At 41.6% G+C, this 57,403-nt stretch carries 51 protein-coding genes, 2 tRNA genes, 4 pseudogenes, 1 CRISPR repeat array and 1 riboswitch; of the genes and pseudogenes, 21 read left to right on the top strand and 36 right to left on the bottom strand.

What is annotated here, in order from left to right; all coding sequences use genetic code 11:
* Positions 1–22: 22 nt before the first annotated feature.
* The 5 genes from RMZ42_RS29640 to RMZ42_RS29620 all read right to left on the bottom strand — a co-directional run bounded on the left by RMZ42_RS29640 (position 23) and on the right by RMZ42_RS29620 (position 5,816).
* Positions 23–517 carry a cytochrome P450 gene (locus tag RMZ42_RS29640; protein WP_322674777.1) on the bottom strand — a complete coding sequence of 165 codons (495 nt, stop codon included), beginning with the start codon at positions 515–517 and terminating at the stop codon, positions 23–25.
* 18 nt (positions 518–535) lie between these two features.
* Complete coding sequence (locus tag RMZ42_RS29635) at positions 536–2,239, bottom strand: aromatic amino acid ammonia-lyase (RefSeq protein WP_322674776.1); 1,704 nt, start codon at positions 2,237–2,239, stop codon at positions 536–538.
* Between the two features lie 76 nt (positions 2,240–2,315).
* Positions 2,316–3,416, bottom strand: a complete 1,101-nt coding sequence (aroF, locus tag RMZ42_RS29630; RefSeq protein ID WP_322674775.1) for a 3-deoxy-7-phosphoheptulonate synthase — start codon at positions 3,414–3,416, stop codon at positions 2,316–2,318.
* 1,029 nt (positions 3,417–4,445) lie between these two features.
* Positions 4,446–5,258: a DUF3102 domain-containing protein gene (locus RMZ42_RS29625; protein WP_322674774.1), complete on the bottom strand. Its 813-nt coding sequence runs from the start codon at positions 5,256–5,258 to the stop codon at positions 4,446–4,448.
* A gap of 435 nt (positions 5,259–5,693) precedes the next feature.
* Complete coding sequence (locus tag RMZ42_RS29620) at positions 5,694–5,816, bottom strand: hypothetical protein (RefSeq protein ID WP_322674773.1); 123 nt, start codon at positions 5,814–5,816, stop codon at positions 5,694–5,696.
* Between the two features lie 78 nt (positions 5,817–5,894).
* On the opposite strand from RMZ42_RS29620, the gene RMZ42_RS29615 reads away from it, so the two are divergent.
* Positions 5,895–6,575, top strand: a complete 681-nt coding sequence (locus RMZ42_RS29615; RefSeq protein WP_322674772.1) for a HEAT repeat domain-containing protein — start codon at positions 5,895–5,897, stop codon at positions 6,573–6,575.
* Positions 6,576–6,650: 75 nt separating this feature from the next.
* Positions 6,651–7,217 carry a phycobiliprotein lyase gene (locus tag RMZ42_RS29610; RefSeq protein ID WP_322674771.1) on the top strand — a complete coding sequence of 189 codons (567 nt, stop codon included), beginning with the start codon at positions 6,651–6,653 and terminating at the stop codon, positions 7,215–7,217.
* A 317-nt stretch (positions 7,218–7,534) separates the two neighbouring features.
* Here the strand turns inward: RMZ42_RS29610 and RMZ42_RS29605 are convergent, their stop codons facing one another.
* Positions 7,535–8,038: a 2TM domain-containing protein gene (locus RMZ42_RS29605; RefSeq protein ID WP_322674770.1), complete on the bottom strand. Its 504-nt coding sequence runs from the start codon at positions 8,036–8,038 to the stop codon at positions 7,535–7,537.
* 515 nt (positions 8,039–8,553) lie between these two features.
* Between RMZ42_RS29605 and RMZ42_RS29600 the strand changes: the two genes are divergently transcribed.
* Together RMZ42_RS29600 and RMZ42_RS29595 are read left to right on the top strand one after the other, a co-directional pair.
* On the top strand, positions 8,554–9,270 hold the full coding sequence (locus RMZ42_RS29600) for an ROK family protein (RefSeq protein ID WP_322674769.1): 717 nt from the start codon (positions 8,554–8,556) through the stop codon (positions 9,268–9,270).
* A 92-nt stretch (positions 9,271–9,362) separates the two neighbouring features.
* Positions 9,363–9,917 (top strand): peptidoglycan-binding domain-containing protein, encoded by a 555-nt coding sequence (locus RMZ42_RS29595; RefSeq protein WP_322674768.1) that lies wholly within the window; start codon positions 9,363–9,365, stop codon positions 9,915–9,917.
* Between the two features lie 74 nt (positions 9,918–9,991).
* Here the strand turns inward: RMZ42_RS29595 and RMZ42_RS29590 are convergent, their stop codons facing one another.
* The 3 genes from RMZ42_RS29590 to RMZ42_RS29580 all read right to left on the bottom strand — a co-directional run bounded on the left by RMZ42_RS29590 (position 9,992) and on the right by RMZ42_RS29580 (position 18,343).
* Positions 9,992–12,412, bottom strand: a complete 2,421-nt coding sequence (locus RMZ42_RS29590) for a sucrose synthase (protein ID WP_322674782.1) — start codon at positions 12,410–12,412, stop codon at positions 9,992–9,994.
* A 739-nt stretch (positions 12,413–13,151) separates the two neighbouring features.
* Complete coding sequence (locus tag RMZ42_RS29585) at positions 13,152–17,813, bottom strand: ATP-binding protein (protein ID WP_322674767.1); 4,662 nt, start codon at positions 17,811–17,813, stop codon at positions 13,152–13,154.
* Positions 17,814–18,270: 457 nt separating this feature from the next.
* Positions 18,271–18,343 (bottom strand) — tRNA-His (locus RMZ42_RS29580).
* Positions 18,344–18,467: 124 nt separating this feature from the next.
* Between RMZ42_RS29580 and RMZ42_RS29575 the strand changes: the two genes are divergently transcribed.
* From RMZ42_RS29575 to RMZ42_RS29545, 7 genes are all read left to right on the top strand, one after another.
* Positions 18,468–18,851 (top strand): DUF4359 domain-containing protein, encoded by a 384-nt coding sequence (locus RMZ42_RS29575; RefSeq protein ID WP_322674766.1) that lies wholly within the window; start codon positions 18,468–18,470, stop codon positions 18,849–18,851.
* Between the two features lie 139 nt (positions 18,852–18,990).
* Entirely contained in the window at positions 18,991–19,737 is a 747-nt protein-coding gene (locus RMZ42_RS29570) for a sirohydrochlorin chelatase (RefSeq protein ID WP_322674765.1), read from the top strand.
* Entirely contained in the window at positions 19,734–20,513 is a 780-nt protein-coding gene (gene cobA / locus RMZ42_RS29565) for a uroporphyrinogen-III C-methyltransferase (protein WP_322674764.1), read from the top strand. Before RMZ42_RS29570 ends, cobA begins: the two co-directional genes overlap by 4 nt.
* Positions 20,514–20,562: 49 nt before the next feature.
* Positions 20,563–20,725: riboswitch (cobalamin riboswitch) on the top strand.
* 21 nt (positions 20,726–20,746) lie between these two features.
* On the top strand, positions 20,747–21,166 hold the full coding sequence (locus RMZ42_RS29560; RefSeq protein WP_322674781.1) for a DUF1636 domain-containing protein: 420 nt from the start codon (positions 20,747–20,749) through the stop codon (positions 21,164–21,166).
* A gap of 3 nt (positions 21,167–21,169) precedes the next feature.
* Positions 21,170–21,907, top strand: coding sequence for a cobalt-precorrin-6A reductase (locus tag RMZ42_RS29555; RefSeq protein ID WP_322674780.1), 738 nt, complete (start codon positions 21,170–21,172; stop codon positions 21,905–21,907).
* Positions 21,908–21,984: 77 nt separating this feature from the next.
* Positions 21,985–22,590, top strand: coding sequence for a PEP-CTERM sorting domain-containing protein (locus tag RMZ42_RS29550; protein WP_322674763.1), 606 nt, complete (start codon positions 21,985–21,987; stop codon positions 22,588–22,590).
* Positions 22,591–22,998: 408 nt separating this feature from the next.
* Positions 22,999–23,868, top strand: coding sequence for an inositol monophosphatase family protein (locus RMZ42_RS29545; RefSeq protein ID WP_322674762.1), 870 nt, complete (start codon positions 22,999–23,001; stop codon positions 23,866–23,868).
* 102 nt (positions 23,869–23,970) lie between these two features.
* On the opposite strand, the pseudogene RMZ42_RS29540 reads toward RMZ42_RS29545, so the two are convergent.
* Positions 23,971–24,063, bottom strand: a pseudogene (locus tag RMZ42_RS29540) (cold-shock protein); the annotation flags it as partial.
* A 408-nt stretch (positions 24,064–24,471) separates the two neighbouring features.
* Between RMZ42_RS29540 and RMZ42_RS29535 the strand changes: the two are divergent.
* From RMZ42_RS29535 to RMZ42_RS29525, 3 genes are all read left to right on the top strand, one after another.
* On the top strand, positions 24,472–25,452 hold the full coding sequence (locus RMZ42_RS29535) for a 2-dehydropantoate 2-reductase (protein ID WP_322674761.1): 981 nt from the start codon (positions 24,472–24,474) through the stop codon (positions 25,450–25,452).
* Between the two features lie 625 nt (positions 25,453–26,077).
* Complete coding sequence (locus RMZ42_RS29530) at positions 26,078–27,568, top strand: ABC transporter permease subunit (protein ID WP_322674760.1); 1,491 nt, start codon at positions 26,078–26,080, stop codon at positions 27,566–27,568.
* Entirely contained in the window at positions 27,561–28,295 is a 735-nt protein-coding gene (locus tag RMZ42_RS29525; RefSeq protein ID WP_322674759.1) for an amino acid ABC transporter ATP-binding protein, read from the top strand. Before RMZ42_RS29530 ends, RMZ42_RS29525 begins: the two co-directional genes overlap by 8 nt.
* Here the strand turns inward: RMZ42_RS29525 and RMZ42_RS29520 are convergent.
* The 3 genes and pseudogenes from RMZ42_RS29520 to RMZ42_RS29510 form a co-directional block, all read right to left on the bottom strand.
* A complete protein-coding gene (locus RMZ42_RS29520) occupies positions 28,292–28,780 on the bottom strand; it encodes an NUDIX hydrolase (protein WP_322666478.1) in 489 nt (162 codons plus the stop codon). The two genes, RMZ42_RS29525 and RMZ42_RS29520, sit on opposite strands and share 4 nt — an antisense overlap.
* A gap of 55 nt (positions 28,781–28,835) precedes the next feature.
* Positions 28,836–28,937: pseudogene (locus RMZ42_RS29515) on the bottom strand (type II toxin-antitoxin system VapC family toxin); the annotation flags it as partial.
* 18 nt (positions 28,938–28,955) lie between these two features.
* On the bottom strand, positions 28,956–29,198 hold the full coding sequence (locus RMZ42_RS29510; RefSeq protein ID WP_322674758.1) for a hypothetical protein: 243 nt from the start codon (positions 29,196–29,198) through the stop codon (positions 28,956–28,958).
* 161 nt (positions 29,199–29,359) lie between these two features.
* On the opposite strand from RMZ42_RS29510, the gene RMZ42_RS29505 reads away from it, so the two are divergent.
* The gene (locus RMZ42_RS29505) at positions 29,360–29,944 is read left to right on the top strand and encodes an NAD(P)H-dependent oxidoreductase (RefSeq protein ID WP_322674757.1); all 585 of its coding nucleotides are present in this window, start codon (positions 29,360–29,362) and stop codon (positions 29,942–29,944) included.
* A 289-nt stretch (positions 29,945–30,233) separates the two neighbouring features.
* Positions 30,234–30,850: a CRISPR direct-repeat array (repeat unit 38 nt; unit sequence TGTTTCAATCCCTAATAGGGATTTTGATAAATTGCAAT).
* A 267-nt stretch (positions 30,851–31,117) separates the two neighbouring features.
* Here the strand turns inward: RMZ42_RS29505 and cas2 are convergent.
* From cas2 to RMZ42_RS29445, 12 genes and pseudogenes are all read right to left on the bottom strand, one after another.
* The gene (gene cas2, locus RMZ42_RS29500; RefSeq protein ID WP_322674756.1) at positions 31,118–31,405 is read right to left on the bottom strand and encodes a CRISPR-associated endonuclease Cas2; all 288 of its coding nucleotides are present in this window, start codon (positions 31,403–31,405) and stop codon (positions 31,118–31,120) included.
* 13 nt (positions 31,406–31,418) lie between these two features.
* Positions 31,419–32,423 carry a type I-D CRISPR-associated endonuclease Cas1d gene (cas1d, locus tag RMZ42_RS29495; RefSeq protein WP_322674779.1) on the bottom strand — a complete coding sequence of 335 codons (1,005 nt, stop codon included), beginning with the start codon at positions 32,421–32,423 and terminating at the stop codon, positions 31,419–31,421.
* A 37-nt stretch (positions 32,424–32,460) separates the two neighbouring features.
* A pseudogene (cas4, locus tag RMZ42_RS29490) lies at positions 32,461–32,928 on the bottom strand (CRISPR-associated protein Cas4); the annotation flags it as partial.
* A 31-nt stretch (positions 32,929–32,959) separates the two neighbouring features.
* Positions 32,960–33,796: a CRISPR-associated endoribonuclease Cas6 gene (cas6, locus tag RMZ42_RS29485; protein WP_322674755.1), complete on the bottom strand. Its 837-nt coding sequence runs from the start codon at positions 33,794–33,796 to the stop codon at positions 32,960–32,962.
* The gene (locus RMZ42_RS29480) at positions 33,786–34,406 is read right to left on the bottom strand and encodes a 2OG-Fe(II) oxygenase (protein ID WP_322674754.1); all 621 of its coding nucleotides are present in this window, start codon (positions 34,404–34,406) and stop codon (positions 33,786–33,788) included. Before RMZ42_RS29480 ends, cas6 begins: the two co-directional genes overlap by 11 nt.
* 79 nt (positions 34,407–34,485) lie before the next feature.
* Entirely contained in the window at positions 34,486–36,759 is a 2,274-nt protein-coding gene (gene cas3, locus RMZ42_RS29475) for a type I-D CRISPR-associated helicase Cas3' (protein WP_322674753.1), read from the bottom strand.
* Positions 36,752–37,510 (bottom strand): type I-D CRISPR-associated protein Cas5/Csc1, encoded by a 759-nt coding sequence (gene cas5d, locus RMZ42_RS29470; protein ID WP_322674752.1) that lies wholly within the window; start codon positions 37,508–37,510, stop codon positions 36,752–36,754. The genes cas3 and cas5d overlap by 8 nt, the downstream gene beginning before the upstream one ends.
* Before the next feature lie 3 nt (positions 37,511–37,513).
* Positions 37,514–38,542 carry a type I-D CRISPR-associated protein Cas7/Csc2 gene (gene cas7d / locus RMZ42_RS29465; RefSeq protein ID WP_322674751.1) on the bottom strand — a complete coding sequence of 343 codons (1,029 nt, stop codon included), beginning with the start codon at positions 38,540–38,542 and terminating at the stop codon, positions 37,514–37,516.
* A gap of 17 nt (positions 38,543–38,559) precedes the next feature.
* Complete coding sequence (locus RMZ42_RS29460; RefSeq protein ID WP_322674750.1) at positions 38,560–41,253, bottom strand: CRISPR-associated protein Csc3; 2,694 nt, start codon at positions 41,251–41,253, stop codon at positions 38,560–38,562.
* Between the two features lie 111 nt (positions 41,254–41,364).
* Entirely contained in the window at positions 41,365–41,610 is a 246-nt protein-coding gene (locus RMZ42_RS29455; RefSeq protein ID WP_322674778.1) for a DUF5615 family PIN-like protein, read from the bottom strand.
* 110 nt (positions 41,611–41,720) lie between these two features.
* A complete protein-coding gene (locus RMZ42_RS29450) occupies positions 41,721–41,972 on the bottom strand; it encodes a DUF433 domain-containing protein (RefSeq protein WP_194144152.1) in 252 nt (83 codons plus the stop codon).
* A 138-nt stretch (positions 41,973–42,110) separates the two neighbouring features.
* Entirely contained in the window at positions 42,111–42,281 is a 171-nt protein-coding gene (locus tag RMZ42_RS29445; protein ID WP_322674749.1) for a hypothetical protein, read from the bottom strand.
* A 383-nt stretch (positions 42,282–42,664) separates the two neighbouring features.
* Between RMZ42_RS29445 and RMZ42_RS29440 the strand changes: the two genes are divergently transcribed.
* Entirely contained in the window at positions 42,665–43,534 is an 870-nt protein-coding gene (locus tag RMZ42_RS29440) for a helix-turn-helix transcriptional regulator (protein ID WP_322674748.1), read from the top strand.
* Between the two features lie 261 nt (positions 43,535–43,795).
* Here the strand turns inward: RMZ42_RS29440 and RMZ42_RS29435 are convergent, their stop codons facing one another.
* From RMZ42_RS29435 to RMZ42_RS34840, 5 genes and pseudogenes are all read right to left on the bottom strand, one after another.
* A complete protein-coding gene (locus RMZ42_RS29435; RefSeq protein ID WP_322674747.1) occupies positions 43,796–44,434 on the bottom strand; it encodes a histidine phosphatase family protein in 639 nt (212 codons plus the stop codon).
* A gap of 289 nt (positions 44,435–44,723) precedes the next feature.
* Positions 44,724–45,587: a fructosamine kinase family protein gene (locus tag RMZ42_RS29430; RefSeq protein ID WP_322674746.1), complete on the bottom strand. Its 864-nt coding sequence runs from the start codon at positions 45,585–45,587 to the stop codon at positions 44,724–44,726.
* A 139-nt stretch (positions 45,588–45,726) separates the two neighbouring features.
* Positions 45,727–47,007, bottom strand: a complete 1,281-nt coding sequence (locus tag RMZ42_RS29425; RefSeq protein WP_322674745.1) for a pitrilysin family protein — start codon at positions 47,005–47,007, stop codon at positions 45,727–45,729.
* Between the two features lie 334 nt (positions 47,008–47,341).
* Complete coding sequence (locus RMZ42_RS29420; protein ID WP_322674744.1) at positions 47,342–47,509, bottom strand: hypothetical protein; 168 nt, start codon at positions 47,507–47,509, stop codon at positions 47,342–47,344.
* A 7-nt stretch (positions 47,510–47,516) separates the two neighbouring features.
* Positions 47,517–47,744, bottom strand: a pseudogene (locus RMZ42_RS34840) (DUF3011 domain-containing protein); the annotation flags it as partial.
* A gap of 222 nt (positions 47,745–47,966) precedes the next feature.
* Here RMZ42_RS34840 and RMZ42_RS29415 point away from each other — a divergent pair.
* On the top strand, positions 47,967–48,605 hold the full coding sequence (locus RMZ42_RS29415) for a DUF4241 domain-containing protein (RefSeq protein ID WP_322674743.1): 639 nt from the start codon (positions 47,967–47,969) through the stop codon (positions 48,603–48,605).
* Between the two features lie 182 nt (positions 48,606–48,787).
* On the opposite strand, the gene aspS is transcribed toward RMZ42_RS29415, so the two are convergent.
* The 3 genes from aspS to RMZ42_RS29400 form a co-directional block, all read right to left on the bottom strand.
* Entirely contained in the window at positions 48,788–50,575 is a 1,788-nt protein-coding gene (gene aspS / locus RMZ42_RS29410) for an aspartate--tRNA ligase (RefSeq protein WP_322674742.1), read from the bottom strand.
* A 406-nt stretch (positions 50,576–50,981) separates the two neighbouring features.
* Complete coding sequence (locus RMZ42_RS29405; RefSeq protein ID WP_322674741.1) at positions 50,982–51,632, bottom strand: hypothetical protein; 651 nt, start codon at positions 51,630–51,632, stop codon at positions 50,982–50,984.
* Positions 51,633–51,778: 146 nt separating this feature from the next.
* Complete coding sequence (locus RMZ42_RS29400; RefSeq protein ID WP_322674740.1) at positions 51,779–52,048, bottom strand: hypothetical protein; 270 nt, start codon at positions 52,046–52,048, stop codon at positions 51,779–51,781.
* 148 nt (positions 52,049–52,196) lie between these two features.
* Here RMZ42_RS29400 and RMZ42_RS29395 point away from each other — a divergent pair, with 148 nt between their 5' ends.
* Entirely contained in the window at positions 52,197–52,880 is a 684-nt protein-coding gene (locus RMZ42_RS29395) for a response regulator transcription factor (protein ID WP_322674739.1), read from the top strand.
* The gene (locus RMZ42_RS29390) at positions 52,877–54,391 is read left to right on the top strand and encodes a sensor histidine kinase (protein ID WP_322674738.1); all 1,515 of its coding nucleotides are present in this window, start codon (positions 52,877–52,879) and stop codon (positions 54,389–54,391) included. The genes RMZ42_RS29395 and RMZ42_RS29390 overlap by 4 nt, the downstream gene beginning before the upstream one ends.
* Before the next feature lie 189 nt (positions 54,392–54,580).
* Here RMZ42_RS29390 and RMZ42_RS29385 read toward each other — a convergent pair whose 3' ends face one another.
* Both RMZ42_RS29385 and pyrE read right to left on the bottom strand, forming a co-directional pair.
* Positions 54,581–54,907 (bottom strand): hypothetical protein, encoded by a 327-nt coding sequence (locus tag RMZ42_RS29385; protein WP_322674737.1) that lies wholly within the window; start codon positions 54,905–54,907, stop codon positions 54,581–54,583.
* 16 nt (positions 54,908–54,923) lie between these two features.
* Positions 54,924–55,547, bottom strand: a complete 624-nt coding sequence (gene pyrE / locus RMZ42_RS29380; protein WP_322674736.1) for an orotate phosphoribosyltransferase — start codon at positions 55,545–55,547, stop codon at positions 54,924–54,926.
* Between the two features lie 106 nt (positions 55,548–55,653).
* On the opposite strand from pyrE, the gene RMZ42_RS29375 reads away from it, so the two are divergent.
* A complete protein-coding gene (locus tag RMZ42_RS29375) occupies positions 55,654–56,088 on the top strand; it encodes a hypothetical protein (protein ID WP_322674735.1) in 435 nt (144 codons plus the stop codon).
* 98 nt (positions 56,089–56,186) lie between these two features.
* Here the strand turns inward: RMZ42_RS29375 and RMZ42_RS29370 are convergent.
* A tRNA-Ile gene (locus tag RMZ42_RS29370) sits at positions 56,187–56,259 on the bottom strand.
* Between the two features lie 295 nt (positions 56,260–56,554).
* On the opposite strand from RMZ42_RS29370, the gene RMZ42_RS29365 reads away from it, so the two are divergent.
* Positions 56,555–57,256 carry a hypothetical protein gene (locus tag RMZ42_RS29365; protein ID WP_322674734.1) on the top strand — a complete coding sequence of 234 codons (702 nt, stop codon included), beginning with the start codon at positions 56,555–56,557 and terminating at the stop codon, positions 57,254–57,256.
* Positions 57,257–57,403: the final 147 nt, after the last annotated feature.

The raw sequence follows: 57,403 nt of genomic DNA, 5'->3' as shown, positions 1-57,403 counted from the left end.
GCTAGTTTACCAATTAAAGGTTTTACTTAGCAAAGTTAGCTTGGCAGACTACTAGTTGCATCATCTGTGCAAACACATCTAGGGGTTTGTCTGAGCCGATGCTGCTCCAGGTATCTAGCATTTGACTAATGGTTTTGGTCATGAAGGTGACTAATGCTCCAACCCGATGGCGATGAAAGGTTGGTTGCATTAAGCGGCGTTCGCGCCGCCAGGAGTCACCCTCGGCAACTGCTAGACCATTACCGATTACCTGCTTAATTGATTTAAAGTTTTCGCCTTTAATGTAGTTGCGGCTATTTTCTTGCAGGATATACTTCAGATGATCTGGATGAGAGACTAAATAAAGTTGTTGAGGCCCCATTGCCCCCAGATGGACTACTTCGCCATACTCCTGTACGGCATTCGTGAGAAACTGTAGTGGATTCCGCAACATTTGCGGGAGGTTACCTATAATCGGGTAGCCGATAGGGCCGGGAGGAGCTTTGCTGATACTTGGTGAAATGCTCTGTTTGTGCATCTTAACTGTCCTCAAGATTTAATTGAGACTTGACAAAATATCTTGAACTGCTTGCACAATCTGCCCACCAGATGCGATATCTGCACTAATTCGGGCAATATGTTCGTCAAGAGGTTGTTCGTGGTCGTTCCAGATATAAGGACGGTCAGGTGAAGCTGGTTGTCCGATGACATCGCGCACTGCCATATATAAATCTCTGGTAGCAGGAGATAAACAAGCACGAGCATCATAATGGTCTGCAACTAAATAGGTGCGTAAATCAACTGCTTGTACCCCAAATATCAAAGCGATCGCCATATACTGTTGGAAGGTATCTACTGAACGACGCGCTAAGTTTGCCGAAGCAAAACCTTGGCTATTGATATTTTGGTTAAATTGTTCGGCATGGGTAGGAAATCTGTCTGCGATCGAATTTCCATAGAAGGTTAACAATGGCATGATGGAGTTCCCAGATATTTGCAGACCTTTTAGCCCCATATTGACACTGCGCTCTCGGTTCCCTACCAAAGATGCTGGCAGGCCATTGTTAAATTCTGGCGCTACCAGATAGGCTATTTGCACATCCAAATGTTTAGCCAACAACCCGATGTAGTAGCGCAACCGATCCATTCCTACACCGATATACTGTCCCAAGAAATTACCGCCATGATAGCTAACTTGGTTCTCAACATCGATCAGTGGGTTGTCGGTGACAGAATTAATTTCTACTTCGATTTGTTTTTTAATCTGCTCGATCCCATCTACAATCGGCCCCATGTATTGTGGTAAACAGCGCAGTGAATAACGGTCTTGAATTGGATCTCCACCCCGATAGTTGTGAGAACCATCTAGTTCTTCGCGGACTAAGCGTGAACCTGCTAGTAAGTTCAGCATTTGGTTCGCAGCCCATTTTTGCCCTGAATGTGGTTTGAGTTGATGAATAAATGGGTGGAATGATTGATTGGTACCATTCAAACCTTGAATTGCTAGGGCATGTGCCCCCATTGAGAGAGCTAATAAAACTCTGGTGTCGTAAACACAATTGGCAGCAATACCTGTCATGACTGAGGTGCCATTCATCATTGCCAATCCTTCTTTAGGAAGTAATTGTAATGGCTCTAAACCCAGATGGCTCAATGCTGTCGGCGCGTCGATTTCTTCGCCGTTAAAGTCAACAGTATAACAACGGTCTAAACCAACCAATGCCCCAGTAATGTAGGATAAAGGCACTAAATCACCGCTTGCACCAATAGATCCAAATTCATATACATGGGGTGTGACACCAGCATTTAAGAAAGTTTCCATACGCTGGATAAGTTCTAGACGAATACCAGATGCACCATACAAGTGGGAGTTAGCACGCAAAAGCATGGCGGCGCGGACATCAGCTAGCGGTAATTTTTGTCCGGCTCCGGTTTTGTGATACCAAATCAGGTTGTTCTGAAGCAGTGCCGCAGATTCAGGGGAAATGACAACATTGGCCATGCCACCAAAACCACTTGTCACACCATAAATTGGTTGACCAGATTCCACAGCATTACTAATGTAATCGCACGATGCTTGAACGCCTTGCACAACATCTCGATTATCGGTTAGGCGTACTTGAACACCCTGACGGGACACACTAGCTACTTCGTCTATTGTTAGGTCTTGGTTGCCTACAACTACAGTTTTACTGGAATTTACTAGGGAGGTTACAGAAGGTTGAAAGGTCTTGTTTTTGTTGAGTGATGTTGTATTCATTGAACTTCCAATTATTATTTAGATTGCACAGATGATGGACTGATTGGATGTCCTAGTTGGTAGGGTAATGGCAGGCTTATAAAGCCCTAATGGCGGTGGTAGAAACTCGTGCAGCAAACTTGGGGGTAACGCTATGTTGTTTAGACCAACGACCAAAGAACTTAGCTAAAGAAGCCATTTCTAGCATTAATTCTTCAAATGCTTCCGGTGTTAAAGATTGAGGCCCATCTGAAAGAGCCTTAGCTGGGTTAGGGTGAACTTCAATCATTAAGGAATCTGCGCCAGCTGCCAAGGCAGCCAAAGTCATCGGTTGGACAAACTCTGATTTCCCGGTGGCGTGGCTAGGGTCAATCATAATTGGTAAGTGAGTCAAAGTCCGCAAGACAGGGATTGCAGATATATCAAGGGTATTCCGTGTATACTGTCGGTCAAAGGTGCGAATTCCCCGTTCGCACAAAATTACATTGGGATTACCTGCTGCCAAAATATATTCAGCTGACATCAACCAATCTTCAATTGTGGCTGATAGTCCCCGCTTCAATAACACTGCTTTACCAGTAGCGCCTACTTTCTTCAGTAGGGAGAAATTCTGCATATTGCGGGCACCAATTTGGATTACGTCTGCTACTTCAACAATCTTGTCTAAATCAGCTGCATCCATAACTTCTGTGATAATACCCAAACCAGTAACTTCGCGAGCTTTTGCTAACAAACCTAATGCGCTTTCGCCATGTCCTTGGAATGCATAAGGTGAAGTCCGAGGTTTGTACGCCCCACCTCGGAGAAACTGTGCCCCTGCTGCTTTTACTATCTGTGCTGTTTCAACAATCATTTGCTCGTTTTCAACAGAACATGGCCCAGCAACTACAACTAAAGGATGGGTTTGTCCAAAGGTAACAGCTCCATTAGGTGTAGGTACAACCACTTCACTATGTTCTCCATAGCGGAATTCTAAAGAAGCACGTTTAAATGGTTTTTTTACTCGGATAACCTGCTCGATAAAAAGGCTAATATTTTGAATCTGCCTAGTGTCAATTTCTGCCGTTTCGCCAACTAAGCCAATTACTGTTTTATGTTGACCTTGGCATACCTCTGGGGTGATTTGATAATGACTGATTTCTTTAACAACACGCTCGATCTCTGTTGATGGCGTACCTAATTTCATAACTATAATCATTGTCTTGAATCTCCTAATTGCAACTATTTGAGTTGTGATGTCTAAACTTAAGAATGTTGTTTGTTGTTTGTTTAACCCTTCAAATAACAATCAGTCTACTCTTTGAGTTTTATGCAAGATCCTAGAAAATTTCTATTTGGTTAAAATTGAGCGAAGTAATTATCCAAAATATCTCCGATCTTTATTGCTAGATTCCAAAGTTTTCATTGTAAAAGCCTCTCGATTCTACGGCTAATTATTGAAATTTATCTTATGTTAATTTTTGCAGCATTATCTATCAAACCAATTGCCAATACGTCTACAACTAAAAACACTAAGTTCTTTATTCGGGTGCTGCTTGGTTTTACATCTACCATTGTTTTCAAAAAAAAGCAAGTATTTTCATTTTTATTTCCGACTTTTATAATTTTCAAGAGATTGTTTTATTTACCATCCAAAAATCTATTGTTTAAATATTTTTTCTTACTTGTTTGAGCTTGTTTATTTTTTATACAAATCTAAAACTGGATAATTTTTCCAGTTTAGGAATTTACCAAAAATAGATTTTTAAAGAAAAACTAGATGTACAGAGCCTTACTCAATGCTAGTACTGGAAGAGATTGTAAAATCATGAATGGCATTGTAGAAGACATTTTAACATCAAAAAAATCAGGCTGTGTAAATTATAAACTCACTCATTTCTAGCACGTGTTTATAATCGCAAGCTTCAAACGAACATATTATAAATAACGTGAGTTCGACAGATATCTCCTTCCCAGCCTCCCTCTTTTAAAAGGCGAGAGAGGAGTAACGAGTAAGGAGAGTTTTTGCTCCCCTCTCCTACCAGGAGAGGGGCTGGGGGAGAGGTCAAAATAGCACTCGTCGATCTCACGTTAAAAATATGAATATAAATGAATGTAGAGATGTAGCAATACTATGTCTCTATAAGGTTTATGGATAATGCATATTTAATTTTTGAAGATATCTATTTATTCTACTAGATGAAAGTTAGCTCAAGAATTAGTATTTAGACAAGTATCAGAGATTCCTCTAACTACTGCTACTTTTACTAGTTTGTAATAAAGTTAGTTCTGAACGAAGTTTTGCAATATCTTGCTTAAGTTTCTGATTTTTTATCTGTAGTGCTTCTAGTTGTGCTTTATAAGTATCGCGCTCCGCTACCAATTTTTGCAGTTCATTTTGTGGAAGTGGAGAAGAAAGTGGCAGATGATTAGTGGTTGTTTGTTCAATGCTAGAAACCTCAGTCTTGGGTAAGACTAATGTTTCTACTTGATTTGTATCTATCTGCTGACTAATTGAAGAAATTTTTTGTTGTTGTTCCTTTACTGCTTTAGAAGTTTTATATTTTTTGATGAGATTTTTAGCAACCTCTGGATCGACTACTTCGCCTGTTTTCAAAATCTTTATTGCTTCATCTCTAGCCGCTTCAGACGTACTAGGCGCAGCCAGTTTATAAAGAGCAGTAGGAGTAATGCCATTAATCAAATTTCCGATAATCGGAATTTTTGACTCAAATGCTCTAGCAACGTGAATAAACTCATAGGCTGAAGTTTTTCCCATTCCAAACTCCTGTCGTAGCCAAGGTAAAAACTCACCATGTTCGATAATTTTTTGAGCTTCTAGCAAGTTGACACCAATACAATAAATGTCCATAGCGCTTCGTTTTAGCCTACGTCGTGTATCTTCTGCTAAAATAGCTAAACGTTGTTGTTTTTCCTCTTTACTCTCAAAGTCTGACTTGCTCTTAGCTACTAAAGGCTGGTCAATAATTTTCTCTGATTGGGTAGGTATTACTTTGATTTCTATAGGAAAAGCTGTTGACTCATGCTTACTAATTTTCATACAATCTATTCCTGCTAGCATTTGTATTTTTCTTAGAGATATTTTTGCAAAGCAGTTTTTTAGGCTTGTGATTTTATGTTTAAGGGAACTTGTAAGCTAACCAGCATTCAAGTTGCATAATCAGGGCGGGCTTTTCGGCCCACCCCACAAGATATTGAGAAAATTTTGATCTGCAAATTAGATGTGTTTTAGCTTATTAAGTTACTCAGGTCAAGCTAATAACTTTACGCAACTTCTTGTTATATCTTTACAAAAGTACATAATCGATTGCTATCCCAAATACTATTTTAAAAATGCTAATGTGTTGTTATTCGCCAGTTTTGTGGCTTTTTGGCGATGTCTACGACGAGTTACGCCTACGCAGAACTACTCATACCAATTCACGATGAAGATGTACTTAATATTTCTTAAATAAATTGGCAAGTACGCCTTTTCTTAGAGAGGGCGATGAATGCGAGTGATTTTCCCAATTGGCAGAGGCTTTACACCGATTTCCTTCACTGGTGTAAGCGCGATCGCTTTTTTATTCATAATTGAGCCATTTTGTAAAGTCGCCAAACTCCTACTTCAGTAGGGCGACAGCGTGATGAACAAATCAGGTAAATTAAGATAAGTAAAGAAAACGCTTTGAACTAAATGGCAGCTCTAAGCTTACAAGAAATTTCTACTCAGCTAGAAAGTCCGAATTTACGCGATCGCATGGTAGCCCTTGCTAATCTGCGTCATGTTGCGGCTGAGGATGCAGTGCCTTTAATTAAAAAGGTACTAGACGATGAATCTTTGCAACTGCGATCGATGGCAATATTTGCTCTGGGAATCAAGCCAACACCAGAATGTTATTCTATTTTGGTAAAAATTCTTGAAAATGACCCTGATTATGGTATACGCGCTGATGCCGCTGGTGCTTTAGGATATTTGGGTGATGCCAGAGCTTTTGAGGTGCTTTCACGGGCATTTTATGAAGATACTGATTGGCTAGTACGTTTTAGTGCAGCTGTTTCTCTAGGTAATATTAAAGACCCCCGTGCCCATCAAATTCTGATTCAGGCATTGGATAGCAAAGAAGTCGTGTTGCAACAAGCTGCAATCTCTGCACTGGGAGAAATTCAAGACATCGAGTCTGTAGATAAGATCCTGCGCTTCGCCCAATCAGATGATTGGTTAGTGAGGCAGCGTTTAGCAGAAGCCTTGGGAAATCTTCCCACTCCCAAGAGTATCTCAGCTTTAAAATACTTAGAAAAAGACAATCATTTCAACGTTGCTGAGGCAGCCAGAATTGGCCTCAAGAAGCTTGAGGAAATAGGCAATCAAGCTTAATATTAAAACCTCCTGCTAGCTTTTAATAATAATTAAGTGGGAATTTTAGCATTTTGATGCAGGGTAATTTCATTCATGAATATTGAAGAGTTTTTTCAGTTAAGTGCTGGTAAATGGTTTTCTCATCGCACTAGTCAACATTTGGCTTTTAACCAATCAGAACATAGCAAGTCAGATATCATCATTGAGACGCTGCCATTAGATCGTCCAGAAGTAGTTAAGCTGTGTCAAAGTTACAACATTAATCCTAGTTCTGCTTCCTGTGCTACCAAAATTATCTGGAACGGCACAATGGACAAGGATCGAGCAAAACATAGTGGTTCAACTGTGTTAGTTTCAGTACCTGATGCAGATAATCCGACCCAAGGCAGGTTACTCAGAGAAATAGTTGATGCCAATAAAACTCCAGTTGCCGGACGCTATAAATTTGACAGTGATGGTGCTTTAATCCTAATTACAGAGGATGAAAACATATTCTCAGAGGAACGGCTGTGGTTTGCTAGCCCCAATTTGCGAATGCGGGTAAATGTCCTCAAGAGTTTTGGTGGATTTAGCATCACTTCCTTCACTTCAGAGATTCGCATGGGTGGCTTTCCACCCCCTGAGAAGGTTTCCGAGGCGGCTAATTCAGTATCTAGTTAAGTTCGATCGCAAAATATTCTCCCCCTTTCTGGCTACAGTGTACACACAAGTCAAATTACCCCCCTTAATCCCCCCTTATAAAGGGGGAAAAAAGAAATCCAGTTCCCTCCCCTTTGCAAGTTGGTTTTGTAGCTTGCGTGCCAATTTTATTGGATTTACGACGGGGGGAAAAAAGAAATCCAGTTCCCTCCCCTTGGCAAGGGGAGGGTTAGGGTGGGGTAAAATCCTGGCTAATCAGCTATTTCAGACTTGTGTGTACACCGTAGATTTCTGGGGGGAATTAAGTAGAAATGGGTTAGGGTTAGAGAAAGTTTTGATTAAGCCTGTAATACCTTAAACCACTTATTCAAAACTGTGCTGATGGTTTTCTTAATCTGATGGTTGCGGCTCCATTTTTGGAATGCCATTTCATACTCATCACCTTTGATTTGAAAGGTATTCCAGACATCAAGCGCTACAGGCAATCCGCAGAATAGTAAAATGTACAGCGACCAAGAAATTCCGCCACCAGTAATTAAATCAAGCAGTATAAAAAAGCCATTGGAAATTGCATATTTGCTTAAACGCTTCTGAAATCTTCTGATGCGGTAAGCGTCAAAAGCTTTTCGTTGTTGAACTTGGCCCTGTTGTAATACCCAATCGCGCTCTGCTAATTTTAAAGACTCAGGTGAAATTTCTAACTCAGCAGCAATTTCTAATATATGCTCATAAGAAAATTCTGTGTCTTTATCATCTGCTTGACGAGCGATCGCTAAGTGCAGAATTTGTTGGACATCTTCTTGGCTATACGAGCGGATGCTTTGAGGTTCAAACGCCGTCATAATTTTTTCTCTTATATTACTTTTAATAGAAATTTGCTGCCCGATAGATTTTAAGCAGCTACGCTAGTACTATTTCCATTATTCTTAGATTAACAAATCTAGATGCTGTCCGGCATTGAATGTATGGGATTTTTAACTTTGGGCATAGGGTGAATGTCACTAAGAAAACGTGAAACCTCGTGTTTGGCAGGGTGTTGGGGGTAGGGTGTTGGGTGTAGTGTTTAAGACAATTAACCTTTAGTTGCGTCAAGGAGTTCAACATTTTCTTGATTCCCTACACCCTACACCCTACCCCCCACACCCTCTCATCCGGTTATATCAGGGGTTTGTGCTTAACAAGCGTGCCATTCGGGCATAGGGTAAAAAGGCAGAGGGGCAGGGGGCAGGGGGGAAAAATTTACTGCATCTGCCCACTCTCCACCAATATAGAGACTCTCCAAACATCCAAGATATTATCAAATGCAGCAGAGCATAATTAATAACGAAATAACAAGCATTAACAAGGATGTAACTCAATGGTTGAAGAAAATGGATCGATTCGTACCCTATCGGTTGATATTGGCGGTAGTGGTGTTAAGGCTATGGTTTTGGATATTACGGGGCATCCTGTAACAGAAAGAGCGCGTTTAGATACACCGCAACCTGCGACACCGGAGGTTGTAATTAATGCAATTGTAGTTTTAGCCGCCGCTCAAGGTGAATTTCATCGCGTTTCGGTCGGTTTTCCTGGTGTGGTGCGCTGTGGAGTCACAGAAACAGCGGTAAACTTACATCCAGATTGGATCGGATTTGATTTGGAAAAAGCATTATTAAAACACTTAAACAAGCCTGTACGGGTGATTAATGATGCAGACATGCAGGGATTTGGTGCGATCGCTGGTAAAGGTGTCGAATTGGTGATTACTCTGGGTACGGGGTTTGGTTCGGCTTTATTTGTAGATGGTAAGCTGGTACCAAATATGGAAATGGGGCATCACCCGTTTCGCAAAGGAGAGACTTTTGAGGAGCAGTTGGGGCGTGCAGAGTTAGAAAAAATTGGTGAGAAAAGATGGAATAGGCGTTTAGAAAAAGCGATCGCATCCTTGCAACATCTGTTTAATTATGACTACCTTTACATTGGCGGTGGTGAAGCGGTGAGAGTGAATTTACAGCTGCCGTTAAATGTCAAACTCATCCCCAATATCACTGGTTTATTAGGCGGTATTGCTTTGTGGCGAGATGAAAAAAGGTAAAAAGTTTTTCAATATCTACAACTTAGAGTACTAAGCGATATCTAAGGGCGGCCTACGCCTACACGCTGTTTATTCAAGTAAAATAAACTAAAATGAATGAAATTGGCCTGATGATGACGGGCGTGTTAACAATAAGACAAGCATCTGGAACCAATTTGCCACAGCAGCAATTATTTCAGATGGAAAATGACGTAAACCAGTCAAAACAGAGTCAGTTAGAGATAGCTGCTAAAGTTACGCCACCTGAATTTATGCAGACAGATGAGATTTCCCAGGCTTCTCTCTCAACGCTAAAACTAGAAAAAGAACACATACTTCAAAAAATTAGCAAAAAGAATCTGGGACTAATTTCTTCTAACTTCGGTAAACCTAAGAAATCTTTTCAGTATGGAGGTAAAATCCGTACAAAGGCTACAGGACGGTTTCAGAAGTTTAGTAGCCAACCCCTACCGACTCTTTATTTCGGTAGTTCTGGTATTGCTGTCAGAGCCTTACAACAGTTATTAGTGTCTAACGGTTATGCTGTGAGAGTAGATGGGATTTTTGGCGCACTAACAGAGACTGCTGTCAAAGCGTTTCAAAACCAGCAAAATTTAGGTGTGGATGGAGTAGTTGGTCAACGAACTTGGAGTGCGTTGACAATTTAGTCATTTGTCCTTGGTCATTTGTCTTTAGCTAATAACAAATGACAAGTGACAAATGACAAATGACAAATGACGAATTATCGGTACTGATGCTGTTCTAATAGCTGTTGCGCTCTTGGCTTGTAAATTAAATAGAACAAAGCCTCAATATAGCGCAATAAATCTTCCCGATTTTCCATAGAGGTAAAGTTCCAGAAGCCATAAATCCGTGCTAATGATAACAGCTTGCTAGTGTGAATTTTCCAAGTATAGGTGCTGTAAACTCGGTCAATTCCTCGCTGAGAAATTTCACTCCAATAGTTAGGATTTTGTTCGCATTTAGTGATGAAGTCCACAATTTTGGTGGCTGTCTCTTCTAAATTCGTTGGGTTAATCAAAAAGCCATTCACCTTATCTTGAATAATCTCTAATGGCCCGCCAAACTGTGTGGCAAGAGTTGGCAATCCTGAAACCATCGCCTCTAAAATTGTTAAACCAAAAGCTTCAAATAAAGCCGGTTGAACAAAAATTCCCTGACGATCGGCAATGACTCGGTAAATTTCACCGGAATCAGTTTTGGAGAGGCGTACACCCAACCAACGAATTTTACCGTGCAGATTATACTGGTCAATTATTTGGTAGAGTTTGATAATTTCGCTGCGTTCTTCGTTGTCATCTGATTCTTCGACGCGTAACTTACCCGCTACTAAAATTAAGTTGCAATGCTCTTGTAAATCTTTACTTTGACCATAACATTCAGCCAAACCTGTGAGGTTTTTGATGTGGTCAAGACGCGCCATTGAGAAGAGAGGGCGCTTGTTAGGATCGTCTAGTTTACCAAAGATTTGCGTGGAATCTTCCAGAGTAAAGAGCATTTCTGCAAGGCGTTGGCGATCGCTCTCTACTCGGTCTTTAATCCGCGTGTAAGGGAAGTAATTATTTTCATTTACTCCAGGCGGTACAACATTAAATTTGGGACTAAATAATTCAATGCCATTGGTAACATGATACAACTCCGGCATGGTGAAGCACTTATATGACTCGTATTGTCCCACACTATCCGGTGTTCCGACAATTTCCTGGTAGGTGCTGCTAATCACAAAATTGGCAGCATTCATGGCAATCAAGTCAGCTGTGAATTGCAATGAAAAGTGATATTTATCTTCTAATTCTTGCCAGTAGAGGTTACTGAACAAGTATTTAGATTTCTCCAAAGCATGGGCAACATTGCATTGAGTAACTTTCAGCCGTCGCGCCAGCAAGAATGCTACTAAATTTCCATCAGTATAGTTTCCAACTATTAAGTCAGGTGTGCCGTGAAATTCTGCCCGTAGTTCTCTTTCGGAATCAATGGCGAAAGTTTCTAGATAAGGCCAAAACTCAAACCGGGAAATCCAATTTTGAGTCATGTTAGGATTAAATTCCCGTAAAGGCACTCGCAAAATCCAGGCATTTTCGCTACCGTGAACTTTTTCTAGCCGTTGATTACAAAGGGTGCCATCACTATTGGGAATCAAGCGGGTGAGAATAATTACCTTTGGCTCGACATTCAATTTCTCTAAACCCGCAAGCAGGACATCTTCTTGTAACTGCTTCTCTAGGCTTTTTGCCTGGTCAAGGACGTAAACTACCTGACCGCCGGTATCGGGACGCCCTAAAACTCCCTCTTGCCCAAACCAACCGTGAGCTGACACCAAGACGATTCTAAAAATCATCGGGACACGAGAAATGAATGCTTCTAGGGTCTGAGGATCGGCAGAATCAATTAATTCATCGAGAATACTTAAAGTTTCCCGCACTCGCGCTGCGGTGTTACCCCAACCTGGCTCAAAACCCATTGACTGCAATTGGAAGCGGAATTGTTCGTAGGGTTCATCTTCGGGGCGGTTATCAACAAAACCGATCGCTTTCTTAACTTGCTCGGAAAGTTGCTGCTGTGATTGAATGCGATCGTTGAGTAGCAGTTGCACACCGTTGTAGTGGTGCAGGCGCAAGAAATTCAATAAGCTGTCGAGCAATTGTTTGGAATCTTGAAATATTTTGCTGGATAGATAGCGGTTGAGAAATTGTACTCCTTTACCAATATTTTTGGGGTCGCGGATGATTGGGGTGTAGTCATAAAACGGGCCGAAGTCCAATTCTAGCAGGTCGCCTTCATTGGGATGATATTTGTTTACCAAGCGATCGCGCAGATCCAACAAATCCTGCACCGTCATCGGCTGAATGCTTAAGTCTGATGTCAGCCAGTAAACTTCTTGGCTGGCAATCTTAGAACGGATGATGAAACAGAAGTTTGAGTCCTCTTGAATTATTTCCTGAGTATAGTAAATGAGTTTTCCCAACTCAGAAGAAGTGTAAAAAGTCTCAGGTTTCTGAGACTTGGAGCAATACTCACTATATACATTCAGTATGTCGTTCCGTAGTAAGTACTTCTTTTCTTTTTGGCGTAATTCACTAAGAAAAGAACGTAAATCACTTCTTTCTTCACTATCTAAGACTGCTTGAAGCAATTCAGACATAGCAACTCCACTAAATGACGATGTTTGCATTGTTAACTTTCTAGGCAAGACAAATAAGCCTCCACCTTTTGTTAGACATATATAAACACGAAACAACACAGATAAATTATATTTACCTGTGTACATACAAGTATCAACTTTTTAGCAGACACTTAAAGCGTGTTCTTCTTTACCTAAAGTATCTATGACTCAGTATTTTTGGATCTCACTAAAGGAATACAATTTTTATTTCTTTTGATAGAGGTTACTAAATAACTGCATAATAATATTTGGGGCACAAATTATCGCACCCTCAATTGCTTAATGTAATCTATACTATATCATTTATTTGCGTATATTTTGATTATCAGCACATCTAGAAGGAAAAGATTTAACTAAGTAAGTTGGCACAATAAAACCAAACTGTGTGAAGAAAAATAAATAAAGCTCAAACCCTTTTTCTTCTTGCTCCTTGCTCCCTGCCCTCTGCTTTATCCCAACGATAATTATTTACGCCGACCTAGTTATCAAGCTCTATAAGACTTTTAAATCAATATTTTTTAATTATTTCAGAGTGCTAATATTCATTGTTATAGTGCGTATAAATAATTTATTCTGCAACTTTCAGTATTAGCGATATTGTGCTAATTTTGAGAATAAGTAATTGTGCCGCTATTATCTCTTTGTCAAAAAAATCTAGAATAATTTAGAATAATTAGTATATTTATTCATCAAATATTCTTCTGATTTTTTAACTATTTTAAATTTTGAATTCAGAGTTCAGAATTCTATTGTAAGTCTGCATTTCGACGACGATCGCCACCAAAGTTTCTGGATCGATGGGTTTGGCGATATGACGTTGAAATCCGGCGGCGATCGCTTGCTGCCGATCGAGTTCTCCGGCATAAGCTGTTAAAGCAATAGCGGGAATTTGTCCCCCTTGCTCAAGCCCAAGGGTACGAATTTGTCGGATCAGCATATAGCCATCCATCTCTGGCATCCCAATGTCACTGATGATGATGTTGGGAATGGATTGGGCGATCGCTTGCAGCGCCTCAGTCCCAGATGCAACAGCAGTGACGATCGCCCCATCTTGTTCTAAAACAAAAGCGATGAAGTCTCGCGAGTCCGTTTCATCATCGACGACTAAAATCTGAATGCCGTTCAAATCACCCTCCTGAACGGGCGATCGCTCTAAGGTTGGTGCTTGAGTTAACTGAGGTGCAAGTGGAATTTTAACCGTAAATGTCGCTCCTAGCCCAACACCTGGACTTTCTGCTGTTACGGTTCCACCGTGCATTTCCACAATTTGGCGCACAATCGCCAATCCCAACCCTAGTCCGCCGAATTTGCGGGTGGTTGCACTATCTTCTTGCCGGAAATGCTCAAACACGTAGGGCAAAAAGTCGCCACTAATTCCTTTTCCAGTATCGGTGATTTGAATTTGGGCGCGATTTTCAGCTTGAGATAGGGCAATCGTGACTTGTCCCCCATTATGTGTAAACTTAACGGCATTCGACAGCAGATTCCACACGACTTGTTGCAATCGCCCTGCATCCCCGACTACCACGCCCAGAACGGGCGAGACGATGGTCTGAATTTGGATTGACTTGGCTTCAGCGGCTAACCGAACTGTTTCCAGCGCGGCCCAAATCACTGTATTGAGGTCAATGGGTGAGGTTGATAAGCTCATTTTGCCGCGCAAAATCCGGGAAATGTCCAGCAAGTCATCAATGAGTTGCACTTGAAGCTGGGCGTTGCGCTCAATCGTGGCGATCGCAGCATTCGTTTTTTGGGCATCTAGCTTTCCTTGCTGCAACAGTTTTGACCATCCCAGAATTGGATTCATCGGCGTTCTCAGTTCATGGGAAAGAACTGCCAAGAACTCATCTTTAATGCGATTACTTCGATCTAACGCTTCGGCTCGTGCCTGTAGCTCTGCAATTAGACGCGATCGCTCTAAGGCAACAGCTAGTTGATTGGCTACTGTTTGCATGAGGTCGAGTTCGTCGGGCGTAAAGCGATCGCGTTGACGAGTTCCCAGGCCCAGAGTGCCTAAGACGCGCTCGCCCACGATTAACGGATGACTAGCATAAGCTCTGATACCGCTTGAATGATGAACTGGAATAGGAAGTCGATCGGTGGTTGAGAGGGCATTTTCAATGATAGCTGGCTGGCGATGTTGCACCGCATAACCACATACACCCTGCCCTAACTCCAAAAATTTAGCGGATAAAGCAATGTCTTCTGAGATACCGCCATAGGTATTAAGTTCAAGGCGTTGCTGGTCTTCTTGAAACAAGTAATTAAAATAAACTTCCAGTCCCAAATAAGTCGAAATTTTTTCAAATAAACTGGCTAAAAATACCTTGGGATCTTCGTTGAGCAACAGATCGTTGGCAACTTCTGAAAGCAGCTTCAGCCGTTCGTTGCTTGCTTTCAAAGTTGCTTCAATTTGCTTGCGATCGGTAATATCGTTAAACAATATCGCTACTTTTCGGCTCTGTGGCTGCCCAATGGGAAACGCATATACGTCAAACCAACGGTGCAGCGCTTCGGCGCGATTCTCAAAGCGATGGGGTTGCCCTGTTAGGACAATTTTACCGTAAATTTCAAACCAATGCTCTTCATGATTTGGAGTTAACTCGCGCATCCTTTTGCCTTGTGCGTCGTTGAGTCCCGTTTGTTTCTCGAACGCCGGATTTATTTCCAAAAAGCGATAATCGATGGGCTTACTGTTTGGATCAAATAGCACTTCAATTACACAAAAGCCTTCGTCAATGGATTCAAACAAAGTTCGATAGCGTTCCTCAGATTGGCGCAAAGCGGATTCGGCTTGTTTGCGTTCGGTGATGTCTGCTAATGCTCCAGGAAAAGCAATCGGTCTGCCATCAGCAGCATATTCAACTCGACCGCGTGCGGCAAGCCAGCGCTCCTCGCCTCTTGCCGTATAAACGCGGTACTCACTAAAATATTCTTCCCCGGTTACAATCGCCTGGTTAATTGCAGCGACCGTTTGTGGGCGGTCTTCTTCGTGCATTGCTTGGACAAACAGTTCAATCGGCAAACCTGTTGTTGCTTCCACAGGGTCAACGCCAAACAAGTGAGCAAAGGCTGCATTCACGATTACTAGATTCTCAGAAATCTTCCACCGCCATGTGTAAATGGCTCCTGCTGCTAAAGCGGACTCCAATTGCACGTGGGTTTCCCGTAAGTCAGCTTCGGCTTGTTTGCGATCGCTAATATCGATGGAAATCCCGATCATGCGTTCCGGATTTCCCGCCTCGTCGTCAATTATATGCCCCCGAACCAGCGCCCAGTGCGTGCTGCCATCATCCCAAACAGTGCGATACTCCACCTCATAATTGCTGCTGTTGGTAATCGAATCTAGAATTGCCGCCTGCACCCAAGTCCGATCTTCTGGATGAATCCGCTCCATTAGAACTTTGTGCGAGAAATCAGCATTAATCGGCAGACCATAGTTGACTTTGCACTGGTCAGAAGTAGACAGAACATTGGTCTTAATATCAAGTTGCCAAGAGCCGAGTTTGCTCGTCTCCAGAGCAAGTTTAAGCTGCTGTTCGCTGGCTTGCAGTGTCTGAGCCGCTTGTTTGCGGATATCGATCAGTTTTAAAGTTGACTCAACACGAGCCAGTAGTTCGCGAGCCGAAAACGGTTTGATTAAATAATCATCGGCTCCCGCTGCCAGCCCTTCTACACGAGCCTCTTCACCCGCCCGCGCTGACAGCAAAATCACGGGCAATTCTCTGGTTTGGGGGTCAGCCCGCAGTTGATGTAGCAACTCATACCCACCCAGCCCCGGCATCATCACATCACTGAGAATCAAATCCGGGTGCTGTACCTGGATTGCAGCCAAAGCCGCCATTCCATCAGCGACTGCCTCAACCTCATACCGTTGACTCAATAATCGCCGCATATAATCGCGCATATCGGCGTTGTCATCTGCCAGAAGGATACGGGCAGAAGCAGTAGAGGGGAAAAACACTCTATTAAAACTACCTTCTTTCTCTGTATCTCCTCTGCCCCCCTGCCCCCCTGCCCCCCTGCTCCTCTGCCCCCCTGCTTCTTCCAAAAGCCAGCGCGAAGCTTCTTCAAGGTATGGCGTGGCGCTGAGTGTGTTTGATGCCACAGTCCCAGGGGCATTTAACCGTTCTTGTGGTAAATGCGCGCACCCAGTTGGAATCGAAACTGTAAATCGGCTACCCTGTCCTAAGACGCTGGTAACGCTGATAGAACCGCCATGCAACTTCACCAGTTCTTGCACGAGCGATAAGCCAATTCCAGAGCCTTCAAAACTTCGTCCCTGTAACCCTTTGACTTGATAAAACCGTTCAAACAGATGCGAAATTTCAGTTTCTGGAATGCCACTTCCAGTATCTTCAACGATTAAATTAACAGTATTGCGATCGCGCTGCAATCGAACGGTAATGGTTCCCGTCAACGTAAACTTAAAGGCATTCGATAATAAATTAAATACAATTTTCTCCCACATTTGGCGATCGATATAGATTGCCTCTGGCAAGGTCGGACAGTCGATCGCGAACTCCAGACCAGCCTGTTTCATGAGCGAGCAAAACATACTAGCTAGCTCTGTTGTGAATGCGGCTAAGTCAATTGGTTGATATGATGCTTGCATTCGCCCCGCTTCCAGCCGCGAAAAATCAAGCAGCGTGTTGACTAATTTCAGCAACCGGAGTCCGCTTCGCTGCACGAGTTCAAGGCGATCGCGCTGTTGGGGCACTAATGGGGTTTGAGTGTCGAATAACAAGTCTTCGAGGGGACTCAACATCAGTGTTAAAGGCGTGCGAAACTCGTGGGAGATATTGCTGAAAAAAACGGTTTTGGCGCGATCGAGTTCTGACAATGCCTCATTCGCCGCTTGCAGTTGTTCGTTGACCTCTCGTAACTCCTGCACTCTAGTATAAATTTCCATCTCCATTTGGTCGGTGCGAGTCTGGAGTGATTTATTCAACTGACGCTGTTCGTTTCGCTGCTGCTGCACCCGCATAAATTCGGTGACATCTTCGGCTCGATGAATAATGTGCGTCATTTCACCATTTTCATCAAAAACTGGCGAGTTGGTTGGTATCCAGTACCGCTCCTCAAAGCCACCGCCTTCTGATTCCGGGCGGCGAATGTCATACTTCTGCACTGCCATTGTCTGAGGCTGGCGATACTTGAGTACGTTTTCTAACGAGGCACGTAAATTCCGAACTCCAGTAGCATTTGGATCGTCGGGATTATCCGGAAAAACCTCGAATAAATGGCGACCAACGACCTCTTCTCGTTTGGTCTTGGTCGCCCGAAAGTAAGCATCACTTCCGGCGACAATCACTAAGTCGAGTGAGTAGACGATATACAATCCTGGTATTGATTCAAACAATGTTTGAAAATTCAGCATCCCTTCTTTTGAGCAGTATTAACTTCTTGGCTTAAAAAGCTATTAAAACAAACAGCAGTCCAATTAAAGGGTGCTGCAAAGCCTAAATTTATAGCTTCAACAGTCCAGAGCTTGGGTTTAAGAGGACAGAGGTTTGCAGAAGCAGAATTACGATGAAATCGAGGCACTCACTATATAGTAAAAGAATAAAATAATTAAAAGTGATATTACTTGCCTCGATCGCATCAGCCCAAAAGGATATAAGGCATTGCATACCTAATTTTAATTTAGCAAGTAATTTTGCTTATATACATAAACTTATTTAATAAGATAATCTAATGAATTATTATAGACTTGCAATCCTTGCAAGTCTATAAACTTATGAGATGACAATTGTTGGTAAAGTGATGCTTATGATTGTTCGCACCATACAACACACCTTTAATAGGAGTATAGCTATAAATATGAAATTATGTAGGGCGAACGATGGGACTCGAACCCACGAATGGTGGTACCACAAACCACTGCCTTAACCACTTGGCTACGCTCGCCATTCAACAATTTGAATTATAGCAACAATTTGGCAAGCGATCAAGAGTTTTTCTTCAAGGAACGGACTTAGTTGATTTAGAGTCTCCAGAATCTAACAATTACAATGAATTTTACTTGGCAAATATGAAACCATTGACCATCATCGCGTATACTGGAGCAGCAGTAGGACTTGCCGCCTTGGGTGTGACAATGGCGAAAACCAATCCCAGTCAAGTTGAATATGAAGAATATGCAGTTCAACGGCTGACAAAATACTTAAAAACCGATGTATGTAATAAAACTACGAATATTCTTGAAAATTTAATCCGTTTTAATTGCGATAAGTTAGTTGACTCGGCTAACCCACAAATCCAAGAAATTATTGCCAAGACCACAGAAAGGCAAGATTTCGTGATTTTTAGCATTTACCGTACAGATTTAAAAATAAACTCTTGGATACCTTCGTACAAATTTGAAACGGTAGGAGCTTTCGATCAATTTTATACTTACACTGCCGAAGAACAATAAGAGAAGGAGTAGGGGAGAATATAAAAGTGGTTAAGAATACTTCTATTTAATAATTAATAATAGTTTCAATAATTACCAGAGTACTTATTATCCCCGGCTTAATCTTAAATAAAAATAGTAACTAAGAATTCAATTACCGATGTCATCTGCCTATCTACTACTATCTCACGGAAGCCGCGACCCGCGCCCAGAAATTGCTATGCAACAACTAGCTAGGCTGGTGTGTCACAAATTGTCAAAAAACCATAACTCAGTAAATAGCGAACATTTAGTTGGCATCGCTGCTTTAGAAATGAATCCTCAGCCTTTACACGAGCAGATTCAAGAATTTGCTAAAAGCGCTTTTGGCGATTGCCCACTGTCTCAAAATGAAAATCGTCTCAAAATTGTACCGCTATTTCTACTGCCGGGAGTCCATGTGATGACAGATATTCCTGCCGAAGTAGCACTCGCCCAACAGGCTGCTGGTCAAGATATCATCATTGAATTGCAACCATATTTAGGCTCTCACCCTAATTTAGAGAAATTGCTGGCAAAACAAATAGCTGCTATGAAAGCAGAAGCATGGATTCTCTTAGCTCATGGTAGCCGTCGCCCAGGTTCTAAAGAAACTGTGGAAGCAATAGCGGCGAGTTTGCCAGCCGTGGCTGCTTATTGGGCTGGGCCTCCTAGTTTAGAATCACGGGTGAAAGAATTGGTGGATGCTGGTTATCGGGAAATTGCAATTTTGCCATACTTTTTATTCGCTGGTGGAATAACCGATGCGATCGCCACCTCAATAGAGGAACTAAAATTACAATTTTCTGCGGTGAATTTCCAATTGGCAGAGCCACTGGGAGCAAGTGCAGAATTAGCCGAGCTAATTTGGGATTTAATAGATAGATGAACCGCACAATGACACAAAGAAACAAGTATTTAGGAAAGGTTTATTTAGTCGGTGCAGGGCCAGGAGATCCAGGACTAATTACCTTGAAGGCAAAAGGTTTGTTGGAATGTGCAGATGTAGTCATCTACGATGCCTTGGTGAGTCCGGCAATTTTGGCAATGATTAATCCCCAAGCCGAGCAAATTAATGCTGGTAAACGTGCTGGGAGACATTCGTTGTTGCAGTCAGAAACAACTCAATTGCTGATTGATAAAGCGCAGGATAGTGCAATTGTAGTGCGGCTCAAGGGTGGCGATCCCTTTATCTTTGGTCGCGGTGGCGAAGAGATGGAAGAATTAGTCAAAGCTGGAATATCAACGGAAGTTGTGCCAGGTATCACTTCGGGAATTGCAGCAGCAGCTTATGCAGGTATTCCTTTGACGCATCGGCTATATAGTTCATCGGTGACATTTGTAACTGGTCATGAAGCAGCGGGTAAGTATAGACCGCAAGTAAATTGGAGTGCGATCGCTCACGGTTCCGAAACCATTGTAATTTATATGGGAATTCACAATCTGCCTTATATTGTGGAAGAATTAATTACGGCTGGGTTGAATTTAGAAACACCGATTGCTTTGGTGCGCTGGGGTACGCGCCCAGAACAAGAAGAATTAATTGGGACATTAGAAACAATAGTCACACAGGTAGAGCAAACTGGATTTGGTGCGCCTGCGATCGCAGTTATTGGACAAGTAGTAAAGATGCACAGTATTTTATCTGGCTGTCGTCCAGTTTGATAGTTGGCGCAAAGCTTATTGTTTCGTATTCTCCGATAACTTTAGTGTACGATCGATAAGGTTGTTCGGTTCTGGTGGGAGTCAGCTACCAGAGGTAACGGGGAAAGTTCGGTGCAAATCCGGCACTGTCCCGCAACTGTGAACCAATTTGAGATTAAAGAAAATCTCAAGTTGAGTGAGTCAGGATGCCCGCCGAAATCGATTTATTAGTTTCACATATCTGCGAGGTACAGATGACTACTACTGTAAATATTTCCCCAACTAATCCTTTGGATGTTGCTGAACATAATTTATTTGTTTGCAAAACCTGTGCCAGTGTTTGGCAAAATGGAAAACGCTTAGGTGAAAGTGGTGGAGAAAAACTTTTACACCAACTTCAGCAGCTGGCACAAGATTGGGAGTTACGAGATCGATTCCCAATTCAAGAAGTTGAATGTATGAGTGCTTGTAATCGTTCTTGTGTAGTCGCCTTTAGTGCCAAAGGCAAATTAACATATTTATTTGGTGATTTAGCTGTTGATGGTAGTGCCTCTGCGGTACTGGAATGTGCTAGCCAATACTATGCTAAAGCAGATGGTTTACTGCCTTGGTCAGAGCGTCCAGAAGCAATGAAAAAGGGGATTTTAGCAAAGATTCCACCGTTATCTATCTAAATGATGCGCGTTTTGATTTTGGGTGGGACGAGTGATGCAGCAGAACTAGCTGCCAAAGTTACGGCTATCCAAGGATTAGAAGTAATCACCTCTCTAGCTGGACGCACCCGTGAACCGTCAGTACCGTTGGGCGATTTACGGGTTGGAGGCTTCGGAGGTGTGGCTGGATTGGCTAGCTATCTGCGAGTCATGCAAATCGACTTATTAATTGATGCAACCCATCCTTTTGCGACTCAAATTTCTTTCAATGCGGCAGATGCGGCAACAGAAGTTGGAGTACCCCGTCTGATGTTAATCCGTCCGCCTTGGGAAAAAGAAAGTGGCGATCGCTGGATTGAAGTTGATAGTGTTGCAGCCGCAGCAACAACCCTGCAAAATCAGGCACAGCGAGTATTTTTGACAGTTGGTAGGCAAGAACTGGCCGCTTTTGCTCATTTGGAGAAAATTTGGTTTTTGATGCGGATGATTGACCCTCCTGGCGAAGATGCTTTAGTACCGCCGGGGATGGTATTGTGCGATCGCGGCCCTTTTACCCTCAATAATGAGAGACAAATTCTAATTGAGAATAACATTGATACCATCGTCAGTAAAAATAGCGGTGGCGATGCCACAAAGCCCAAGATTATTGCCGCGCGAGAACTAGGGGTGAAGGTTGTAATGGTAAATCGTCCAGCGATACCGCCAGGGGAGCAGGTTAGTAATGTTGATGCTGCTTTGGTATGGTTATTAGATCGCTGCTAAGTAAATAGCCAAGATTGATAATACGATCTTTCCTAATTTCCGTATAATACACGGGAACGATCGCAGTAACGACTTCCATGAAAAATCTAGCTCTATCTGCCATAGCCCTCGCCACCACATCTGGATTAGTTTTCGGGACAATGCCAGCAGCTTCTGCTTTAAGTTGGAATTGGAATTATTCTGGTACTGGCATTGTGGCAAATGGTACTTTCACTACTAATGACACCCCTAACGATTTGGGTTCTTACTTGATTACTGGAATTACTGGTACGCGAAATGGTGAAACAATTACTGGTTTGCAACCCGCCGGGACTCCAATACCAGGAAACGAACCTTTTAATGTTGATAATTTAATTAGTCTTAATACTCAGCAGTTAACAGGTGATGGTTTTGGGTATTCCACTTCGGGAGGAAACTATTCTAGTCCATTCTTCGCGAGTTTTTTGCCGACACCAGGTTATTTAGAGGTATTTTCTGCGCCGCCACTCATACCAGGTTTTGAAAATTTAGGATTAGAAGATAGTGAGTTACCTATTAGTTTTTCTGCAACCATAGTCACTGTTTCTGAACCTACTTCTATCCTTAGCCTGCTCATTCTAGGTACTCTTGTTGGCGCACTTTCATTACTCAAAGGCCACAATCTATCCAAAATTACTCAGAAGAAGCTCGAAAAAGTTTCCTAAAACCATTAATAACAATTCAAAATTGTACCTTTACAGGGATCTTGCTACGCGTTTAGATGGCGGGCAAGATGCCCACCCCACAATATTGGATAATTTTTTCTTGGAGTTCCCTTAACAATACAAGCCGACGCATTAACAATACAAGCCGATGTATTAACAATGCAAGGTATAGTCAAATTTAATTCGCGATGAATTAATGAAATGCTCTACTAAGTGTTGACGTTCGGTCTTAAACCCTTTATTTTGCAATAAAACTTGCGATCGCTCTATAGGCTCTTGGAGACATACAGATTAAAGTAATATAGCAACGGTGGTATCATTGCATCCAAATGATACCGTAATTTTGTCTAGATATAGAATTCTATCGCCCTGTTGACGATAGATTATTTCTAAAAGGAGTTTGCTGCAATGTCCACAACACCAACTACTCGATTAATTTTAGAGACTTTACTTCCCCATCTCAAGGTAGCAGCAGCCTATGCCCATTTTCTACAACCAAAAATTGCTGCACTTCCCGCTAAAGAAGAAGCAAATAACTTTTTTAGTGCTGCACTTACTGATGCAGATGTGGCTATTCAAAATCTAGTAGAAGTAGTATTACTAGGAACTTTTCCAGATATTCGCTTTTATGGTGAAGAATATGAAAGTTCTAATAATACCAAATATTTTCGCGCTATCGAACTCGGTTCAGAAGGTGATTACTTAGTAACACTTGACCCGATTGATGGTACGAAGTTTTATATGGATGGACATTCTAATTACCAAATTATTCTCAGTATTCTAAATGCGGATGACTTTGAAGCAGTAATTGCCATTTCTCCTGCCCAAAACGTTTATTTTTACGCCCTTCGAGGTGAAGGTGCTTTTAAAGGCACGCTAGACATGAACTTAGAAGCCTGTGCCCCATTAGATATAAGATCCGCCAAACCTGCTATTTTATTGGGATGGGGTATGAATGCGATCGCACCCTTACTAAAAAATCGATATCAAGTAATCGATATAGCGACTGATTACTCTAGTGATATTCAAATTCCCAATCTTAATGGTATTCTCAGTGGTGACTTGAGTGGAGCAATCATCAAGTCGGGCAAATTTCTTGATAGTGCTGCACTTGCTTTTATTGCAAAAGAGGCTGGCTGGATTGTAACTACTGTGGACGGTTCAACTTTACCGCCATTGCATACTTGTCAAAACTATAGTATGCCTGGATTGATCGTAGCTGCCTCAAAATCTGTTCATCAAGATTTATTAGAAGCAATGCAAAGCGTAACTGCTTGAGGGTTAATCAATATCGATTTGGAGATGATTTTTCGTGGTTGTTTATTTCAAGTCTTATAGAGCCGTAACATTTACAGCAGCCGGCCCTTTTGAACCATCTTAAATCTCAATTTCAACATTTTGACCCTCAGCTAGTAGCGGTGTAATGAAGCCAAATCCTTTGGACTCATTAAACCTTTTTACTTTTCCTTTAATGAGAGCGCCGCCTACAATTGCCGCTACTTCCAAATCATCAAGTTCCTCAATTTCTGATGCTTGCAAATTTTTAATTTCTATTGTTTTCATATTTACTAATCTTAATATCAGTTCAATAATAGGCTAACAACAAGCAATAAGAAAATCAACAAAAACAGTAAAATATCCTACCTTTCCCACTTTTCCTACATTGTATGGCCTATCCCCACACACAATTATCATTATCACAAAAACTATTTTGAGTATTTTAATTGATTGACAAAAGGTGCTTTATCTTAACCTTTCACTGATGGGTACTGTTATATTCACAGGTTAATGTTGAAGGTAAGCTAGTCCAAGGTATTCGTTCGGTCTAGATCGCAAACGACTGGATACCGTCTTCCACAACTTAATATTTCTTTTGACAAAATGAAAATCTGTATTGTTGGCGCAGGTGCGATTGGTGGATATTTAGGGGCGAAATTGGCACTGGCAGGTGAAGAGGTGACATTAATCGCGCGTGGTTCTCATTTGGAGGCAATTCAAAAAAATGGGCTGAAGTTGTTTATGGCAGATGGTTCTAGCCAAATTGCTACTCCATTTCTGGCAACTAGCGATATTCAGTCAGCTGGGCCACAGGATGTAGTAATTTTAACTGTGAAGGCTCACAGTGTTCCGGCGATCGCACCTTTTCTCCCGGCACTCTACGATGCTCACACGATGGTGGTGACAGCCCAAAATGGCGTTCCTTGGTGGTACTTTCGTCAGCATGGCGGTGAATATGAAGGTACGCGAATTCAATCTGTCGATCCAGATGGGATTATTGAAACTAGTATCGGTGCTGAACGCGCTATTGGTTGTGTGGTTTACCCGGCAACTGAGATAATTGAACCAGGTGTAATTAAACATATTGAAGGCGATCGCTTTACTCTGGGTGAAATCGACGGCACTAAAACCGAACGCATCCAATTATTAGCACAAACTTTAAAACAAGCAGGATTTAAAGCCCCAATCCGCAATCAAATTCGCACGGAAATTTGGATCAAGTTGTGGGGAAATGTGGCATTTAATCCGATCAGTGCCTTAACTGGTGCGACTCTAGAGGATATTTGCCGCTATCCCCTCACCCGCGAACTAGCGCGGCAAATGATGAGTGAAACTCAAGCGATCGCCGAAAACTTAGGTATAAAGTTTGGTATCACTTTAGAACAGCGAATTAATGGCGCAGAAAACGTTGGTGCCCATAAAACCTCAATGCTACAAGATATTGAAGCCGGACGCGCTACGGAGATAGATGCGATCGTTGGCGCAGTTGCAGAATTGGGAAAACTTACTCAAATTCCCACACCTCATATTGATGCAATTTATGCCAGCGTTAAGTTGCTGGAGGCGACTAAAGTCAGAATTTGACAGTCCCAAAGTTTTCATGGGATTAAGGGACTTCCAAGTAATAAAATATCACAATATTTCTTGTGGGATGGGCATCTTGCCCGTCCTGTGAATTGGGCGCTCATGTTGCCCACCCTACAAGATTGAATAATTTATTTATTAGAGTTCCCTAAGCAGAGACTTTACTATGCATTAATTAAGGCTTGCAAGTCGATGCAATGGCATAACAAGCCGATGCAATGGCATAACAAGTCGATGTAATGGCATAACAAGCCGATGCAATGGCATAACAAGTCGATGCAATGGCATAACAAGCCGATGTAATGGCATAACAAGCCGATGCAATGGCATAACAAGTCGATGTAATGGCATAACAAGCCGATGCAATGGCATAACAAGCCGATGCATTGGCATAACAAGTCGATGTAATGGCATAACAAGTCGATGCAATGGCATAATATCATGTTTGCCAAATTACCCATAATAAAAGAACCCCACCCCCAACCCCTCCCCGCTCTTCGGGAGGGGAGACAAAGCACAGCTTTGGCGGGGTGGGGTTCTTCGGGTTTAATAAGCAATCAAGCGGACATGATATCACAGGTATTATTTGCTCGATTGATGTAGCAGTTTAAGTACGGAATATTTTATGAAGAAAAAAAAAGGATGGCTATTGACGATACTGGTTGTAGCAGCAGTAGGAATCAGCATCATCATCGGACATAGTAATTCTCTAAAAGCTGCTTCACCTTTAGGGAAAGACACGCTAACGATGATTACTTCCCCAGATTATCCTCCTTATGAGTTTTATGATACGAAAGGAGGCGATCGCCAAATTGTTGGCTTTGATATAGATATTGCCAAAACCCTGGCTGAAAAACTAGGGTTTAAACTTCAAATAATGGAATCTGATTTTAATGGATTAATCCCTGCAATCCAAGCAAATCGCGCTGATTTTGTCATGGCTGGCATGACTCCGACTCCAGAACGTCAAAAAAACATTGATTTTTCAATTATTTATTACGAAGCCAAAGATACGATTGTCGCTCCTAAAGGTAGCAATCTCAAGCAACCCCAAGACTTATCACAGAAAAAAGTTGGGGTGCAACTAGGAACGATACAAGAACAAAATGCCCAAAAAATTGCGAAAAAAGTTGCGGGTATTCAGCTAAAGCAACTCAATAAAGTGCCGGAAGTAGTTCAAGAAATCAAATCTGGGCGAATTGATGCCGCAATTGTTGAAGATACCGTCGCTAAAGGATTTGCCCAAGCTAACCCAGATTTAGAATTTAATACTATTCCCTCAGAGGAAGCAAGTGGATCGGCGATCGCTTTTCCCAAAAGTTCTTCTTTTGTAGAACCGTTTAACAAAGTCCTGCAACAAATGAAGGACGATGGCACATTGGCTAAACTTGTCACCAAATGGTTTTCACAGAATACCGCCGCCAATTCTGCATCTTCAACTCCTGCCAAAGGCGGATTGAATCTCGACTTCACCAGAATTCTTCCTGACATTCCCTTTATTCTGCGGGGAATCCCGTTAACTTTGTTGTTTACCCTATTATCTGTAACCTTGGGGTTAATCTGGGGAACAATCCTGTCTCTGTTAAAAATTCTCGGCATCAAGCCGCTTACCTGGGTTGCTAACGCCTACACCTCTGTTTTTCGAGGTACACCTTTGTTATTACAGTTGGCGTTGGTTTACTACGCAACACCACAGCTTACAGGCTATGACATTTCTGCATTAGAGGCTGGGGTGCTAACTTTTACTTTGAATTCTGGCGCTTATATGTCGGAAACCATCAGAGGTGGGATTCAAGCGGTGGATAAAGGACAAAGTGAAGCGGCGATGTCTATGGGTGTTCCCTATTGGTTGATGATGTGGGATGTGATTTTGCCGCAAGCTTTGAAGAACATTCTCCCAGCATTGGTAAATGAAACTATCGGATTGCTCAAAGATTCCGCGCTGGTGTCAACGATTGGGGTAGTGGAAATATTACGCAGCGCCCAAATCGTTGGTGCAAACAAATATATTTATTTTGAACCACTGTTATTTGCAGGGTTAATCTACTATGTTTTGGTAATGGGTATGACCTTGGGTGCATCCGCTTTAGAAAGGAGGTTACGAGAAAGTGAGTAATGTAATCATTCGCACGGAATTCTTATCTAAATCCTTTGGCAAACTCGACGTACTCAAAGATATTTCCACTGAGTTTTACCAAGGGGAAGTGGTTGCCATATTAGGCCCTTCTGGTTCGGGTAAGTCTACCTTTCTGCGATGCATAAACTTGCTAGAACAACCCACCAGAGGGAGAATCTACTTTCACGACCAAGAAATTACCAAGCCTAAAGCAAACATTGCGAAAGTACGCCAGCATTTGGTAATGGTATTTCAACATTTTAATTTGTTTCCCCACATGAATGTGCTGGAAAATGTCACCTACGCGCCGATAAAGGTGAAAGGTGTTAACAAGCAAAAAGCAGCAGAACATGGCTTAGAATTGCTGAAAAAGGTAGGTTTAGAATCAAAAGTGTCTGTGTATCCATCCAAACTATCTGGGGGACAGAAACAGCGAGTAGCGATCGCCCGTGCATTAGCAATGGAACCAGAGATGATTTTGTTTGATGAACCCACCTCTGCTTTAGATCCCGAAATGGTCAAAGATGTGCTGGAAGTGATGAAAGGTTTAGCACTATCTGGAATGACAATGGCGATCGTTACTCATGAAATGGGCTTTGCCAAAGAAGTTGCCAATCGGATTATGTTCCTCGATCGGGGAAGTTTAGCAGAAGATACTACTCCTAGCGAGTTTTTTCAAAATCCTCAGTGCGATCGCGCCAAGCAGTTTTTGGAAAAAATGCTTTAGAACATCAGGAATTTGCCGCTTTCTTTATATTCTTGAAACTTTTCTAAAACAGGGCGATCGTTTGGCATTAACGTAGGTAAGTCAGCTAAATCAAAAAATTCCAGCGCCAGCGATTCTCCATCTAAGCAAGCGAGACTGCCTGACCATTCAACGGCTCGCAAAATTAAAATGAAATTTTGGACGCGATCGCCATTGGGATAAGTTACAGTTTCAAAGGCTGGATTGGAAGAAAACCCCACAGCTTCAAAACGCTTAACTGTTAAACCAGTTTCTTCAAAAACTTCTCGTGCTGAACATTCTTCGGCAGAGTCACCTACTTCTGGACAGCCACCAGGTAGCCCCCAAAGTTTGAAATCACTCCGCTTTTGCAACAAAACCCGCCCCAAATTATCCTCTATAATCACACGTGCGCCAAATAATAGAAGTAAGCGATCGCCTACAATTTGTCGTAACTTGCCGAGATAAGAATCTGACCAATTCGCCATAATCTGAGAGAAAGTTTGTAAAGAAACTCTAAAAGTAGCAAACAGCGATCTAAATCTACTTCAGTGTTTTCACGCCAGGGTAGTTAAGAATTTTGGCATCTGAAGTTAACAAAGGACAATCATAAAATCTGGCTGTAGCCACAATAAGTTGGTCAAATATGAGTATCAAGTACAATCATTGCAAAACTTCCCAGTCCTCCAAGGCTACGGGTTCTGTGGGGTCGTCATAACGGTATGGCTGTGTGTTGTGTAATAGATTTGGATTTGTCTCAAATTTGGGTTTTGGCGCTGCTTGGTGGTGTGAAGTTTTCGTTTCCAGAATAATCACTTCCACAGCATCTCCGGCATGAAAGGGTAAACCGCGTAGTGTCAAAGTTCCATCTTCAGTTAAAACGACTTCTATCTTGTGAGCGTTCATATTTCGACTCCAAAGGCAAATTTTCAGTCTTCACTAGAATTAGTGTAATTTTGTAACTTAGAGATAGTTTGTAAAGAAACTCTAAAAGTAGCAAATAGCGATCGCCTGAAAACAGGATAATGCAGCTGAACAGGTTAATCCTTCCCATTCAACCTAGAATTATGGCATCTCCACCGAAAATCCTCGCCTTTGCAGGCAGCACCCGGATAGATTCTTACAACAAAAAACTGGTAAAAATCGCCGCAGCTGGCGCTAAGGCAGCAGGCGCAGAAGTGACTTATATAGACCTCCGCGATTTGCCCTTACCTTTGTATGATGAAGACTTGGAAGCTCAAGAAGGACTACCAGCCAATGCCCGCACGTTTAAGGACTTGATGATTTCTCATCAAGGATTGCTGATTGCTTCGCCAGAATATAACAGTTCACTCACAGCAGTTTTGAAGAACGCCATTGACTGGGCATCCCGTCCATATCAAAATGAAGCACCTTTGGCTTTGACTGCTTTTGCAGGGAAGGTTGCTAGTATTATGAGCGCTTCCCCAGGCGCTCTTGGTGGTTTGCGGGGATTGGTTCACCTGCGATCTATTTTGGGAAACATCAAAGTTTTGGTACTTCCCGATCAAATAGCAGTACCCAAAGCTTATGAAGCCTTTGATGCTGATGGCACGTTAAAAGATCCGAAACAGCAACAATCTATTGAGCAGTTAGGCGATGGCTTAACAAAGATATTGCTGAAGCTTAACTAAATTCTTCAGGTGTTCAGTAAATAACGAACACCTATAGCAATCCGATTTGATTTCTGAATTAATCGTAGGGACTGGGGACTGGGAAGAAGGAATAAAGGTGTACTGAGTTTTTTTCACGCAATCAAATATGAGTCCTATATACAGTAGAATTCAGAATTCAGGAGTCAGAATTTAGAAGTAAAACAGGCTTTATACCTGGTTTTGATACTTAGTTTGTGTAGGTCACTAACTTGAAATTCGCTGTAAGTAAACAAATATGCCATACAGCTTGTTCATAAACGACTCGCACTGTTTCAATCCCTAATAGGGATTTTGATAAATTGCAATTCGATGATTTAGATAAAAGCTTTTCTTTGGTTTCTGTTTCAATCCCTAATAGGGATTTTGATAAATTGCAATATGTTTCTTTGAGAATAGATATTCTAAGTTTGGTTGTTTCAATCCCTAATAGGGATTTTGATAAATTGCAATTGGTCAGTCGATGGATGAGTTTAACAATCTTCTCCGTTTCAATCCCTAATAGGGATTTTGATAAATTGCAATTCCCATTCACTAATTATCTACCAGAGAAAAATATGTTTCAATCCCTAATAGGGATTTTGATAAATTGCAATTCTTTGAATGCAAAAACCTTTGAAGGTAGTTTTGATGTTTCAATCCCTAATAGGGATTTTGATAAATTGCAATTTTGCAAGGAGACTTGGGCATATTTTCAAGTCCGATTGTTTCAATCCCTAATAGGGATTTTGATAAATTGCAATGTACTAGGTAGCTCCACGAAGTCAGGCGCACCTGTTGTTTCAATCCCTAATAGGGATTTTGATAAATTGCAATTATTCAATTCATAAATCATAGGAATTCTATTTAGAGTTTCAATCCCTAATAGGGATTTTGATAAATTGCAATAGCGGGAGCCTGAAAGCCAAGCTGTATTTAGTTTTCAAGGTGCGGTTGCGCGATTATCGAGCAATCATAGCATTAGAGAATTCGTTTGGAAAGAGCGCCAGGAAAATTTAAAGGCTGAAATCGTATTTTGATAAGCATTTTGGGGATTGCGCGGATGAGGATTAGGCGACTAATGGCTTCAAAGCCTTGCTGGAGTTGGGATAGAAGCATTTTTTTTGGCTGTGAAATTTTTACACCTACCCTTCCGCGCATTTGAGATGCAGAAACCTAGCTAGAAGGAGACTCAGCAAAGAAAATTGTTTCGTCTCGTGGCTGTTCTCCACCAATGCGTTCGACTTTTCGCTGACAACAGCCACAGAGAAAATAAAAACGAACGCTGTCAGTGTCGGGTTTAATCAATTTGGCTAAACGCGATCGCAGTTTAGCATACTGAGTCAGAGTGATATCGCACTCAAACACACTCAGTTGCATCCATTGTCCATAGGACTTAAGAATCGAATGGATTTTAGTACGACGCTTATCTTCTGGAATGTCGTAGCTGACAACAATATACATAGAAGTGGAGGAGTTATTTGAGAATTAAAGGGGGATATTTATCGATTTCGTTCATGAGGTACTTACTTAATAACCTCGCTTGAATTTCAAAGGATTCTTGGTAGGTGCATTTGTTTCCCAAAACTGGATGTTTAAAACTCGATAGTTTCTTTTGTTGATAAGCGCGAAGAAATGTATGCAATCCTTCTTTGGTTAAAGACACAGCACCACTGAGCGGTTCGGTGGTAAAGTCAGTTAGGGTGAGCGATCGCTTGTTAATCAGCGACAACACTACAGCATCCACTATTAAAGGACGAAATTCTTCCATTAAATCCAAGGCTAGGGAAGGTCTACCATAACGTTCAACGTGTAAGTATCCTAGATAAGGATCGAAGCCGACAATATTTAAAGCACTTTGCACGTCATGACGTAGCAATGAATACCCAAAACTCAGTAGGGCGTTAACCGGATCGGTTGGTGGGCGGCGGCGTCTGGCTTCAAAGCGGAATTCTGAGGTTTTGATTAGCTGTTGAAAACAACCGAAATAGGCTGCACTACCAGCACCTTCTAAGCCTCTGAGGGAATCAATATTGTTAGTGTTTTCGATTGGTGCGATCGCGTTTTCCAATCGAGTAATATTATTATTCAGGTCAAGATCGGGATGTTCTCGCTGAGTGCGAAGTAAGCTATGGCGGTAATTTTTTAATTTACCTCGCACAAATCCTCTAACTAAATGTATTGCTGGTTCTGATTCTCCCACAGCTTGCCATTGGGCTTTACGAACAAAAATATTTTTAGTCGCTTCTGGTTCTAAACGCCCTAAATATCGTCCGTTTTGTGTAAGAAATGTTAAACAAATGTGACGTTCTAAAAGTTCACTAACGACGGCGGGAGAAATAGTAGCTCGTCCTAGTACTACAATTCCCTCTAGTTTAATTAAAGGAATATCCATGATAGTTTTTTGTTCGGCTTTGACGGTGAGACGTTCGTCAACTTTACCGATAAAAGCATCGGCTTGTGTTACGTAAAGTGTTCCCATGATTTCATCCTTAATTAATTGAAAATTGTCAAACTCAAGTCGATGCTTCAATAGTTGCGATCGCACTTTGCCGCAACTCTGCATTAATCTCTACTAATTGCCGTTGATGGGAGTGGGCATAATAGATATATCCAGTAGTCACAGGTTGTCCTGTCATCTCTTCTAAACATAAGGCTTGGGCACAAACTTGCAATTCATCGTTATCCCATTCGCCTTTGCGTCCTCGTTTGTATTCCACTGGATAAACTTGACCAGATTCGGCTTCAATTAAGTCAGATTTACCGATGAGTTTGTATTGCTCTGACTTCAGCCAAATTGCTCTAATTTGCCAAGTTTCTCCTCGCTGTATATCGCTTGTGGTGTGGACGCGATCGTGTAAAGTTGTGCCTTCAATTGTGTATTGATTATCAGTAAATTCTCCTGCACAAAACATCCGCCAACAGCGATGCGGACAATAAGCATATTGATTCAATGCCGCAATGGAAATATATTCGGTTTGGTTCATAACTTAGGTGGTTTTTAAATGATTATTAGAATTATGGAGAATACAGCCGCCGTGTCATCCCCATACCCATTGTTGTTTTGCGACCAATTCCTGCATACAAAGCAAAATCAGCTAAAGCGTTAATTTGCTTAATTTGTATGGGTTCAACTGCTCCCAAAATCTTGTAGTTAACTTCGCCAAGGATGCCAATAAATTTACTGCGAGAATCAGCTAATATTTCTGTGTGAATATTGACAAATGAGGGAAATATTGATTCAATTGCAATCTGAGTAAATTCTATGCCACTGTATTTATTCCACCGCGAAAGTAGGGAATTGAAAACAGATTCTCTGGTAGGAAGGGTAGTATCATACTGTCCTTGACGGAAGGCGGTAGGCGTGGAGAAAGAAAGGTTAATGGAAGAATTGCGATCGCTAGCTTCTTCGTATAATTGAGCATAAGTATTGGCATTCGCCCAAGGTTGGATAGATTGGGATGTGCCTTGAATACTAGTAATATACAAGTCAGCCGGGCCAAGATGCCAAGGGCGATTGGGATTAAGATTTAGCCAGAGTTGGGTAAGTTTGCCAAATAAAGTGTCATCTAATAAAGAGATGCGCCACCAACAAGGAGTTCCGGCGGGAATGGGTTGTTGATGTGAATATTGCAATTTAGATCCCCCCTTACCCCCCTTCAAAAGGGGGGAATTAATTTGTAGAGGGGAGAGGGTGAAAGCTTTGTCAGCAGTGGAATCGTGCAAGCGATCGCCTAATGTGCTATCTACAGAACTAACAAGAGTTAAAAACAAGGCGTGGAGATGTCTACCTGTAAGATACTGTGGTGGAATAGGCGATTGAGGTAGCAAATTCAACACTAAACTATGAGGCATACTTTCTCTTTTTGGTTGTAGACTGAGTGATTCTTGACTCTACAGTAAACTCAGGGATTTCCTGGAGTTCAGCATCACTCAAACTATACTGTTCGCAAACGAGACTTAGGCGATTTCCTGGGGTTTTGACAGCGTTAACCGAATGGGTTAAATCACCTTGAAAGTAAACTAAAGTATTGAATTGGGGCTTAATTTGCCCAAGTTGGCGTTTGTGCGATCGCAATACCAGTTCTCCCCCTTCCATATCCGCAGGTACGCGCACATAGAGAACGCTCACAACCGCAGGCGGTTCAATGGTTTTGGAGTAGGAACGCAAGGAGCGATCGATATGCGGATCGACGCGGGAGCCTTCTTTGAGTTGTAAAGGATTGAGGTAAAAAGCATTACAACTCGGCTGAAGAGCCAAATCGAGGTAAGGCTTGAAGTAGGGAAACTGCTGTTCTACTTTTGCTAATCCAGAACGCTGAAATACTACAGAAAATCCTTTAGTGGCGACAAAATCGCGGTTAAGGTTGTTGATAGCAAAGTAACGACAAGCTTGGATTTCTCCCCACAAGTTGTTTAAGTAATCGCTGGGGAAGGCGTTGGTTTGTTGTTGATAATGTTTCACGGTGGATGTGAGAGAAATATACTTATAAATCGATGTTCTACAAATTCTCGCACCATTGGTGCGAGAATTTAACTACTTATCACACAATCAAAACCTCATCATCTGGGAGACGTAGCTGTTTAAACTTCATTGCCATTGTTAAGATTCCTGACAATCCTGCTAAAAACTCATATTCTTTTTCACCATTATCGCAAACAATATTTATAGGATACGAAATAATTCCTTGTTTACGTAATTGAAAAAGAGCAGCAGCATTAGTTCGTGGACAAATAATTACTCCTGGCAATAGATATCTCGATAATGCCTGTAGTTCAAGTGTGGGTCGTACTGCTTCTCCAATACTGCGGATAACCGTACAATTTTTAAAAGCTGTTAACTTATTTAAGTCTGTATTAACAAACTCCTGTCTAGTTTTATAACAACGCATTCTAAAGCTCAATTTATAAGCTGCGGTAGCACGACTTTTAATTTCGATGAAATCTCCATTTTGAACAAATTCGTAATAACGTAATAGGTGAAAAGGATCTATTTGAGTTTCTTCCGATTCATCTAGCAGTAAACCATGAGGATCGCGGATGGGAAGACTTTCAAATAGACTATAGCGAAAACTGAATAATGGCGTATAACTTGTACTAAAAACCTCAGCAAATTCTTTTAATTCAGCTAATATTTCATGTTCTTTAAACACATCCTCGTATGCTTCTAAGGTTATGCGTCCAGCTTGTAAATCATCCGACTCTTCAGGCGACTTTACCTTGATATAGGTTCTGACGAAAGCCTGACCGCCTTTGATATATTTCCAATCTTTTTTTAATTTTTCTAAAGACTCTTTAGCAATGTTTTCAGCACCTCGTAAAACTTTGATTCTATAACGATAGTCTTCCCAAGTGCGATTTCCTCCCAATACAGATTGTAGAGTCTCAAATAATTTAGGTATTAATTCAGCACCTGAAAGATTTTGCAAAGCTTCTTCAAATTCTGACAAGGGACGTACGATTTCTAGAGATGCTTCTGAACGCCAGTAAGCTGTTAAAAAAGGCTTATCCAAACAAGAAAGTGTATCAAGTACCTCTTTTAGCGCTGTACGTCCTCCAGTCGTATCTAGAAATGTTAAGCCTTCATTCCAGGCGTTAGCAGGTAAGTAAGCAATGGCTTCTGAATCAATATTAGTTTCAGATTTACCCAAAACACGACCTACTCTACCAATTCTCTGCCAAAATGCGGCGCGATCGCGTGCTGAAAAAATCAACCAATCTAAATTTTGCCGTTTCGGTTCAGGATGTCTTTCAAAGTTAAATCCTACATCTACCGTGCTAGTAGCCAAAATGATTTTACATTGCATAGCCCTTTGTCTATCTTTTTTGGGTGCAGGGCCTGTAATGCGTCCGATGTCATCACCAAGTCCTTGCTGTCTTAACAAAGTTGATAGACAATTAATATTATCAAGAGAGTCAAGAATTACAGCGCCATTTTCATCAGGTCTTTCTCGAAAACGTTGGACAACTTCTGCTGCTAACTCTGCTAACCACTCTTCCTTACTATCTGGTTTTGGTCTTAATTCTAAATTAACTGCTGTTTGTGAGGGTAAAAGATTAGTATTACCTGCTTCTCCATCAATTATTGCTATTTTCACACCAGCTTGTTTTAAATTCTGCAATGCTAATTCACAAGCTGGTTCTGGTGTTGCTGTGAGTAAAACTACCTTGCGTCCATTTTCAAAAAACCGAAAAACATGAGAATAAGCAAGATAAAACAGCATTCCTACTAGCTGTTTAGCATCATAGAGGTGAAATTCATCAAAAATGACTGTAGAAAATTTGGTGTAAAAACCAGCAGCAATATTGCCTCTATCCAGATTGTTATATGCAAAGAAAGTTGCATAGTAAAAAATATCAGGATTTGTTACCAAAAAAATTGGTGTATTTGCCCCAACATCATTGAAAATTGTAGCGGGATTTCGCAAAACATTATACAGCTTTTCTCCTGAACGACGGCCAACTTTATCGTCAGACCAGCTTTTAATATCTTTAGCTGAGGCTGATTTCACAACATGAGGTAAATTAGCATCACGAACAAACTGTTTTGCTGCTTCTGTTTGCTGTTCAATTAAAGCATTCGTGGAAGCAATGTAAACAGCACTATTATTCGGTTGATGTTTTAATACTGCTAATCCTGCTTTAGTTTTACCTGTGCCAGTTGGTGCTAAATCAAGGGTAATGTCTGCATCTTGCGATTGTTCAAATACATCTAGTTGGTGTTGAAGTGCATTCTTTATGAAAGATATTTTATCTGGTGATGCACAAGCTGAAATACTGCGGGGTTCTAATCTGATAACTAAGTTTTGATTACTCATTGCTACTTTCTCTACCGCAAAAATGCAAATCTGCTGGTACAATCATTTCTCCAATTTGCCAAGCAGCACCCCGAAAACGAAGATTTTTAATAATGGGTGCAGGAGGAATAGAAATTAAATCGAACGCTAAAGTCTCTATTTGCTGTGGTAAATCAGCAGCATTTAGATAGTGTTGACTTTGATATTCACCTTCTGGTAGTAAAGTCACAGGAAATTCATTCAGCACATTCACCTTTACTTTACTCATGAATTTACCAAGGCGAATATAATTTGGTAATTGGTAATTTCCAAATACCAAAGTCTGAAATTTGTTTCTGCGTTCAATCATCCGCAGTCTTCCGGTTTGCGGAAAATTACTTGGTCTAAATGAACTTGGTTTTTTGCCTTGGCGTTGTAATGGTAAATCTTCCCGCGCCGTAGCAACACGGTTATTAGTCATTGCATACCAATAAGAATCAGAAAGAGCGTTAAAACGTTCAAATCTGAATATAACTCTACCTACTGGTGAAGCTGGTAAAATATAAAAATCCTGTGCAATTGGTTGTAAATCTTCTTTGTAGGTTGGTCGTCCTGTAGCCTGACCTTGGAGGCGATAGGGGGAATTTACCTTACCTAAAGCATAAGTAAGAGCATAATTCCCAATTACCCCCTCGGTGTAATAGGTATCAGACAACTCCCTAGAGGCAAAAAAGACTGGTTCAAGACAATATAATTCAACAAGTTTTGCCTGCTGAAAAGGAATTGTTGACATAACCTAAATCTCTACTTCAACTGGTATATTCTTGCCTTTCGCCTTAGCCTTTTTCTTCTCAGGTGTAACCTGACGGAAGGATTCATAGGATTGCGTTAAACGCTTGAGAAAATTATCACGTTCATCTGGTGACCAATGAGTTTCTACATCAGCCAGTAAATTTGATAATTCGTCTTCAGATAGCTGCACAGAAACCCCTCTTTTATTTTTCCAATTAGCAATTACTTGTTTGCTTGCTGTAATTAATTGATTAATATTCAAAGGGTGTTCTAAAGGCTTACCTAATACATCATAAGTAGCTTGTACAAGTTCCAGAGAACTAGGAAGTTCGGTAATACTGCCAAATACACCTAATATTTGGTTTTCCATGCGTCCAACACGACTGGAAACCGCACCATAACGACTTGTAAAAAGAATATTACCGATGATATAGCGCAGTTCATCCGCAGTTACATCTTTTAGGGTGACGACATCCAGAAAATGCACACCTGGTTTAATGTATTCACTGGTATTCAAAGCTGTTGAGGCGTTACCTTTTTCATCGCGCATTGTACCAGTTTCGTAGATGGCGTTTATGGTGCGATCGCCTACAACATCACTAGCAGGTAAAATACTAAAAGCATCTTCAGTCCAAATGCGACTTTTTTGAGCGCCACCCCCACCAGCCGCGAAGCCGTAGAGGAAACAATCTACACACATTTCACAAGGTGCATTAGTATTTAAAGAACAAAGAGAGCCATCTTTAGGGTTAGTGTATAAAAGCTCATGCGCTCTTAAATGTTCTCGTCCGTAGCGTCTTTCTGGCGCTACTTGTTTACGCTTAGTCATTACCAAGCGTTGAATTATAGTTTTTTGATTTTCACCCTCTAAACCAGCTTGGACAAATTCGCTACACATTGGTTCGCCTGAACCTTCTGTACGAAAGATAGTTTCAGAATGGGTTGTTCTTAAAACAACTAAAGTAATAAAACGTCCTTTGGGGAAATTCTCATAACTTGTTGCTAGAACTGAAGAAAGTTTTGAAATGGACATGATAAACTCCTAATTATTTAAACAGTTGTAGTTGTTTCGACAGAATCATCTTTAGATTCACTTTTAAATTGTTTACGTGCCTCTTCAAGGAAGAATAAATAAGCAGCTTCTAAAGTTTTTTGGTCAGACAAAAACTTCTCAGGACGTGCTGAATAAACCTCCTCATATAGTTTTCGTAATAGCTCGTAATAACGCTTGACCTGTTCATACTTTGTTGCACCTACGCCATGCTCACGGATACGGTCTAAGCGAGTATGATATTGCTGTACTAAAGCGGCAAAAATTACATCCAACCCCAAATAAGGCTTTTGAGAACGAATAGCAGCAATAAAAGCTGTAAACGGTTCTGCTTGAGCAGTTCGTTTAAAAGAACTTCCCCAAATTTTTCCCTCTGCTGCAACTTGAGCAGCTTCTCTAAGATATTTAGTTAAGAGTAAGTTTTCATCCGGCATAAAGCTCTCCAGTAAAGTATTTAACGGCTCACAAATGCGGCTCCAAATAACACTCAAGTTTGGTTCATCTTGTTCTCGCAGAGTCCAACGTAGCAAGACATAATAAAGTTCAATTGGTCTGACACAAGCACGAGCCAAATCATACAAACAATCATCAGCTTTCTGAATACTTGCAACAGATGTTGCTAGTTTGCCAATGCAACGTAGTCGCTCAAGAATTTTTTCTGCATCTTGGCGTTGCTGATATTGTCCATTTCCCAATAAAGTTTGCAGTGCAGAAGGAATTCCCTCTATTCGTCCGTAAACATCACTAGATAACTCCACTTCTAGATTGCTACTCAAAGTAAAAGGAAAGCCAATATCTAAAGACAAGGAAATTTCTAAAGCAAGTCTCAGTGATTTTAGTAAAGCTAAATAATTAGTAACATCTCCCCAAACTAAAGGAATAATGACAGATGTATGAACAAAATCAGGACGTTTTGGTAATGCTAAACCAACTACTTTGTTAGCTTTAAATTCAAGCTGGTTATCTTTATATAATTTCAATTCATCAATAGTGACAGTACCACCTTCAGCATTTGTCGATGCAAGTTGTTTTAAAAGTCCACGCCAAATTCTCAACAGTTCTGGAGCAGAACCTTTAGGTAATGCTAAGTGCAAATAAAGCGGGTCTTGTTTTTTAACAGCAGGAAAGTTTGCCCCAACTGCCATTAATTGGTAAGCTAAAGCTGCAATTGAATCTGCTTGTCTTTTTGGTTCAGTACTGATACCACCCGGTAAGCGATTAGAAAAAGCCTGTACTTTTGTACCAGGGGGCATATTATCTGAAATTAGCTCATCTATATCAGTAGAAGTAGAACCTAAAGAGCATCTTTGTCTGGGATTTGCTTCTACATAAGCATTTAAATCATCGGCTCCATTTAACCGAATAGCAAAAGGTAAATTTACCATTCGGCTAACGGCTGCAATCATTTCTTCAGATACTTCTGTTTCTTCAGATATTTGTGTACTTTCCTTTCTTAGTTGGAAAGATTCTTGTAGAGCTTCTTTAATACCCTGAATTCCCTTAACAGCAGCTTTAGCAGCAAATAAAGGTCGTCCATATTGACCATTAAACGGCTCAATTGCAGTACGCTGAAGTTTAGATATACCCGTATGATGAGCGATTTTATCCCAAACTTCTTTAGGACTTAATCCGGCTTCTCTATAACTGAGGTAAGCTGCTTTTAAACCTTCAGATATGGCAAATTCTTCTGCATTACTTACAGGTAATAACTGAAGTTCAGCCGTTTTTATTAGTGCATCTGCACCAGCCGCTTCACCCCATTTAGTTACATCTTTAGCAATCTTATCTGATTTATATCCAGCTTTTTTACTTTCTAAAAGAGCCTCAACATTTACCAAAACTTCCTCAATATTTTGTTGGATAGCTTGATGAGTAACTTTAATACCATCTTTAGTAGCTCTGACAAGTCTTTCGATATTATTCCCAAAAACTTGGTCAATTTTACTTTGCCAAACAGCAGCTATTTCTTTTGTAAAATCTACATTTGCTAAAGCTTCACCTTCAAAAAGTTCACCATCAGGGAAAATTGCTAAAGGATTTAACCCATACTTTTGTAAAACCTCTTCGCAAGCACCCAGCAACAGGGCTGTAATATAGCCTTTATCTTCAGAGAGGCTTATTCTAAATAGGTTACATCTTCTATCAAAAGCAACGGTTAATTCTGTTTCCAGTTTGCGAAAACGTTGTGCATCTGGAATTCCTAAATCAAACAAGTCAGCAGCAGTCAGCATCGCCGCCCAACATTTAATATTTGGATCTTCTGGTAAAAATCTTGCTCCATCGCTGACGTTATGACCTGAATGGCGCTCAATTAGCTTTCTGACTAACTCCAAATCATCTTCTGAGACAACAAAGCTAAGTACACAAGCTTTTTCAAGTTGTTCTCGTAAAAATTCCTGATTTCTAGCCAGGGTTTTAACATTGCGTCCTTGGGTATCTAATTTATTCAGGTCATGAACAGCAGTTGCAGCTAGTAGCAAAGGTCTTTTATCTTCTGGGACTTCTGCGATTCGGCTGACTGTCAAAATGAACTGACACGCAGAATCGAGGTGTTCTGCAAGGGTTGTACCCTTTCTTACGCCGTACTGATGATGATGTGCATGATTTTCGTAAAGCTGGGGGCGAATTTCACTGAAATAAATCTCCTCCAAAGTTTTGGGAGGAGCATTTAAAAGCCGACTGCGCTTAATCATATTGAAAGATATAGATTTAATACCAAACTCAGTCTCACAAAGTGGTCAACAAACACCATAGTCTGTCTTAATTTATTGCGCCACTAGTACGAGTTTTTACTGAATGAATTTTCAAGCCCTATTTTCAGGTGGGCGAATTCTGACTCTATCTAATTCAGCAGTTACAATTGCACCAGAGAATAATTCGTCTCCGTAAAGCTGAAGTACTTGCAAACAAACTTTTGATTGTTCTTTGGTTGAGAGATTAACTAAGCGCAAGATACCACAGTGAGGATTTCCCCGCAGAATTGCTAACTCTCCAAAATCTTTATCAAGGGTGACTAAAATCCTACTTTCACGATAGGCGGTTGCTAAAATTTACTTGTCACCTGGATCTTTTGGCCAATCACCAGACCAAACTACATCATACCCAACCGTTTGTAAATCAATACGCACCCTAGCATTAATGCAAGTATCTAGTAGTATTTTCACCTTGGGGACTCTATGAATAAAGGTTCAACTCGTTCATGACCAACTAACCTTCGTGCATAGACTAAACAGGCTTGTACATCTTCCCGTTCTAACCAGGGATAAGCTTCTAGCAAAGTTTCAATAGTATCTCCTACTGCTAACATTCCTAAAATATGTTCAACAGCTAGGCGACGACCTCGAATGATCGGTTTACCGCCAAAGATTTGGGGGTTAAATGTGATTCTTTCTAGTAATGTTTGTTCGTTCATGGTTTATACGATAACCTCTAATACAAGGTTTATCGAAACAAATATTGGAGTCAAGGGAAATTCTGGACAGCAAATGGTCATTGGTCATGATCGAAGCTTATTGCGCTTAATCATAATAATGCTAAATTCTATCTAGATTTAGCTCTCAAAGTCGTTATAACTTATGATTTCACCTTCCTCATTAGTTACTGGTTGACATTTCAAATCTGCGATTACCCTCCTCAACTGGAGGATTTCGCGTTGATACTTGTCAATCAGAACCATATATTCAGCAATCTTGTGAGCGATATATTCCACTGAGTAGTTCATGACCTATGACCTCTTGCAGGTTGAACGAAATCTACCTGCTCCTAGTATAGGCATATTATTTGTCTAGTGTCATATAAACATTGATGTCATTTTCTCTAGCCTCTAGTTTGAGATCATATTGGGTTATATTTATTTGTGACCCCAAACATTCCTAGAATCCCTATCAGGGATTGAAAATAGTGACATGTATACATAGGGGTCAGTTTATTTTCGTCCATAAATCCCTATCAGGGGTTGCAAGCCAGGGTATAGCTCTGGCTTTTTTCGTATCTGCCTAGCGAGTAACATTGTGTTTTTTGGTATTGAAATTATTGATTAACTTGGTATACATATAAAATAGCTATAAATACCATTTATGTCAATAGTGCAATTACAATTTATAGATGTCCAGAAAAAAAGAAACGATTACACTGTCAATTCCACCAGGAACCAAGGAACAACTAGAAGCGATCGCCCTTCGTCTCAACATATATTGGGGCAAAGACCCCAGTATATCGGGCTTAATAGTGGCGATCGCACAACAATCTGTAGAGGTCGGAAAGCCTTTCACCCTTGACTCAAACCAAGTTAACGCTTTACACAAAGCTATCAAAGCTCTGAGTGATGCAGGTCAGATAGGGGAAGCTCAAACTATACTTACACTTTTGTTAGAGCGTAGTAATATTGAAGCTCCCTTGCGTCAATCGCTGATGAAACAACTAAGTCAACCTGCTCCTGCATGGCGAATTCAAATTGAAGAGTTAATCAAGAGACAACAGCCTTTCTACCTTGTTTATCAAAACTCTCAAGGTGATGAACTAGCATATACAGTTCGCTATGCTGAAGTTCGTTTCTTTGAGAGACGTTTTTACTTAATGATTTGGTGTGAAGAAACTCAAGACGTAGAAAACGATATTCCTGATTTACCAGAACTATGGCACAATCGGTGCTTGCGTCTAGACCGCATCGAATCAATGGCAACTATACCCGCCAGTGGAAATTGGCGTGGAGAACTAGATTATCTAGAAGTGTACTTGCATTTTCGCCAAGGCTTAGTTAAAGCTTATCAACCTAAAGAAGATGACATTAAAGATGAAGTAATTGGAGATGTTCGCCAAGTCGTGCGAAGAGTAGTTAATGATTTTTGGTTGATACGAGAAGTTTCGCGCTATTGGGAAGATTGCGTGATTGTATCACCTGAGAGTCTGCGCGATCGCCTTAAACAAAAACTCCTCACCTTATGCCAGTTATACGATATCGAAACCAGGAGTTAAGTCTTGTGGGATAGGCATCTTACCAAAGATACGCTAGAACCTATGAAAATAAATCGGTTCGGCAGGGCATAAATCCTCATACCCGATCAAATTAATCTCCTATTTACTGAAGGCTTTGTCAACCTACGCGATCGCTAGCCGGGCGAAGCAGCGCCTTCCAGTTAAAAAAATAATCCAATTGTAGGGGTGCAAGGCCTTGCGCCCCTACAAATCTAGAAATAATTTGGGATAATTTATTTTTTGCAAGTCCCTAAGAGACTATTATGTTCCCGGACGAGAGCGAATATGATCGGGTATATGATGGCGATCGCCTAAGATTTCTAACAAGGGGCCATTAACGTCAAATTTAACCATACTTACCGACGCGACCAAAATATTCACCCGATAGCGATAGCGTCCCAAATCAATTCCCAGTAAACTGCAAAGCATAATCCGAATCGTAGCTTTATGAGAAACTACTAAAACATTACCTTGGGGATGTTTTTCTTGAATTTCAGCAATTACAGGCATAGAACGGTTAGCAATATCTACCGCAGTTTCTCCACCTAGTGGTGCATTCCAAGCGGGTTCTGTCACCCATTTTAGATAGTTTTCTGCGTAATTCTCTTGGGCAAACGATTTACTCTTAGTTTCCCATTCGCCGTAACTACCTTCTCTAAGTCCGTCACGCAACTGCATATCTATACCGATAGCATCACAAAATGGCTTGGCAGTTGCAATTGTGCGTTTCATTGGGCTAACATAAACCCCTTCCCACTTCAATTGTTGATAAACATCGGCAAAAGCGGATGCCATCTGCATCCCCTCTGTTGTCAACTCCGCATCAGTTTCACCGCAGAAATTACCACTTTGACTAAAGGTAGTTTCTCCATGTCGCAGTAAATATAAATTGAGTGTCATAGCTTGTATGCGATTGGGATAAAGGAGTTTGTGCAAAAATAAAATACCATCAATCTCGCAATCGAGTCTGTGACACCAGGACAAATTCAGAAGGCAGGTGGTCACTGAGCGTAGTCGAAGTGAGGCAGAAGGGAACCCACATTTAAAAACGTGGGATTATTGAAGTAAGGACGCCGCTAGATGCTCCACTTGGGGCAAAGCCCGAAGACCGCACTGATTCCCTTGTGTCTCGTGGCACTTTCCGCGACGCCGTGTCACTAGTTTTGCACTTTAATTTAATCCGCATCCCTTATCGTAAAATCTGGTCAATCATCCTATTGGCTTGCGAATCGTAACTACCCCCAAATAAATTGAAGTGATTCAAAATGTGATACAGGTTATAAAGCGTTTTTCTCTGCTCATAGCCTGCATCTAACGGAAACACCTCGTTGTAACCCTTATAAAACGTTGCAGGGAAACCACCAAATAATTCGGTCATGGCGATATCAACTTCTCTATCCGCAAAATAAGTTGCTGGATCAAATATCACTGGTTCTCCCGATGCAGTACACCCAGCATTTCCGCCCCATAAATCGCCATGTACTAAAGAAGGTTGCACCTGATGATCCGCCAATAGTTCCGGGATAGTTGCTAGTAACTTGTCTTGTTGGGGAAAATTACCTCCCCGTCGCCTTGCCAACTGAAATTGATAACCCAGGCGATGTTTAATATAAAATTCCGTCCAGTCTGCTGTCCAAGTATTAATTTGAGGTGTAGAACCAATAGTATTGTTAATTTTCCATCCAAAAACTTGACTATTGCTAGTTTTATGCATCGCCGCTAACTTGCGTCCCATTTCTAGCCACGAATTGCTATTACCGCTACCAAGTTCCAACCATTCCAGGACGATGTAGCTAGAATTATCAGCAGTACCCCAGCAAATTGGTTTGGGGATGCGAATACTAGCTGTTGCTAGCATTTCCTTTAAACCCAACGCCTCAGCTTCAAACATTGCAACTTGGGATGCAAGGTTTTGTTTGACGAAGTAGGTTATCTCACCATTAGAGACAGCATAACCTTGGTTGATGCACCCGCCACCAACCGATCGCCGTTGCTGACTCTGAAATTTTTCGCCAGTCATCTGACTAATATGGGTGTCGATTTGAGTCCACATGATTCAATTGGGGAGTGGGGGATGAGGGAGCAGGGGGAGCAGGGGAGCAAGGGAGCAAGGGAGAAGTTGCAGTAAGTCTTTCCCCTCTGCCTCTTGTGCCCAATGCCCCATGCCCTATTCCCAATTTTTAATTTTTAATTTACGGCTTGACAAAAACTACACCATAAGCATCTGGAGATAGATACTTTTTGGCTGCTTGCATCAAGTCTGTTGCATCTTGGCTCTGAATTATCGCCGGGTAGTTAAAGGCGGGTTCCAAATTTCCCACCAAAGACTGATAATAACCATACAACCCAGAGCGATCGCTTGGTGTTTCGTTGCCAAATATAAATCTGTTAGCTACTCGCTGCCGTATACGGGCAATCTCTGATTCTGTTATCAACTCTGTTTGTAGTTTGCTAATGTGTTGAGCGATCGCATCCTCTACAACTGCTAAATTTTCCACTGCACATTTAGCTGAAATATAAAATACCCCTTGTAGCTCGTTGCTCATGTTGCTCACAGAAATTGAAGAAACTAATCCCCGTTCTTCCCGTAAATCCCTTACCAGTCTTGATGTCCGTCCGTGTCCTAAAATTCCGGCTAAAACATCTAATCCATAGGTACAATCTAACTGAGTCATTCCGGGAACCCGCCAAACCATTACTAGTCTTGCTTGTTGCAGACTTTCATCAATAAATTCTCGACGAACAATTTCTGTAAATGGTGATTCAGGATTCAGGGGGGAGTGGGGAGTAGGGAGTGGGGAGTGGGGAGTTTTAGTGGCTTTTGTAAATCCTTCCGCAACAGTTGCGATTAATTCTTCTACGGGCAAATTGCCCACAGCCACAGCCGTAATTGACTGGGGTTGATACCAATCAGCATGAAAATCTCGCATCTGCTGGGGTTTAAGTCCGGCAATCACCGATTCTGGCCCCAATACCGCACGGCGATAGGGTAGATAATCAAAAGCTGTCTCCATCGCCCGCCGATATGTACGCCGCTGGGGATTATCCTCTGAACGCCTAATTTCTTCTAAAACTACCAATCGCTCACGTTCAAAAGCATCATCAGGAATACTCGCATTCGATACTACATCTATTTGTAGTGGCGCAAGCTCGGCAAAATCTTTGGGGGCAGTAGTTATATAGTAATGAGTATAGTCTTGGCTAGTAGCGGCATTAGTAACAGCACCCCGTTCTTCAATTCGACGTTCAAACTCGCCGCTTGCCAGTCGCTCTGTTCCTTTAAAAATCATATGTTCTAAAAAGTGAGCCATGCCGTTAATAGCATCAGGTTCGACAGCAGAGCCAACTTTTATCCATAAGTTAAGGTTTACGGCTTCAACTGGCATTTGCTCGGCAATGATTGTCAAACCATTGGGCAATTGGTGCAGCGTCGGAGCATTGAGACGGGGAAGTTTCCGCAGGGTTGAGGTCATTGCTACTTGTGTGTGAGGAGCATGTTACTCTCTTATCTTATCTGCGACTATAAAATAAACACTGCGATCGCTTCTCTACAAAAAAAGAAGCGATCGCATTAGCAAGATACGCAAAGAAGACTTGACAGCTTGTGTACTTCATCAACTTGAAATTAGCTGTATATACCCGAAACATCTATCCAAAGTTTTGAAACGCTAGATAAATGCCAACTAGACACGCACTCGAAAGCAATGTTTGATTAACATACATAGAAATCAATACCCTCTTAGAGTTGATAAGGGCTTTACTTATAAAAGTTAGCAGAAGTAAGTTTCTTAATTTCTGCTTAACTATCTATATTGATGCAATACCCAGTCTCCTATCTGTCATATCTATCGTTTCGATCGTATCTGTCATATCTATCGTTTCTGCGATCGTATCTGTCATATCTATCATTTCGATCGTATCTGTCATATCTGTCGTTTCTGCGATCGCCAACTGAAAACTCAGCTCGGCAACCATTTTTCACCCAAATACGATTTCTCCGATAGCCCCAATTTCCTCTACAACTGGTGTTAGACAATTGCCTAACAAGCCTCACTCTGCCTCTTGTATTTACCGAACAAGTATTCCTTCGATTATTTTGGCTTGCACAAGTTATTATCTCGTCAGCTGAAGCTGGGGCAGCAATACTCAAAAGTGTACCGATACCAAGACTAGCAACCAGAAAGGTCGCAGCAATTGTGGGAAGGCGCATAATCATAATAATAAAATGCTAGATTTCTTCCAAATCTCAGAAACAAAAACTATAGTAATTCTAGCAAATTGCATTCATAGCCAATGCATAAATCAGATTAAATGCAAAAAATATTTGCACTTTTAACTTCATCAAAGACAACAGCTTCTATCAAGCACTTAAGCATTGCAAGGGTTTGAACTATACTTATGCTACAATATCTATTTCAAACGTTATACAAAAATGGATACTATTAATTTTTATAAAGCTTTAAGAGGTGAAAAACTATCTAGTTCAATTGGAGATATTACATTTACAACCCATTATGTTGGGGAATTAATTTTAACTTCAGGAAGATTAGTAGCTTGTGACCCACTTGCTTTTCCTGATAGTGAAGCTTTTCAAAAGTCTTTACCAATTGGTAAATATCCTGTTTTCTTAATTGTTGCTCATTATCCAAGAAATAATGACCAAAGAGTGGCTTATGCCATAATTCGTATTAGCGAAGAAAGTCCCATAAATTGGAAATTAGGTATTTGCTCTGATGAAGAACTAGCTTCGCTTACAGAAAATGACACCTTGGGTTATCCAGTTGATTCTGGAGTTGGCTGCTTTATGGATTTTGATGCAGTAAAGATTCTTGATGATTCAATATACTATGCACACAGTGCTAATCCCCAAGAAGAAAGCTTGATAGACCTGATTCAAGATGAATTAAGAAAAAATTACAGACCTACATGGGATTGGGCAAATGTTTGTATAGATAAATCTACTCAATTAAATATAATTGCTTTTTCATCAGGGTATGGAGATGGTTGTTATCCAACCTACTTTGGATACGACACCGAAGATAAAATTGTTAACGTTGTCACTGAGTTTTGAATATTAAAATAATCAAAATTGCCGTTGGATTATACAAGTAGTACTCCAACCCAAAGAGCGCAAAGGGTTTGTTTTGTTTCCAAAACAACGGGTGATAGGGCGCACCTTGGGTTGGCTTGTTTGGTATTGGCAATGAAACAAACGATATTGCTGTTTATGCCGCCTAATTGGATAAAGTCGAGTTAAGACTTTGGTTTATAAGTCGAAGCAACGTGTAATTCTTTCAACTGTTTAGCATCTACACTCGAAGGCGCATCTGTTAACAAACAACGTGCTTGTTGTGTCTTTGGAAAAGCAATGACATCCCGAATGGATTCTTCTCCAGCTAGCAACATTACCAAACGATCTAAACCGTAGGCGATGCCACCATGCGGCGGCGTACCATATTCAAATGCTTCTAAAAGAAAGCCAAATTTACTTTGTGCTTCTTCAGGAGATAACCCAATCGCTTCAAACACTTGCTGTTGAATTTCTCGTTGATAAATCCGCAGACTCCCGCCGCCAATTTCTACGCCGTTGAGTATTAAGTCGTAAGCTTGGGCGCGTGCAGTCTTTAAGTCGCTCAAATCATCAGGATGTGGTGCTGTAAACGGGTGGTGTAATGCTTCTAGACGTTTTTCGTCAGCATTCCACTCGAACATCGGGAAATCTGTAATCCACAGTAAGTTAATTTTTTCTGGATCGATTAGGTTAAATTCTCTTGCGATCGCTTGCCGTAATCTATCTAATGTTTTATTAACTGTAGCAGCTTCCCCTGCCCCAAACAACAGCAAATGTCCAGCTTTTGCACCTGTACGGCGCAAAATTTCTTGTTTTTGTTCTTCGCTTAAGTTGTCTTTAATCGCGCCAATAGTATCAATTTCGCCATCATCCCTGACGCGGATATAAGCTAAACCTTTCGCACCGGCTTCGCTGGCTTCTTTAAATAAATCGCCGCCTGGTTTAATGCGGACATTAGAAATTACATCGTTACCGTTGGGAATGGGCAGAATTTTGACGATACCACCATTGGTAACAGTATCCCGAAAGACTTTGAAACCAGAGTCTTTGACGATATCTGAGACATCCACTAATTCCAAACCATAGCGTGTATCTGGTTTATCACTACCGTAACGTTCCATCCCCTCAGCATAAGTGAGACGAGGGAAAGGGCGCTGTAACTCAATGCCTTTAACTGTTTTGTAAATATGGCAAACTAAATTCTCATTTAGTTCGATAATTTCTTCTTGGGACATGAAGCTCATTTCCATGTCCAACTGCGTGAATTCTGGTTGTCTGTCGGCGCGTAAGTCTTCGTCACGAAAGCAACGGGCAATCTGATAATATCTATCTAAGCCGGATACCATCAGCAATTGTTTAAATAGCTGGGGTGATTGCGGCAAAGCATACCATTCACCAGGATTGACGCGACTAGGTAGAACATAATCCCGCGCTCCTTCTGGGGTAGAACGGGTAAGAATTGGGGTTTCGACTTCGATAAAACCTTCCAAATCTTCTAGATAACGACGCATGGCTTTGACAATTTGATGACGCAGTTGCAAATTTTGCGCCATACGTTCGCGTCGCAAATCCAAATAACGATATTTCAGCCGTAAGTCTTCTCGCACTGTTTCAGTGTCAGCTACAGAAACTTGGAAAGGTAACTGTTTGCGAACAGCATTGAGTAGTTCAATTTTATCGGCGTAGATTTCTACCTCGCCTGTGGGGATGCGGGTATTCAACGATTCTTCGGGACGTTGTGTTACCCTACCAGTGATTTCGACAACATATTCATTTCGCAGGGCGTTCGCATATTCGTAAGAATCTGGGGTGCGTTGCGGATCGCTGACGATTTGGACAGTTCCAGAGCGATCGCGTAAATCTAAAAATATCACACCACCATGATCGCGGCGACGGTCTACCCATCCGTAAAAGGTAACAGTTTCTCCAATATGTTCTTTTCGGAGTTCGCCGCAATAGTGAGTTCGCATAAGTCTTAGTTATTGTTTCCGGGCTAGATTGGCAAGAAAATGTCAAAGCCTTCCCATTATCTAGCATCAATAGTAATTGTAGTAGTTCTGGTGAAAGAAAAAATCAAATAATCTCACACTATATATACAGCATCTTTCATCTATTTGAACTACACCCAATACTTGTCGGGTTTTGGGGGAAAGGGACTCATGTTAACGTGAGTTCGACAAGCCCTTTTTTGACCTCTCCCCCAACCCCTCTCCGACACGGAGAGGGGAGCCAAAACCCTAATTTCTCGTTGCTCCTCCCTTTCCCCGTGGGAGAGGGAGGTTGTCCGGGAGAGGTTCATCGAACTCACGTCATGTTAAAGGGGAAAAAACCTTACCTGTTGTAGGGGCACAAGACCTTACGCCCCTACTGCGTGTTCTATGGTTGATTAGGACGATTTTCTTGGGGAGAGGCTCCGCCATCGCCAGGAGGATGAGGTGGAACACCTAGTGCGTCGATTAACTGTTGTTCAGTGACACCCAGCTTTGCTGCTGCGGCTTTAAAATCAGGTCTGGGTGGGCGTTGATTGCGATCGCCTGGATTTGGCTCCTTGGCTGGAACTCCTAGCGCCGCCTTTAACTGGGCTTCTGTAACTCCTAATTTGGTTGCTGCGGCTTTAAAATCAGGTCTGGGTGGGCGTTGATTGCGATCGCCTGGATTTGGCTCCTTGGCTGGAACTCCTAACGCCGCCTTTAACTGGGCTTCTGTAACTCCTAATTTGGTCGCTGCAGCTTTAAAATCAGGTCTGGGTGGGCGTTGATTGCGATCGCCTGGATTTGGTGGATTGGCTGGAACTCCTAACGCCGCCTTTAATTGGGCTTCTGTAACTCCTAATTTGGTCGCTGCGGCTGCAAAATCAGGTCTGGGTGGACGCGGCTGTTCGTTTGATGGTTCGTTGGGCGGTTGTTGCGCCTGTGCAATTCGCTCGAATTGATTAGCAGCATTTGCTTGATTGAGTGAAATCAAACCAAATGTGCCAATCAGAACAGGAATCGCTGTTACTACTAATACTCTACGAATATTCATCATTAAATCTCCAAAGGTTTATATTTCTAATTAAGTCTTCTCAAAATAACAGTTTGCCCTGTTTCTAAATTACAAAACTGTAATTTAGAAACAACAATACTCTGATGAGATCGCCGCTGAGGGCGAGGCAAAATGCAAGGGTGCATAAATTAACGGTTATTGCGTTCTACCCGGTTTTGAACTGCTTCTTGATTATGAGGTTGGGGACGTTGGGGAGTACGCTTTTTCTGATGTGGACGAAGTTTAGAATGTCTAATTTGTGGTTTTTCATCAGATATTTGCCGTTTGTTGGGCTGTTGTGAAATCTCGGCGTTCCAATGAGGTGGATTAGCGGCATTTGCCTGATTGGGTGCAACAAAACCGAATGTACCAATCAAAAAAGGAATTGCGGCTACAGCTAAGACTCGACGAATATTCATAAAAATCAACCTTTAAAAGCTACGGTGTTCATATTTATAATTGAGCCACCTCAAAATTACAGCTTTCCTATTTTCTAAATTACAGTTTTGTAATTTGAATAAAAAATAATGAATTTAGAATAGAAGAATATATGAATTAATAAATGCTGTGAATGTTCTGTTTGTTGAAGATGAAGCGAAAATTGCTAACTTTGTCCGGGCTGGATTAAAGGAGCAGGGATTTGTTGTAGACTACTGCGATAACGGTGATGACGGATATCTGCGGGCATTAGACAACGAATATGATGCGATCGTACTCGACATTATGATGCCGGGAAAAGATGGACTATCAATTCTAAAACTATTACGGCGGCAAGGTCGGAACGCTCCGGTAATTTTGTTGACGGCTCGGAATGAACTAGACGATCGCTTGCAAGGGCTAAATTTGGGAGCGGATGACTATATCGCTAAACCGTTTTTTGTGGAAGAATTAGCAGCTAGAATTCATGCCGTTGTGCGTCGGAGTGTAAGCGATCGCCAAAATCTACTTTGCGTTGGGCCGATCAAACTCGATCGCATCACTAGAGAAGTCACTTGCGATCGCCAAGCGATAGAACTCACCAGCCGCGAGTTTAATCTTCTAGAATATCTCATGCGTTCTCCCGGACGGGTTTTCACTCGTACTCAAATTTTAGAACACGTTTGGGGCTACGATTTTAACCCCAACACCAACGTTGTGGATGTTTGTATCCAGCGAATTCGTAAAAAGATTGACCCCATCGATCAAGTAGTCTGGATTGAAAGCATTCGAGGGGTTGGATATCGATTTCGCAAGCCAGATTCTTCATCATGAAACTTCCTTCGTTTCGACTCCGCATTGCTCTGTTGTCTGCGGCTCTAGCTGGCAGCACATTAGTCGGATTTGGCGCGGTTTCCTGGTTTCAGATTTACAATGCTAAGATTAGCCGCCTGGATGCAGAACTATTAAATCACTTGATGCGGGCAACTCCGAACTTTCCTCCACCAGAGGAACCTCCCACTGGCGCAGCCTTTTCCAAAAAAGAAAATTCACGCGAGCGATCGCGATGGCAGTTTTACGAAGATTCCTTATCTTATGCTTTCGGAACCAATACAAAAACCCCCGTCGCCCTGGTGGTGCTGGACACAAATAACAATATACTTTATCAATCCAACTCCCTACCTACCGATCTTGAGGTGAATCGTCTGTTGCTGAAGCGTCTTGAGTTGGCAACTCTACCACCGTCGCCGAAGAGAGAACCACCACCTTTACCCTCCACTACCAATCCATCCTTCGAGCGACCACCACTGATTCGTCCACGCCCACCTCAATTTGTCACAGAGCGGACAACAACCGCAGTCTGGCGGATTGGGGCAACTAAATTACCTAATGCTCAGATTGCCATTGCCGTTAGCTTGCAAGCCGTAGATCGAGATATGGCTATCATTCGCAATATCTTCCTAGTTTCAATTCCGGGAGCGCTGCTGCTGGTTGCGGTGGGAGCATGGTTAGTTTCTGGCGGTGCTTTGCGTCCCATCAGGCAATTAACGGGCGTAATTCAACAGGTAACTGTCAAAGGGCTAGATCAGCGGATTCCCATTGGGACAACTGATGTTGAATTTGTCGAACTGATTCAGGTGTTTAACCTGATGTTGTCACGCTTGGAACGTAGTTTTACCCAAGCTTCCCGCTTTAGTGGTGATGCGGCTCATGAACTAAAAACCCCACTGACTATTTTGCAAGGCGAACTAGAACGAACACTCCAACAAGTCGATCCCGGTAGTGAAGTACAACAGCGCCTAAGCAATTTGTTAGATGAGGTGCGCCGCCTGAGTGGAATTATGCGAAAACTCTTGTTGCTATCTCTGGCAGATGCCGGAAAAATGAGCTTGTATCTGGTTGAAGTGGATATGTCTGAGTTGCTGATGGAGATGCTAGAAGATGTGGAAATGCTAGCTCCCCATTTGACAGTGCAAACTGACTTTACTAATGGGTTGTGGATAAAAGGCGATCGCGATCTTTTAATTCAAGTTTTGCAAAACCTATTTAGTAATGCAATTAAATACAATCTCACCAACGGCTGGATACAAATTCGCGCTCATCAAACTCCAAGAACTCTTCACGTCACCATTGTCAATACATCAAAAGATATTCCCCTAAGCGATCGCGATCGCATTTTTGACCGATTTTATCGCGGCGATCCCTCACGTAACCGCAAGGTAGAAGGAATCGGACTAGGACTGAGCCTAGCCCGAGAAATTGCCAGGGCACATCGTGGCGACCTTACTCTTGATTTAACACTTTCTGGTCAAACAGCATTCACCCTCACCTTACCGATGAAGTAATTCTTCTTTTGTTACTACAGGAAGCCGGAAAAAGTAATACCAATTTGAAAAAAGAATGCAACAAATAGACCATTTGTAGAGACGCGATGAATCGCGTCTTTACCCAAGAATGTGTTGCAATCATTAATTGAATTGGTATAAGTACAATACCGCCATCGAAAGAGCGATCGCGCAAGCTCATTGCATTGATTAATTCAAAGCATCAGCGATCTTAAGACCAAGGTGCTGCAATGCTTTTTCTTTGACAAATTCAGCTGCACTACGAGCCGATTCCGCCAAAATAGTATCAGTGTTTGGAGTCAACTTCAGCGCTCCTCCCAGATATCCCAAAGCTTTGCAATAATCATCAGTCAAGTTAGTAGATGCCAGTCTCTTTACAGTTTGATAATCGCCACTCTGAAAAGCTGTTAACGCTTTGTGGTGTAAATCATTTTCTGGCTTTCCTAGTACTTCAAGAATTGCGCTCACAGCTTTATCGACTTTTTCTTGTGTTAGTGTGGATACTGTTGCTTGCATATTTATCTCCTTTTGTTCATGAATTTGCAAGTTGTCGGTAGCGTTCTTGAACTTCCTGAATCGAAAACAAAGTTTCAAACTTCAACCCTGCTGACTGGTACAACTCACCTCCCCCTTGTTGTCGATCTACCAGTGAAATTACTTGATTTACGGTATAACCTGCATCTTTAAGACGCTCAACCGCTTTTAGAGCAGATTGCCCAGTTGTGACTACATCTTCCAAAACTACTACTTTTGCGCCCTCTGGTAAACTGGGGCCTTCTATATAAGCTTTTGTTCCATAACCCTTGGCTTCCTTGCGAATAATCAGCGCTGGTATTGGGCGGTTTTCATAAACAGAAACTATACTCACTGCTGTCACAATTGGATCGGCTCCCATTGTTAAACCACCTACAGCCTGTGTATCTACAGGTAATAAAGGAAATAGTAATCGTCCGACTGCTAAAGCACCTTGAGGATGGAGTGTTACCTGTGTCTTATTGACGTAATAAGAACTACGTAGCCCAGAAGATAAGAGAAAATCACCCTCTTGATAAGCAAGTTGGCAAAATAAATCTAGTAACTTGTGGCGTAAAGTGGTCAAATCAGAAGTGGTTGCCCAAATATCTGAGTGGGTAAGAGTTTCAGTAGGATACGTCATTACAAAACATTAAAAGTTGTGCTACACCAAAGGTTGAACTCATCAGAGTTCTGAACTTCAGCATAAATTAAGATTCGCCCAAAGCAAAAGTTGAGGAGTCAAAAACGTGCGTATAAAATTTAAAACCTTTGGTGGTTTATTGGTGCTGCTTGCTGCTGGTATTGCTTTTCCCTCTATTGCATCTGCCCAAACGGCAACACCCAATTCTGAAACTATGAATGATGTATTTGAACGAGCTTATTTTCGTCACGATCGCAATTTCTACGAAAATAGTAGCAGCCTCAAGCGTCAGCTAGACTCATTTTTCGGATCTGGTTCTGGTTTCGGTGGTTCCTTCCCAGAAAATGAAATTGCCCGCGACGCCAATTTGGTTAATACTTTATATCATGATGCCCTGACTCAGCAAGTTGGCAACGATCCTTATATTCGTACTCCTGATTTACCAAATCCTTATGACACATCGTTGCTCGTGTCTCCTCGCTATAGCAACAAACTCAAAGTAGGAACAGAATTCAGGTTTGAAACATTACCATCTCGGTAAGATTGGGGAGTGGGGAGTGGGAAAATGCAGGTACAAGGAGAATAAACCATGCCCAATGCCCCATGCCCCATGCCCCATGCCCATTTTTTATGATTCAGTGCGCCCTGCTGGAATCGAACCAGCCTGAAGACGAATTATGAGTTCGTTGCCTCCCCAATCGGCCAAAGGCGCTTGTTTTTTGGTGTGTGGGTTGCTACGAGAAAATTACTTCAACTCTTAGGTCAACCTTATTTACTAATTTTAGAGCGAGCAAAATACTTCACGCACTGAGTTTAGCCAATTCAATGAATATAGCACAAATTTACCACGTGTGAATACTGGACAATAGTTTATTAGATTTTTATACTACATAATTTGATCATAGATATAGTGCAAACTAATATTGATTAAGTTCCTTTAAGGATTGAGGTCAAAAGCTTCACTATTCTTAAATAGACCAGCATTCTATTGTGATAGCTTGTCAGCGATGAAAATAAATTCTACTGTACTTCTTACTTTGATTTTGTTAATTCTGATGATGGGAGCAGGTTCTGTGAGCGCGTTATTGGGCTTTGAACTGGGGAGTTCAGCACTTAAAGGCGTGACTACACCAGATGGGCGTCCTACAACTAAATTTGCCAGCAATAAGGCAAATAGCTCTCAACAGGGAGGGCTAGTGCTATTAAAAGAGGAAGAAATTCTGAAAATAGTCAAGGCGCGAATTGAGGGTAAAACTAAAGCCGCTAAATCGGAAAAGCCCGAAGAAGATGATGAAGAAACCAACAGCAGCAAGCAGAAGCCAGAGGAAAAACCCCCAGAAGTAGTTGAAGAAAAGCCTCTACCAGGTTTTCCGGTTACTGCCCAAAGTCAGGGTGTAACAATGACTGTACAATCTGCTCGCTACTCTGGTGGTGATTTACTACTGAAAGTGAAAATGCAGAACAAAGGTAAGGATTCTGTGCGCTTCTTGTATAGTTTTTTAGATGTTACTGATGACAAAGGACGAACCCTGAGTGCAAGTACAGAGGGTTTACCAACAGAATTGCCTGTAAATGGGCCAGCATTTTCAGGTACAGTAAGCATTCCTACAGCTTTACTTGATGATGTCAAGAAAATATCACTTGCTCTCACTGATTATCCCGCTCAACAATTGAAGCTAGAGGCATCGAATATTCCTGTAGAAAGGTAGAAGAGGACTGGGGACTGGGGACTGGGGATTGGGGACTGGGGACTGGGGACTGGGGACTGGGGACTGGGGACTGGGGATTGGGGACTGGGGACTGGGGATTGGGGACTGGGGACTGGGGACTGGGGACTGGGGACTGGGGACTGGGGA

Source organism: Nostoc sp. DedQUE05, assembly GCF_034530955.1.
Taxonomy (GTDB): Bacteria; Cyanobacteriota; Cyanobacteriia; order Cyanobacteriales; family Nostocaceae; genus Nostoc.
Note: the sequence above shows the minus strand (reverse complement) of the source record. Positions and strands in the feature narration are given on the sequence as shown.

What these genes read in the sequence shown, in the direction of transcription:
- RMZ42_RS29600 (WP_322674769.1), top strand. Translation starts at nt 8,554, where the DNA reads ATGGTTGAAGAAAATGGATCGATTCGTACCCTATCGGTTGATATTGGC.
- RMZ42_RS29460 (WP_322674750.1), bottom strand. Translation starts at nt 41,253, where the DNA reads ATGATTAAGCGCAGTCGGCTTTTAAATGCTCCTCCCAAAACTTTGGAG.
- cas7d (WP_322674751.1), bottom strand. Translation starts at nt 38,542, where the DNA reads ATGTCCATTTCAAAACTTTCTTCAGTTCTAGCAACAAGTTATGAGAAT.
- RMZ42_RS29610 (WP_322674771.1), top strand. Translation starts at nt 6,651, where the DNA reads ATGAATATTGAAGAGTTTTTTCAGTTAAGTGCTGGTAAATGGTTTTCT.
- pyrE (WP_322674736.1), bottom strand. Translation starts at nt 55,547, where the DNA reads ATGACGTATCCTACTGAAACTCTTACCCACTCAGATATTTGGGCAACC.
- cas2 (WP_322674756.1), bottom strand. Translation starts at nt 31,405, where the DNA reads ATGTATATTGTTGTCAGCTACGACATTCCAGAAGATAAGCGTCGTACT.
- RMZ42_RS29405 (WP_322674741.1), bottom strand. Translation starts at nt 51,632, where the DNA reads ATGATGAATATTCGTAGAGTATTAGTAGTAACAGCGATTCCTGTTCTG.
- RMZ42_RS29425 (WP_322674745.1), bottom strand. Translation starts at nt 47,007, where the DNA reads ATGACCTCAACCCTGCGGAAACTTCCCCGTCTCAATGCTCCGACGCTG.
- RMZ42_RS29605 (WP_322674770.1), bottom strand. Translation starts at nt 8,038, where the DNA reads ATGACGGCGTTTGAACCTCAAAGCATCCGCTCGTATAGCCAAGAAGAT.
- RMZ42_RS29435 (WP_322674747.1), bottom strand. Translation starts at nt 44,434, where the DNA reads ATGACACTCAATTTATATTTACTGCGACATGGAGAAACTACCTTTAGT.
- RMZ42_RS29545 (WP_322674762.1), top strand. Translation starts at nt 22,999, where the DNA reads ATGTCCACAACACCAACTACTCGATTAATTTTAGAGACTTTACTTCCC.
- cas1d (WP_322674779.1), bottom strand. Translation starts at nt 32,423, where the DNA reads ATGGGAACACTTTACGTAACACAAGCCGATGCTTTTATCGGTAAAGTT.
- RMZ42_RS29520 (WP_322666478.1), bottom strand. Translation starts at nt 28,780, where the DNA reads ATGGCGAATTGGTCAGATTCTTATCTCGGCAAGTTACGACAAATTGTA.
- RMZ42_RS29385 (WP_322674737.1), bottom strand. Translation starts at nt 54,907, where the DNA reads ATGCAAGCAACAGTATCCACACTAACACAAGAAAAAGTCGATAAAGCT.
- RMZ42_RS29430 (WP_322674746.1), bottom strand. Translation starts at nt 45,587, where the DNA reads ATGTGGACTCAAATCGACACCCATATTAGTCAGATGACTGGCGAAAAA.
- RMZ42_RS29510 (WP_322674758.1), bottom strand. Translation starts at nt 29,198, where the DNA reads ATGAACGCTCACAAGATAGAAGTCGTTTTAACTGAAGATGGAACTTTG.
- cas5d (WP_322674752.1), bottom strand. Translation starts at nt 37,510, where the DNA reads ATGTCAACAATTCCTTTTCAGCAGGCAAAACTTGTTGAATTATATTGT.
- cas6 (WP_322674755.1), bottom strand. Translation starts at nt 33,796, where the DNA reads ATGCCTCATAGTTTAGTGTTGAATTTGCTACCTCAATCGCCTATTCCA.
- aroF (WP_322674775.1), bottom strand. Translation starts at nt 3,416, where the DNA reads ATGATTATAGTTATGAAATTAGGTACGCCATCAACAGAGATCGAGCGT.
- cas3 (WP_322674753.1), bottom strand. Translation starts at nt 36,759, where the DNA reads ATGAGTAATCAAAACTTAGTTATCAGATTAGAACCCCGCAGTATTTCA.
- RMZ42_RS29625 (WP_322674774.1), bottom strand. Translation starts at nt 5,258, where the DNA reads ATGAAAATTAGTAAGCATGAGTCAACAGCTTTTCCTATAGAAATCAAA.
- RMZ42_RS29575 (WP_322674766.1), top strand. Translation starts at nt 18,468, where the DNA reads ATGAAACCATTGACCATCATCGCGTATACTGGAGCAGCAGTAGGACTT.
- RMZ42_RS29560 (WP_322674781.1), top strand. Translation starts at nt 20,747, where the DNA reads ATGACTACTACTGTAAATATTTCCCCAACTAATCCTTTGGATGTTGCT.
- RMZ42_RS29390 (WP_322674738.1), top strand. Translation starts at nt 52,877, where the DNA reads ATGAAACTTCCTTCGTTTCGACTCCGCATTGCTCTGTTGTCTGCGGCT.
- RMZ42_RS29365 (WP_322674734.1), top strand. Translation starts at nt 56,555, where the DNA reads ATGAAAATAAATTCTACTGTACTTCTTACTTTGATTTTGTTAATTCTG.
- RMZ42_RS29555 (WP_322674780.1), top strand. Translation starts at nt 21,170, where the DNA reads ATGCGCGTTTTGATTTTGGGTGGGACGAGTGATGCAGCAGAACTAGCT.
- aspS (WP_322674742.1), bottom strand. Translation starts at nt 50,575, where the DNA reads ATGCGAACTCACTATTGCGGCGAACTCCGAAAAGAACATATTGGAGAA.
- RMZ42_RS29415 (WP_322674743.1), top strand. Translation starts at nt 47,967, where the DNA reads ATGGATACTATTAATTTTTATAAAGCTTTAAGAGGTGAAAAACTATCT.
- RMZ42_RS29530 (WP_322674760.1), top strand. Translation starts at nt 26,078, where the DNA reads ATGAAGAAAAAAAAAGGATGGCTATTGACGATACTGGTTGTAGCAGCA.
- RMZ42_RS29400 (WP_322674740.1), bottom strand. Translation starts at nt 52,048, where the DNA reads ATGAATATTCGTCGAGTCTTAGCTGTAGCCGCAATTCCTTTTTTGATT.
- RMZ42_RS29445 (WP_322674749.1), bottom strand. Translation starts at nt 42,281, where the DNA reads ATGAACTACTCAGTGGAATATATCGCTCACAAGATTGCTGAATATATG.
- RMZ42_RS29590 (WP_322674782.1), bottom strand. Translation starts at nt 12,412, where the DNA reads ATGTCTGAATTGCTTCAAGCAGTCTTAGATAGTGAAGAAAGAAGTGAT.
- RMZ42_RS29450 (WP_194144152.1), bottom strand. Translation starts at nt 41,972, where the DNA reads ATGAACGAACAAACATTACTAGAAAGAATCACATTTAACCCCCAAATC.
- RMZ42_RS29535 (WP_322674761.1), top strand. Translation starts at nt 24,472, where the DNA reads ATGAAAATCTGTATTGTTGGCGCAGGTGCGATTGGTGGATATTTAGGG.
- RMZ42_RS29595 (WP_322674768.1), top strand. Translation starts at nt 9,363, where the DNA reads ATGAATGAAATTGGCCTGATGATGACGGGCGTGTTAACAATAAGACAA.
- RMZ42_RS29550 (WP_322674763.1), top strand. Translation starts at nt 21,985, where the DNA reads ATGAAAAATCTAGCTCTATCTGCCATAGCCCTCGCCACCACATCTGGA.
- RMZ42_RS29640 (WP_322674777.1), bottom strand. Translation starts at nt 517, where the DNA reads ATGCACAAACAGAGCATTTCACCAAGTATCAGCAAAGCTCCTCCCGGC.
- RMZ42_RS29440 (WP_322674748.1), top strand. Translation starts at nt 42,665, where the DNA reads ATGTCCAGAAAAAAAGAAACGATTACACTGTCAATTCCACCAGGAACC.
- cobA (WP_322674764.1), top strand. Translation starts at nt 19,734, where the DNA reads ATGAACCGCACAATGACACAAAGAAACAAGTATTTAGGAAAGGTTTAT.
- RMZ42_RS29570 (WP_322674765.1), top strand. Translation starts at nt 18,991, where the DNA reads ATGTCATCTGCCTATCTACTACTATCTCACGGAAGCCGCGACCCGCGC.
- RMZ42_RS29420 (WP_322674744.1), bottom strand. Translation starts at nt 47,509, where the DNA reads ATGGTTGCCGAGCTGAGTTTTCAGTTGGCGATCGCAGAAACGACAGAT.
- RMZ42_RS29615 (WP_322674772.1), top strand. Translation starts at nt 5,895, where the DNA reads ATGGCAGCTCTAAGCTTACAAGAAATTTCTACTCAGCTAGAAAGTCCG.
- RMZ42_RS29635 (WP_322674776.1), bottom strand. Translation starts at nt 2,239, where the DNA reads ATGAATACAACATCACTCAACAAAAACAAGACCTTTCAACCTTCTGTA.
- RMZ42_RS29585 (WP_322674767.1), bottom strand. Translation starts at nt 17,813, where the DNA reads ATGCTGAATTTTCAAACATTGTTTGAATCAATACCAGGATTGTATATC.
- RMZ42_RS29505 (WP_322674757.1), top strand. Translation starts at nt 29,360, where the DNA reads ATGGCATCTCCACCGAAAATCCTCGCCTTTGCAGGCAGCACCCGGATA.